Raw genomic sequence first — 54816 nt, forward strand, 5'->3', positions numbered from 1 at the left:
TGGTCTCCGAGGTCGCGCAGCGCGTGGCGGTGATGTACGCGGGCGAGATCATCGAAACCAACCGCGTGCCGGATATCTTTGCGCGTGCGCATCATCCGTACACGGAAGCGCTGCTCGCGGCGATTCCAGAGCACAACCAGGGCGCGGCGCGTCTGGCTGCGCTGCCGGGCATGGTGCCGGGCCGCGACGATCGTCCCACAGGCTGCCTGTTCGCGCCGCGCTGCAAATACGTGGTGGACGACTGCAACCGCAAGCGCCCGACGCTCGACGCGGTGGCGGACCCGAGCGGCTGTGCGCTCGTGCGCTGCATCAAGCCGCTGAACGTGGCGACCGAAACCCTGAACGGAGGCGCGCGATGAACGCAGTCCAGCAATCCGCGGCTCAACCGGGCCAGCACGATGAAGAAAAGGTGCTCGTTGCGCACGATCTGAAGAAGCACTACACGGTCAGGCGCGGCATGTTCGGCACGGGCACAGTGAAGGCGCTCAACGGCGTGTCGTTCTCGCTCACGCGCGGGCGCACGCTCGCGGTGGTGGGCGAGTCGGGCTGCGGCAAGTCCACGCTCGCGCGCCAGCTCACGATGATCGAGCCGCCTACGTCCGGCACGCTCACCATCGACGGCGAGGATGTGGCGAGCGCGGGCAGCGCGCAGATCTCAGCGCTGCGCCGACGCGTGCAGATGGTGTTCCAGAACCCGTTCGCCTCGCTCAATCCGCGCAAGACCGTCGAGCAGACGCTGGGCGAGCCGCTCGCGATCAACACCAAACTCACGGCCAGCGAGCGCGCGGACCGCATCGCGCACATGATGCGCATCGTGGGCTTGCGGCCGGAGCATGCGAAGCGTTATCCGCATATGTTCTCGGGCGGCCAGCGTCAGCGAGTGGCGATTGCGCGCGCGATGATTCTCGATCCGCAGATCGTGGTGGCGGACGAACCGGTGTCCGCGCTCGATGTGTCGATCCAGGCGCAGATCCTGAATCTGTTCATGGATCTGCAGGAGCAGTTCCGCACGAGCTATGTGTTCATCTCGCACAACCTGGCGGTGGTCGAGCATATCGCTGATGACGTGATGGTGATGTATCTGGGCGGTGTGGCGGAACTGGGCGACAAGGCCACGGTGATCGGGCGCCCGCGCCATCCGTACACGCGCTCGCTGCTGTCGGCGACGCCTGCGATCTTCGAGGCAGATCGCCGCGTGAAGATCAAGCTCGAGGGGGAGTTGCCTTCGCCGCTGAATCCGCCGTCGGGTTGCACGTTCCATCAGCGCTGCCCGTATGCGGTCGAACGATGCCGCCAGGAAGTGCCGCAACTTCGCGAAGTCGATGGCCGTCAGGTATCCTGCCATCGTGCAGAGGAGGTGGGGGAATCGGATGCTTGAAGCGACGGCGGCGCGTCGTTTTGCGCGCCGCCAACGTAGAAGCGGCCGGTGTGCCGCTTTGAAATTGCGGGCGTGGGTCTGGCGCCAGGGAAGAACGGCGCGCGTCGCGATGGGCGCGGCGCTCGCGCTTGCCGTGGCGCTCGGGCCTTCGCTCGACCGTCCGCTGCGGCTTGCGGGCGGGCAGGGGGCTTCCGCTCATCGCGCGTTCATGCCGCGTGCGTTCGGTGCTGGCGCGGCCGCCAATACGCCTGGCGTTCGTCCGCCCGTGCCCACTTCGCGTCTGCCGGGTTCCGGTCTGCCGTCAGGCGGCGGCCTGCCCGGTTTCCATTCACCGCCTGTCATGCCGAGCTACGCCTCGGGCACGACCGCCGGCGGTCCGGTGCGCACGCGCCCCGCGCGCATGCCGTTCTACGTGGCCACGCGCGGCACGACCACGATCTATCTGCTCGGCACGCTGCACGTGGGCGACCCCGTCGATTACCCACCGAACCAGCCATTCCGCGCGCCGATTCTCGCCGCACTCAACGCCTCGCCCACGCTCGCGCTCGAACTCTCGCCCGACGACCTGCTGGTCTCGCAGGACGATGTATCGAAATACGGCGTCTGCCGCCGGCCCTGTCTCGAACAGATGCTGCCCGAGCCGCTCTGGGCGAAGCTCGCGGCGCGTCTGCGCGGCAACCCCGAGGCGCTGGCCGAGATCCGCAAGATGAAGCCCTGGCTCGCGTCGCTGCTGGTGGAAACCTACGATTCGCTGAGCGCCGGCCTGCAAACCGAGTACGGCACCGAGGCGCAATTGCAGAACGTCTTCCTGCGCCTGAAAGGGCGGCGCGTCGTCGGGCTGGAAAGGCTGGGCGAGCAGATGCGCGCCTTCACGAATCTGAACCTGGCCCAGCAGCGCGAGATGCTCGCGCAGGATCTCGCGCAGACACCCGCACAGAATCTCGCCGATGTGCAGACGCTCCTGCGCCTCTGGCGCGTAGGCGACGCCGATGCGATTGCCGCCTGGGAAAGCGCGCGCACCGAAAAGCTCTCGCACGATCAGCGCGTGGCGGCTTCGGTGGACAACCGCATCGTCTATGAACGCAACCGGCGCTTCGTCTCGCGCATGCAGCAGTACGCCGGGCCCAACAAACCGCTGTTCGTGGCGATTGGCGCGCTGCATCTGGGCGGGCGCAAGGGCGTGCTTCAGTTGCTGCGTCAGCGCGGGTTTACGGTTGATCCGGGTTGAGTTCGCTGTCGGCGGACGGCTTGCGTGAACGGGCGGGTTTCTCCGCTTTATCGGCCTTCGCAGCCGGCTTGCGTGCGCTGGCGCGTTTAGGTTTTTCCGCGAGCGCCTCGCGGACCGCTTCGATGGCCGTGGTCCAGTCGCCCACTTCCTGCTGACGAAAGAGCCGCGCCGTGGGATACCACGGCGAGTCCGTGCGCTTTTCGAGCCAGCGCCATTCGCCGTTCGCAGGCACCAGTATCCAGACCGGCTTGCCGAGCGCACCCGCCAGATGCGCTACCGAGGTATCGACGGTAATCACGAGATCGAGATTCATGATGAGCGCGGCCGTGTCGCCGAAGTCGCGCAGATCGTCGCCGAAATCGTGGATTACGGCGCCGTTCTCCAGCGCCGCAATCTGGGCGCGCGCCGCCGGGTCTTTCTGCAGCGAGAACCAGCTTGTTTTCTCAAGCGCGAGAAGCGGCGCGAATGCGCCAAGCGCCACCGAGCGATTGCGGTTGTTGTAGAAGGTGGAACTGCCTGCCCAGACCAGACCGATATTGCGATGACCGGCGGCCTTGCCCGACTGCCGTTCGACATCCGCCTGCATGGCCGCCTGCACGCGCGGCTTCCACGCCTCGATCTCCCCATCGCGCGCGAACAGATACGGCACGGTGGCCGGAATCGTATCGAGTTCGGTGCCGCACGCGGCCGGCGCGCTCATGACGTAAAGCCAGTAGTCGTAATCGCCCGCGGGCTTGCCGGTCCAGGCGCGATGCACGCCCGGCACCGACTGCGCGAGCACCTGCAGCGGCTGCGTGATGCAGACATCGACGCTCGCGCCGCGCGCGGCCAGTTCGCTCGCGTAACGCACGAACTGGATCTGGTCGCCGAAACCCTGTTCGTGGACCAGCAGCACGCGCTTGCCATCGAGCGGTTCGCCCTGCCACTGCGCGATTCCTTCGATATCGAACGGCGCGTAGTCGATCGCACGCCAGCGCCGCGCGTACTCGGCCCAGCCTTCGCGATACTCGCCGCGCTTGAGCTTGAGCCAGACGAGGTTCTGGCGCGCATCGGCATGATCGGGGTCGAGCGCGAGCGCCTGCTCGTAGTACGGCGCTTCTTCGTCGTTGCGGCCCTGCGCGCCGAGCGCCGCGCCAAGGCACACCAGATTCGCCGCGTTCGGCTCCAGCGCCACGGCCTGCCGATAACAACTTTCCGCTTCGCGATAGTCGCCCGTCTGGCCGAGCGCGGTGCCCAGATTCACCCACGCCGCCGCATAGTTCGGCGCCAGTTCGACGGCCTGACGGTAATGGGCGATGGCGGCGGCTTCTTCGCCGAGCGCGCGCAACGCGTTGGCGAGATTGAAGTGCAGCGCGGCGTCCTGGCCGGACAGTGCGAGCGCGTCGCGATAGCACGCGACGGCGTCCTCATGGCGGCCGAGCCGCGCGAGCAGACTGCCGAGATTGAGCCGCGTATTCGCCGCCGACGGCTCCAGCGCGAGCGCCGCCTTGCAATGACTTATCGCGCCCGGCAGATCGCCCATGTCGCGCAGCGTGAGCGCGAGATTGTTGTGCGCATCGGCGAAACCCGGCTGCAGGCGCAGCGCTTCGCGCAGATTGTGCGCGGCTTCGGCATGCAGCCCGAGTGCGCGCGCGGCCAGCCCGCGATTGCTCCAGCAGACGGCGTCGCCGGGCGCATGCTCGAGCGCGCGGTCCATCAGTTCGAGCGCGCCGCGATGGTCGCCCTGCTGATGCAGCGCAACGCCGAGATAGTGCAGCGCACCGGCGTGCGCCGGGTCACGCCCGATCAAGGCGCGGTAGACGGTCTGGGCTTCGTCGAGACGCCCGGCGCTGTGTGCGGCGAGCGCTTCGGCAAGCAGGGTGTCAGGGGATGCAGCGTGGCTGGACAGCGCGGAATCGCTTGCGTAGCCGCGGCCGGAAACGGAGAAGGTCATGGGATCGGGCGGCCGACGGACGCCGCGCGTGGAGCAGCAGGCTGCGCGATTCCGCTGACCGCATTGTCAAGGGAATCTAACAAGGTAGGGATCGCGCTTCCCATCGAGGATAAGAAAAATCCGAAAGTGATGGCGAAGCTGACGCAACCACCGGCTTTATTCCCGCGTGGACGGTCTTTAGTTGGAATGCGATATCAGCGAAAAAGCGGCGTTCATACGATGGGCTTTTCCCTTGCTCATTGCCGCATCATGCCGAATTCCCCGATCGTCAGGACCGACGCGCCTGTCGTCAGCGCCCCTGTCGTCAATATCCCAGTCGTCAGCGTCATTACGCCGACCTGGCAGCGCGAGGCCATGCTGCCGTTCGCCTATCGCTCGTTCGCGCATCAGGACGTGGGCGCGTGCGAATGGATCGTGATCGACGACAGCACGGTGCCCAGCGCCTTCATGCAGAGTCTGGCCGATCCGCGCGTGGTTTATCGGCACTTGCCGCAGCGCACGACGATCGGCGAGAAGCGCAATCTTGCAGCCGATCTCGCCCGCGCCGACGTCATCGCCCATTTCGACGACGATGAGTTCTATGCGCCGAATTACCTGCGCGCGATGCTCGACCAGATGACGACGCACAAGGCCGAAATGGTCAAGCTCAGCGCGTTTTTCCTGTACAGCCGCGTGTACCGGAAGTTCGCGTGGTGGGACACGCTGCGCACGAGCGGGCTGCATTTTCGCTGGAGTTCGCAGCCGATGACGTCGCTGAGTTTTCCCACCGAGCACAAGGCCTTTGCCAACAACCATCTGGGCTACGGTTTCAGCTATGTGTACACGAAGCGGCTGTGGACGGCGCTGCCCTTCGAGCCGTCATCGTTCAACGAGGACGGCCCGTTCGCGCTCGCGGCGGTGGCGCGCGGCGCGAATCTCGCGCTGGTCGCCGACGATCTCGGCCTGTGCGTGCATGTGCTGCATCCGTACAACACGTCGGCGAGCTTTCCGCAGTACATCCTGCCGGACGCGCTGATCGCCCGGCATTTTCCGCAGTTCGCCGAAGCGATGCGCACGATGCCGGAGATCGCGCAGCCCTGAAGTCGCCGAAGCACCAAAGCGCCGCAGCGCCGAAGCGCGGCGAAGGTCAAACGCCGTCGATATCCACCGCGCCCGCCGCGCGCACGCCAATGCCCGCTTCGTCGAGCGCCGCACGGATGCGCCGCGCGAACGCCAGCGCGTGCGGGCCGTCGCCGTGCAGGCAGATGGTCTGCGCGTTGAGCGGCACCCATGCGCCATCGACGGCCTGCACGCGCTGTTCGCGGATCATCGCGAGCGTGCGCGCGAGCACGGCGTCTTCGTCGTGGAGCAGCGCGCCGGGTTCGCTGCGCGGCACGAGCGAGCCGTCGGCGCGATAGCCGCGATCGGCGAACACTTCTTCGATCGCCACCAGACCGGCCTCGCGCGCCGCCGCCACGAGCCCGCTGCCCGCGAGCGCGAACACCGTCACCGAGGGATCGAAGTCGTGCACGGCGGACACGATGGCATCGGCGATCTTCGCGTCGCGCGCGGCCTGGTTGTAGAGCGCGCCGTGCGGTTTCACATGCGCGATGCGGCCGCCTTCGGCCTGGGCGATCGCCGACAGCGCGCCCAGTTGATACAGCACGCCCGCGTAGATTTCTTCGGCGGGCAGGTTCATTTCCTTGCGGCCGAAGTTTTCGGGATCGTTGAAACTGGGATGCGCGCCAATCGCCACGCCTTTGTTGACGGCCCAGCGCACGCATTCGCGCATCGCGTTGGCGCCGCCTGCGTGCCAGCCGCACGCGATATTCGCCGAGCTCACGAGGTCGAGCAGCGCCTCGTCGGAACCGCAGCCTTCGCCGAGATCGGCGTTCAGATCGATGGTGGTCATGGTGTTTCTCTCCGTATTGCCTGACGCCCGCCCGGCCGCACGGTCCTGGGCGGCGGGGGCGCTTGATGCGTGCTGTTCTGTGCGTGTTGTTCTGTGCGTGTTGTTCTGTGCTGACGCCTGCTGCTATTAACGACCGCTTGTGCCGGTTTCGTTAGCGCTTCGCGCGCCGTTCGTCCTGCATGGCGATCGCCGTCTCGATCTGGCGCAGATAGGCGCGCTCTTCCAGCAGTGCATGGCGCGCAGCGGCCGGCGTCGTCTCGACAAAGCGCACGCCGCCGCCCAGCCGCACCTGCGCGAGCTTCCACAGGTCTGCGCGAATCACCGCGCCGATCTTCGGATAGCCGCCGGTGGTCTGCGCATCGCTCATCAGCACGATGGGCTGGCCGCTGGGCGGCACCTGGATCGTGCCGGGCAGCACGGCGTGCGAGAGCAGGTCCGCGCCGTTCGCGCGCGCGAGCGGCGTGCCTTCGAGCCGATAACCCATGCGGTTGCTATTGGGCGTAACCTGCCACTCGTCGGACCAGAACGTGCGTTGGGCGTCCGCGGTGAAACTGTCGTACTCGGGGACGCGCAGTACGCGCACGGGCAGCGCCCACAGCACGCCGTCCGCATGGCGGCCGCGCCGGTAATGCGGTTCGTCGACATAGACGAAGCTGCATTGCGACGGCGCCTTCACGCCGAATGCCGGCGCTCCCGGCACGAGCGACGCGCGCTCGCCGCCCGGGGCGAACGAGGCGCCGATGGCGAGCCGGTCGCCGTCCTTGAGCGCGCGGCCCGCGAGGCCGCCGAAGCCGGCCGCCAGATCGGTGCTGCGCGAACCGAGCATCGGCAACACGTCGATCCCGCCCGCCACGCTCACGTAGACGCGCATGCCGCGTTTCGCGCCCGGCAGCACGAGCTCCTCGCCCGCCGCGACCGGCAGGCTCCACCACGACCACACCGGCTTGCCGCCGAGCGTCGCGCCGAAGTCGGTGCCGGTGATGGCCACGCGCGTGGCGCGCGCAAAGCGCAGCACGACCGGGCCGAAGGTGATTTCGAGCCCGGCCGCGTCGGGCCGGTTGCCGACCAGACGGTTGCCGACTTCGAGCGCGAGCGTGTCGAGCGCGCCGCAGGTGGCGACGCCCAGATGGTGATAGCCGGTTCGGCCAGGATCCTGAACCGTGGTGAGCAGGCCGGCGCGCAATACCTCGATCATGCGTGGCGCTCCTCGCTGACGGTGGCATCGACACGCTCGACGACAAAACGCACGCGGTCGCCGGGCATCAGCAACGTGGGCGGATTGCGGGCGGGATCGAACAGCTTGAGCGCGGTGCGGCCGATCAGTTGCCAGCCGCCGGGCGACTGCGCCGGATAGATGCCGGTCTGCGCGCCGCCGATGCCGACCGAACCGGCCGGCACGACCACGCGCGGTTCGCGGCGGCGCGGTGTGTACAGGGCGGCGTCGAGTCCGCCGAGATAGGCGAAACCGGGCTGGAAGCCGAGGAAGAACACCGTGTAGACGCCCGCGGCGTGGCGCGCGGCGACATCGGCGGGCGCGAGGCCCGTGTGCTGCGCGACGGCCGCGAGATCGGGGCCCGCCGCGCCGCCGTAATGCACTGGAATGTCCACTTCGCGGCCTGCGGCGGCGGTCTCCGCGTTGGCATCGGCGTCCTGCCAGGCCGCTTCGAGCGCGTGCGTGAGCGCGACGGCGTCGGCCGAGAGCGCGTCGAAGGTGATCGTCAGGTTGTTCATGCCGGGCACGACTTCGCGCACGGCGTCCCAGCCGCGGGCGAGCGCGGCCACGGCCCAGATGCGGCGCTGCACGTCGAGCGTGGCCGGCGGCGGCGCTTCGCAGACGAGCGCTTCGTCGCCGAGCGGATAAATACGGGGAACAGGATTGCGCATGATGATCGGAAACGGCCACGAACGATGGCAGCCGGACAGGCGGATGGGGTCGAGTTACGTTCTCGGCCCATTATCGACAATTTCTACGTAAGCGTTTGCCCCAGGCGCAATGTCTGTGCGCGCAAACGACAGGCGCGGCAAATCATGCCGCGCCGTCACCGCAGGCGGGCGGTAGGCCGAACGGCCTATGCCGGTCGCAGACGCCCCGCGAGATGCGCGCCGGCTTCGGTGACCACGGCGTCGAGCGGCAGATCGTGCGCTTCCGGTTCGAGCACGCCATCGTCGATACGGCAGGCTTCATACGCGATGCCCACCGTCAGCGGCGGCCGGCCGCCCGGCCAGGCGGCGAGCGTGCGGTCGTAGTAGCCGCCGCCGTAACCGAGCCGATAGCCCGCGCGATCGAAACCCACGCACGGCACCAGCAGCAGCTCGGGCAGGGCGGCGCTGTGCGCGTCCTGCACAGCCGGTTCGGGAATGCCGTGATGGCCCTCGCGCAGCGCCGCGCCCGGTGCCCAGTCGTAGAAATGCAAGGGTGTGTGACGTTCGGGAATGGCGGGCAACGCGGCGCGCCGGGACGGATCGGCGGCGAGCCAGCCAGCGATCCATTCGCGCGCATCGAACTCGCCCGGCAAGGGCCAGTAAAAGCCAATCGAAAGCGGCTTGATATGCGCGATCAATGCATCGAGTCGAGCCGTCAGCGCGGCATTGACAACCTCGTCGGAAAAGGCCGCCAGACGGGCTTCGCGAAGCCGTAAACGCCACGTCTTTTTGGCTTCTGCCAAGGGGTTGCGTGCTATGCTTGGGTTCACCTCGCGCTCCAGAAATAACGATGTCCAAACGCCTTGTCCGAGTATATCGCGTGGTCGGTCTCGCACTGACCGCCGCGGCACTCGTGGCGTGCAGTACGGCCGACGCTGTGCGGCCCGTCGCACTGCCCGTGGGTGCCACTCTCACGTCCGACGACCAGACCTTCATCCAGCTTCGCGAAGCCGCGCGCAACAACGATCCGGCGCGCGCCGCGCAACTCGCTGCGATGATCCCGGATTACCCGGCGCCGTCGTATCTCGAATATTTCCAGCTCAAGCCGCAGTTGTTCGACTCGCAGGGCCATGCACGCGTGGACGCGCCCGACGCGCCGGTGCTGTCGTTCCTGCAGCGCTACGACGGCCAGGCGATCGGCGACCGTCTGCGCAACGACTATCTGCTCGTGCTGGGCGCGCGCCACGACTGGGCGAATTTCGACAGGCAGTACACGCGCTTCGTGCTCAACGACGACACGCAGGTCAAGTGCTATGCGCTGGAGTCGCGCGCGTCGCGTGGCGACAACGTCGCCGACGAAGCGCGCGCGCTGCTGGTCGAGCCGCGCTATTACGGCGATGGCTGCGTCGACCTGATCACCGCGCTGGCGATCAAGAACCAGTTCACGAGCAACGACGTCTGGCAGCAGATCCGTCTTGCTTATGAACAGAACCAGACCACCACGGGCGCAAAGCTGCTCGACGCGCTCGCGCAGCGGCCGGACCCCACGGCGTTCAGCCAGGCGGTCAGCACGCCGCCGCTCACGCTCGCGCGCGGTGTCGGCGCGGACGATCAATCGCATCAGCTGGCGCTGCTCGCCGTCACGGTGATGGCGCGCAACGACCCGGCCATGACCGCGTCCACCTTCGCGGCGGTCGCGCCTTCGCTTACCTCGCCGGAGCGCGGCATCGGCTGGGGCACGATCGGCTATCAGGCGGTGCAGAAGCGTCTGCCGGGCGCGCTCGACTGGTATCGTCTGTCGGCTAACGCGCCGCTGTCGAATCCCGCTTACGAATGGCGCACGCGCGCCGCGCTGCTCGGCGGCGACTGGACCATGGTGCGCTGGTCGATCGAGCAGATGCCGGCGGCGCTGCGCGCGCAGCCGTCGTGGGTCTACTGGCACGCCCGCGCGCTCAAGCAGGCGGGCGAAAACGCTCAGGCCAACCAGGAATTTGCGTCGATCTCGCAGGGCTATAACTTCTACGGCCAGCTGGCCACCGAAGAACTCGGCCAGAAGATTTCGATTCCGCCGAAAACCACCGTCAGCGACGCCGACATCACGCAGGCCGCGCAAACGCCGGGCTTTGCACTCGCGCAGCGTTTCTACGCGCTCAATCTGCGTCTGGAAGGCAACCGCGAATGGAACTGGCCGCTGCGCGGCATGAGCGACCGTCAGTTGCTGGCCGCCGCCGAATACGCGAAGCGCATCCAGTTGCTCGATCGCACCGTCAATACGGCCGATAAAACCGTCAGCGAGCATGACTTCTCGCTGCGCTATCTCGCACCGTTCCGCGACGTGGTGGAGCGCGACGCGCAGACCAACGGCCTGGATGTCGAATGGGCCTATGGTCTGATCCGTCAGGAATCGCGCTTTATTCTCAACGCGAAGTCGGGCGTGGGCGCGAGCGGCCTGATGCAGATCATGCCGGCCACGGCGCAGATGGTGGCGAAGAAGATTGGCCTCGGCCCGCTCTCGCGCGACCAGCTCAACGACCTGGACACCAACATCCTGCTGGGAACGAACTATTTGTCGATGATCTACAATCAGTTCGATGGTTCGGCCGTGCTCGCCACGGCAGGCTACAACGCCGGGCCGGGACGCCCGCGCGCGTGGCGCGCCACCCTGCAGCGCGGCGTCGAGGGCGCCATCTTCGCGGAAACCATTCCGTTCCAGGAAACCCGCGATTACGTGAAAAACGTGTTGTCGAACACGGTCTACTACGCGGCACTGTTCGAAGGCCGTCCGCAGTCGCTCAAGGCGCGTCTCGGCTATATCACGCCATAAGCCGATTTGCGCCGCGCGGCGCGCTCCGTGAAGTTCGCGGGGCGCTCCGCCGGAGCCGACGGACCTCCGGGCGCGACGCCGCGCACGCTACGAGGAGGTCGGAGATGCGACATCAAGCCATCGCGGTCATCGGCGGTTCGGGATTCATCGGCAGCCACCTCGTCAATGCGCTCGTCGAGGCCGGCAAGGATGTCCGCGTCGCCGCCCGGCGGCGCGCCTCGGCCAGCCACCTCACGCTGCTTCCCATCGATGTGATCGAAACCGACGTGACCGATCCGGTCGCGCTCGCCAGCTTTCTCGAAGGCACCGACGCCGTCATCAACCTGATCGGCACGCTGCACGGCGGCCACGGCAATCCGTACGGCGCGGGCTTCGCCAAACTGCACGTCGAACTGCCCACGAAAATCGTTGCCGCCTGCGAGAGCAAGAACGTGCATCGGCTCATCCATCTGAGTGCGATTGGCGCCGATCCGCGCGGGCCGAGCATGTATCTGCGCTCGAAAGGCGATGGCGAAAAGGCCGTGCATGCGGCCACGGCCGTGGCGACCACGATCCTGCGGCCCTCGGTGGTGTTCGGCCCGGAAGACAATTTTCTGAACCGCTTCGCCGTGCTGCAAAAGCTCTTTCCGATGATCCCGCTGGGCATGCCGGATGCGAAGTTTCAGCCCGTGTACGTGGGCGACGTGTCAAAAGCGATCGTCAATGTGCTCGATCTCGACGCCGCGAGCGGGCACACTTACGAACTCGGCGGCCCGACGGTCTATACGCTGGAGCAGCTGGTGCAGTATTGCGGCGAAGTCGTCGGCAAGCACGCGCGCATCGTGCGCCTGCCCAATGCGTTTGCGCGGCTGCAGGCGCTCTCGTTCGAATTGGCGCCCGGCGAGCCGGTGCTCACGCGCGACAATCTCGATTCGATGAAAGTCGATAGCGTGCTGAGCGGGCCGCTCGCGCCCGAACTGGGCATCGATCCGGCGAGCATCGAGACGATCGCGCCGCTCTATCTCGCCGACGCCTCGCTGCGCTCGCGCCTGAATATCTTCCGGGCGAGCGCGGGCCGCTAGACTGATACCGGTTTTCATCGGTTCGCGCGACGGGCCACGCGGGCCGGCGCGCGCCCGCATTCGCTTACGCAGTCCCTGACGCTTTCCCTCAACCTCTCACCATCAAACGCTCAACATGAAGCTCGTCATTGGAGACAAGAACTATTCGTCGTGGTCGATGCGCCCCTGGCTGCTGTTGACGCACTTCGGCATTCCGTTCGAAGAAGTGCTGATCGAGCTCGATCAGCCCGGCACGAAGGCCGCGATCCTGTCGTTTTCCGCGTCGGGCAAGGTGCCGTGTCTTGTCAGCGAAGATGGCGCGGCCGTGTGGGATTCGCTCGCCATCGCCGAAACCCTCGCCGAGCGTTTTCCGCAGCACGCCATGTGGCCGCGCGACGCGAACGCCCGCGCACAGGCGCGCAGCGTGAGCGCCGAAATGCACTCGGGCTTTGGCGAGCTGCGCACGTCGATGCCAATGGCGATCCGCACCTCGAAGCCGGGCGCGGGCGCCACGCCCGGCGCGCTGGCCGATATCGCGCGCATCGACGCGCTCTGGAATGCGTGTCTCGATGCGAGCGGCGGTCCGTTCCTGTTCGGTGAATTCACGATCGCCGATGCGATGTTCGCGCCGGTGGTGATGCGCTTCAACAGCTATGCGCCGCCGCTGTCGGCCAAGGCCGCCGGGTACGCCGCGCGCGTGACGGCGCTGCCCGCCGTGGCGGCGTGGATCGAAGCTGCGCATCGCGAAACGCATCGCATCGGGCACGACGAACTCGACGCATCGGGCGACGGCGCAGCATGAAGATCTACGTCGTAGGCGGCGCGATCCGCGATGACATGCTCGGCCTGCCGGTGCGCGACCGCGACTATGTGGTCGTGGGCGCGACGCCCGAGCAGATGGCCGCGCAAGGTTATCGGCCGGTCGGCAAGGACTTTCCGGTGTTTCTGCATCCGCAGACCCAGGAGGAGTACGCGCTCGCGCGCACCGAGCGCAAAACCGCCGCCGGTTATCACGGCTTCCAGTTTTTCTACGCGCCCGATGTGACGCTGGAAGAAGATCTCGCGCGCCGCGACCTCACCATCAACGCGATGGCGCGCGAAGTGCAGCCCGGTGGCGTGCTGACCGGGCCGGTCGTCGATCCGTTCGGCGGCGCCAACGACCTTGGCGCACGCGTGTTCCGTCACGTGAGCGATGCGTTTCTCGAAGATCCGGTGCGGATTCTGCGTGTGGCGCGCTTCGCCGCGCGTTTCGCCGATTTCACCGTCGCGCCCGAAACCCTGGCGCTGATGCGCGCGATGGTGGAATCGGGCGAAGTCGATGCGCTCGTGCCCGAACGCGTCTGGCAGGAAGTCTCGCGCGGGCTGATGGAAGCGAAGCCTTCGCGCATGTTCGAGGTGTTGCGCGAATGCGGCGCGCTCGCGCGCGTGATGCCCGAAGTCGACAGCCTGTTCGGCGTGCCGCAGCGCGCGGACTATCACCCGGAAGTCGATACCGGCATCCACGTGATGATGGTGATCGACCATGCGGCCGCGCAGGGTTACACCTTGCCGGTGCGCTTCGCCGCGCTCACGCACGATCTGGGCAAGGCCACCACGCCTGAGGACGTGCTGCCGCGTCACATCGGCCATGAAGGGCGTAGCGTCGATCTGCTGTTGCCGCTTTGCGATCGCCTGCGCGTGCCCAACGAATGCCGCGATCTGGCGGTGCTGGTCGCGCGCGAGCATGGCAACGTGCATCGCGTGATGGACATGGGCGCGGCCGCGCTCGTGCGCATGCTCGAACGCAGCGACGCGCTGCGCAAGCCCGCGCGTTTCGCCGAAGCCTTGCAGGCGTGCGAAGCCGATCTGCGCGGACGTCTGAACTGGGAGAACGCGCCTTATCCGCAGGCCGAACGCCTGCGTGTGGCGCTGATTGCGGCGCGCGCGGTCGATGCGGGCGCCATCGCGCGTTCAGTGACCGAAGCCAGCGCCGATAAAAACGTCGCCGAAAAGATCAAGGAAGCCGTGCATCGCGCGCGGGTGGAATCGGTCGAGGCAGCGTTGGTCGACGCGAACTGAAACCACCGCTTCGGATAGAGAAACGGCGCATGCGTGCAGACGCATGCGCCGTTTTTTATGCGCGATCCTCGCGAATCAGAGCACGCGCACCAGAAAAGACAGCGCCATCGACAACACCAGCGTCGACATGAAGGGCAGCGGATATTCGCGGCCAAAGAGGCGCAGCGTGACGTCGCCGGGCAGGCGGCCGATGCCGAGCTTGCGCAACCACGGCTGCGCGCCCGACAGGATCGCAACGGCGATGAAGGTGGTCAAAAACCAGCGGATCATGGTCGCGCGTCCCGTTTGTGGTTCCGTTTGTGCGGCTTAGAGCGTGTGGCTGCGGTCACCGCGCGCAAACGCGGCGATGGTCGAATCGATGCCGCGCGAGAACGCGATCACCTTGAACAGTTCGCCCATTTCGGCTTCGGAAACCAGCTTCTGCACGGAGGTCGCAGCGGGGATGAAGCGCGCGACGTCGCTCGGATCGATTTCGCTGAGGACTTCGGTGATGCCGGCGTTCATCAGAAAGCGCGCCTGCGAGGTGTAGCCAAGCAGATCCGCGCCGGTTTCCACGCCCGCCTGCGCGATGCCGCTGAATTCGACGTGCGCGGTGATGTCCTGCAAACCGGGATAGAGAAACGGGTCGCCGTGCGCGCGATGGCGATAGTGGCACATCAGCGTGCCCTGCACGCGCTGCGCGTGATAGTACTCGGCTTCCGGGAACCCGTAGTCGATAAAAAACGCCGCGCCGCGCGTGAGCATGGTGCAGACCGTGCGCGTGAAAGCGAGAGCGGCTTCGTGCGTTTCGGTCAGGTAATCGTCGCTGCCTTCCACCGCCGAAAGCGCGCTGCCCGGCACGCTCTGCGCCCAGTCGGCGTCGCGGCCGCTCATGGCGGGGCGGTCGGAAAATACGAAGGCGTTACTGTCATCGCTGCCGCCGCTGTTGCCGCTGTTGTCGATCGCTACGCCGCGCTCGTGCCAGACCGCGTCCTTGCGCGCGAACAGGCGCACCGGCATGGCATCGAGCACCTCGTTGCCAATCACCACGCCTTCGAAACTCGCAGGCAGCGCGTCGAGCCATTGCACGCGATCGAGCAGATGCGGCGCGCACTGCGCGATGGTGTCGCGCTGGCGTTCGCGCAATTCGCCCGAAAGATCGACGATGGCGTAGGAATCGAAGCGCACGCCCAACGCTTCGAGCGCGAGCATCACGCCCGCCGCGAGCCGTCCGGTGCCCGCGCCGAATTCCATCAGCGCGTGCGTGCCGCTGGTCGCGAGCGCTTCGCCCACCGCGCGCGCAAGCGTGGCGGCGAATAGCGGCGACATCTCCGGCGCGGTCACGAAGTCGCTGCCGTCGTCGGCGAGCAGGCCGAATTTGCGCGAGCCGCCGCTGTAATAGCCAAGGCCCGGCGCGTAGAGTGTGCGCTCCATGTAGCGGTCGAAGGGCAGCCAGCCGCCGGCCGCGGCGATCTCCGCGCGCAGGGTTGCGGCGAGCGCCTCGGACTGCGCGAGCGCGATCGGCTCGGGAACAGGTAAACTAGCGGGTTCGTGAGCTTTCGGATTCATCCCGGCATTGTAAATGAGCGCATCTTCCGGCATCGGCGCACCTGATCGAGACTTCGCGCTCGCGAGTTCGGGTGAGGGCAAATCAGCATCCGACCCCGCACGCGTCGTGCTGGTGACGGGCGGCGCGCGCCGCATCGGCCGTGCGTTGTCGGTGGGTTTTGCGGCGCGAGGCTGGGACGTGGCCGTGCATTACGGCGAATCGGCGGATGAAGCCGAGGAAGTCGTCGCCGAAATCCGCGCGATGGGCCGCCGGGCGATTGCCCTGCATGCCGATCTGGCCAACGAAGCGCAGGTTGCGCGGCTCGTGCCGGATTGCACGGCGGCGCTGGGTTTGCCGCGCTGCGTGCTCAACAACGCGTCGCGCTTCGAGGAAGACACGGCGCGCGATGTGGGCTACGCGCGGCTTGCGCATCTGATGGCGATCAACGTCGGCGCGCCGCTCGTGCTCGCGCGCACGCTCTGGGCCGCCACGCCCGCGGCCGCCGAGGAAGACGAAACGCTGCGCACCTGCGTCATCAACGTGCTGGACCAGAAGCTGTACAACATGAACCCGGATTACCTGTCCTACACGCTGACCAAGGCCGCGTTGCAGAACGCGACGGTCGCACTGGCCCAGGCGCTCGCGCCGAAGCTGCGCGTGGTGGGACTCGCGCCCGGTCTGACGCTGCAATCGGGCGACCAGACGCCGGACGGCTTCGCCGCCGCGCATAAGGTGACGCCGCTCAAGCGGGCGTCGCGGCCGAACGACCTGGTCGAAGCCGCGCTGTATCTCGCGCAGGCGGCGGGCGTGACGGGCACGACGCTGGTGGTCGATGGCGGCCAGCATCTGGTGCCGCTGCCGCGCGATGTGATGTTTTTGACCGGTGGTGCGGATCAGGCGCTCGACCACTGAGCGGCCGGACAGAACCGGAACCACTTTACGCCGATCGTGTGAGTTCGCCACGAAACGCAACTAAATGCAGTTACCGCTGCCCCTACCCAAGCGCACGCTCCGCGTGCGGCTGGGCCGGCAGGGGCGGGGCGGCCGGCCAGACCGGTCCAACGGATCACCGCGCAGGCCGGTTTCGATGACATTCAGCGAAACCGGCGGCGCCGGAACGATTGCGCCGGCCCGAACCCATGCACGGGTGCGCCACCTCGCCGCCCATGCGCTTTTGCAAGATCAACCGTATGACCCGCCGGGCGCCCGCGCCCGCGAGACGTGCTGAACCCCGCACGCTTTTATCGACTGGAACGAACATGTCCGCCGTACTCCTGCATCCCCGGCTCGCCGACTGCCGCCGGCTTTTCCTGCGCAACTACGAAGTGCACATCAACATCGGCGTGCATGACTTCGAAAAACGCGGCGAACAGCGCGTCGTCATCAACGTCGATCTGTATGTGCCGCTCGCCTCGACCACGCCGCGCGAAGACAAGCTGCGCGAAGTCGTCGATTACGACTACATGCGCGCGACCGTCGCCGCACGTATCGGCCAGGGCCATATCCATCTGCAGGAAACGCTGGTCGACGAACTCGCCAACGCGCTGCTGCAGCACGAACAGGTGCGCGCGGTGCGCGTGTCGACGGAAAAGCCCGATGTCTATCCGGACTGCGACGCCGTGGGTGTCGAAGTCTTTCGCATCAAGGAGGACTGAGCCATGAACGCACCGGAAACGCTGGACATCGGCCAGAACGAGGCGCAAGCGCCCGAAGAAGGCGGCCGCGTCGCGCTGACGAAGCGCGAGCAGAAGGAAGCCTACGAGAACAACAAGCTGTACAAGCGCATCGTGCGCCAGGTCGGCCAGGCGATCGGCGACTACAACATGATCGAGGACGGCGACAAGGTGATGGTCTGCCTGTCGGGCGGCAAGGACAGCTACGCGATGCTCGACGTGCTGATGCGTCTGCGCGAGCGCGCGCCGATCGACTTCTCGATCGTCGCCGTCAATCTCGACCAGAAGCAGCCGGGCTTCCCGGAGCACATTCTGCCCGCGTATCTCGACGAGATCGGCGTGCCGTATCACATCGAGAATCAGGACACCTACAGCATCGTCAAGCGCCTCGTGCCCGAGGGCAAGACCACGTGTTCGCTGTGCTCGCGTCTGCGCCGCGGCATTCTGTACCGCGTGGCGGGCGAGCTGGGCGCGACCAAGATCGCGCTCGGCCATCATCGCGACGACATCCTGCAGACGCTGCTGCTGAACATGTTCTACGGCGGCAAGCTCAAGGGCATGCCGCCCAAGCTGCAGTCGGACGACGGCAAGAACATCGTGATCCGCCCGCTCGCCTACGTGAAGGAAACCGATCTGGAAAAGTACGCCGAACTGCGCGAATTCCCGATCATTCCGTGCAATCTCTGCGGCAGCCAGCCCAACCTCAAGCGCGCGGAAATGAAGGCGCTGATCCGCGAATGGGACAAGCGTTTCCCGGGCCGCATCGAGAACATGTTCAATGCGCTCGGCAAGGTGGTGCCTTCGCATCTGATGGACGCGTCGCTGTTCGACTTCAAGGGTCTGCGCACGACTGGCGAAGCCGATCCGAACGGCGATATCGCCTTCGACGAAGATCCGTGCTCGACCGAAACGGCCCCGCCGGCCGAAGGCGCGACGATCCAGTTCCGTCCGTTCGACGAGCTGTGACCGGCTGAAGCGCCAAAAAGCGAATCGGACCCCGGGCGGTCAGGATGCAAGGTCATCCTGACCGCTTTTTTACGTCTGCTTTCAAGCCGCTGCGAGGCGTGCAAGGAAGTGTGTAAAAGAGTGTTCTATTCGGCCGACAGAGCCTGCTGGCGGGGCGTTTAAGGCATAGGCCCCATGCTAGAATCGATTGCTTCATTCCCTCTCAAGTCACCGATGCAATGAACATCGTGATCCTCGCGGCAGGCATGGGCAAACGCATGCACTCCGCGCTGCCGAAAGTGCTTCACCCCCTCGCGGGCCAGCCGCTTCTCTCGCACGTCATCCACACCGCACGTTCTCTCGCGCCTACGCGGCTCGTGGTCGTGATCGGCCATGGCGGCGACGCCGTGCGTGCGGCCGTCGGCGCGCCCGACGTCCAGTTCGCCATGCAGGAGCAGCAGCTCGGCACCGGCCATGCGCTGGCGCAGGCGCTGCCGCTGCTCGACCCGTCCGTGCCCACGCTGGTGCTGTACGGCGATGTGCCGCTCACGCGCGCCTCCACGCTCAAACGTCTGACCGACGCGGCCGGCGCGAACGCCTACGGCATCCTCACGGTGACGCTCGACAACCCCACCGGTTACGGGCGCATCGTGCGCGGCGCAACCGGCTCGGTCGTGCGCATCGTCGAGCAGAAAGACGCAAGCGACGACGAACGCCTGATCGACGAGATCAACACCGGCATCATCGTTACGCCGACCGCGCCGCTGGAAGGCTGGCTCAACGCGCTCGGCAACGACAACGCGCAAGGCGAGTACTACCTCACCGATGTGGTCGAATCGGCCATCGCTTCGGGGCACGCCGTCGTCACGGCGCAGCCCGACGAAGAATGGGAAACGCTCGGCGTGAACAGCAAGCAGCAACTCGCGGAACTGGAGCGCGTGTATCAGCGCAACGCCGCCGATTCGCTGCTCGTCGCGGGCGTGACGCTCGCCGATCCGGCGCGTTTCGATCTGCGCGGCTCGATCAGCTGCGGGCGCGATGTGTTCATCGACGTGAACTGCGTGTTCGAAGGCAGCGTGACGCTGGCCGACAACGTGCGCATCGGCCCGAACTGCGTGATCCGCGATGCGGTGATCGGCGCGGGCACGCGTGTGGACGCCTACACGCATATCGAAGGCGCGCAGGTGGGCGAGAACACCGTTCTCGGTCCGTACGCGCGTCTGCGCCCGGGCGCGCAGCTCGCGAACGACGTGCACATCGGCAATTTCGTCGAGGTGAAGAACGCCAACATCGGCGTGGGCTCGAAGGCGAATCACCTGAGCTACGTGGGCGATGCCGATGTCGGCGCGGGCGTGAATATCGGCGCGGGCACCATCACCTGCAACTACGACGGCGCGAACAAGCATCGCACCGTGATCGAGGATCAGGTGTTCGTCGGCTCGGACACGCAGCTGGTCGCGCCGGTGCGCGTGGGCCGCGGCGTGACGATCGCGGCGGGCACGACGGTGTGGAAGGACGTGCCGGAAGGCACGCTCGTCCTCAACGAAAAGACCCAGATCGAAAAAACCGGCTACGTTCGGCCGGTGAAAAAGAAAAGCTGAACGGCAGGACATTTCGGGCGGCATGTGCGCAGTCGTTGCGCGCCGCCCCGCCTCTCATTGCAAAGGATCGAACTCCATGTGCGGCATCGTCGGCGCAGTAGCGCAACGTAATATCGTCCCCGTTCTTATCGAAGGACTGCGGCGACTCGAATACCGCGGCTACGACTCGTGCGGCGTGGCCACCGTCACGGCGCAAGGTCCGCAGCGCGTGCGCAGCGTCTCGCGCGTGGCCGAACTCGACGAACAGGTGCGCGAAGCCCATTTCGAAGGCGTGACCGGTATCGCGCACACGCGCTGGGCCACCCACGGCGCGCCGACCGTCAACAACGCGCACCCGATCTTCTCGCGCGACGCGATGGCGATCGTGCACAACGGCATCATCGAAAACTACGAATCGCTGCGCGAAACGCTGCGCGCGCAGGGCTACGAGTTCGTCTCGCAGACCGACACCGAAGTCATCGCGCACCTGATCCATAGCTGCTACAAGGGCGATCTGTTCGCCGCCGTGCGCGAAGCCGTGCAGCAACTGGCGGGCGCGTATGCGATCGGCGTGGTGCACAAGGATCAGCCGCATGTGGTGGTGGGCGCGCGCGCGGGTTCGCCGCTCGTGGTCGGTTATGGCGAAGGCGAGAACTTCATCGCTTCGGATGCGCTGGCGATCGCGGGCAGCGCGAGCCGCATCAGCTATCTGGAAGAGGGCGACGTCTGCGAGATTTCGCTGGAAGGCGTGCGTATCGCCGACCGCGCGGGCAACATCGTGACGCGTGAAGCGCGCGACGTGCAGGCCTACGGCGGCGCGGTCGATCTCGGCCCGTATCGTCATTACATGCAGAAGGAAATCTTCGAGCAGCCGCGCGCAATCGCCGACACGATTCCCGCCGCCGACGAAGCCTTCGACCCCGTGCTGTTCGGTGACAACGCCGCCGGCGTGTTCAAGGACATCGACAGCATCCTGATCCTCGCTTGCGGTACGAGCTACTACGCCGGCCTCACGGCGAAGTACTGGCTCGAATCGGTCGCGAAGATCCGTACCGATGTCGAAATCGCCAGCGAATACCGTTACCGCGAATCGGTGCCGAACCCGCGTTCGCTGGTCGTGACGATCTCGCAATCGGGCGAAACGGCGGACACGCTCGCCGCGCTCAAGCACGCGCAATCGCTCGGCATGCAGCACACGCTGGCCGTGTGCAACGTGGCGACCAGCGCGATGGTGCGGCTGACCGAATTCAAGTTCCTCACGCACGCGGGCCGCGAAATCGGCGTGGCGTCGACCAAGGCGTTCACGACGCAGCTCGTCGGCCTGTTCATTCTGGCCGTGACACTGGGCAAGCTGCGCGGTCATGTGAACGCTCGGCAGGAAGCCGCTTACCTGAAGCTGCTGCGCCACCTGCCGGCGGCGCTCAATGGCGTGCTGGCACTGGAGCCGCAGATCATCGCGTGGTCGGAAGAGTTCGCGCGCAAGGAAAACGCGCTGTTCCTCGGCCGTGGGCTGCATTACCCGATCGCGCTCGAAGGCGCGCTCAAGCTCAAGGAAATCTCCTACATCCACGCGGAAGCCTATCCGGCGGGCGAACTGAAGCACGGCCCGCTCGCGCTGGTGACGGAGGCCATGCCGGTGGTGACGGTTGCGCCGAACGACGCGTTGCTCGAAAAGCTCAAGTCGAACGTGCAGGAAGTGCGCGCCCGCGGCGGCCAGCTGTACGTGTTCGCCGACGCCGATACGCACATCACGAGCGAAGAGGGCATTCACGTGATCCGCATGCCGGAGCACTACGGTCTGCTCTCGCCGATCCTGCACGTGGTACCGCTGCAGTTGCTCGCGTATCACACGGCCTGCGCGCGTGGCACGGACGTGGACAAGCCGCGTAACCTCGCGAAATCGGTGACGGTCGAATAAGGCTGCTTGAGCCTGATTGAGCCTGATTGAGCCTGATTGAGCCTGATTGAGCCTGATTGAGCCTGATTGAGGCTGCTTGAGACTGTTTGCCGGTTGTGCAGAAAGACGAAGCGTCGGATGAAAATCCGGCGCTTTTTCTTTTGCGCGCACGTTTATATCGCCGCGCAATGCATTGTGCATACAAGATTTTCAGATACGCGCAATTGATGCAGACTTGCGCCAGTTTGTTTTCGTCTGACATTAGCGGCGGCCAGGTAGCAACCAAGGCAGCGGCATCAGGCGAACGAGTTCTGGAGCGACGTCTTATGTATCGATGGGGATGGCTTGCAGCGCTGCTGGTTTGCGCAGGCGTGCACGCGGCGGATGTGGCGGACGCGTCGAGCGTCGACGAAAACGCAACTAACACCAGTAGCACCGAGGTCACCTCGCAGGACGCCACGGCAAGCGCCAACGTCTGCAACCACGCCGATCTGGGCGCCGATCCCAGACCCGCGGTAGACGCGATTGCGCTCAAGCATCCACAAGACCGCGTCACCGACCTGACCGGCGCGCTCTCCGACGCCTGTAAAGCCGATCTCATCGCGCGCCTCGCCAGGCTCGAACAGCGCACTGGCGTGCAGCTCGCCGTGCTGCTCGTGCCTAGCACCGGCAACGACACGATCGAGCAATACGCCACCAAAATCTTCGAGCAATGGCGGCTCGGCCAGCAGATCATCGACAACGGCATGCTGCTGCTGGTCTCGCTGAACGACCGGCACGTGCGCATCGAAGTGGGTTACGGGCTGGAAGGCACGATCACCGATCTGACGGCCAGCCGCATCATCCGTCAGCGCATCGTGCCGGAGTTCAGGATGTGGAATTACGAAGCCGGCGTCAGCGCCGCGGTGGACGATCTGGCGCTGCGCCTGGGCGACACCAGCGCCAGGCCGCCTGCGTTGCCGCTCGTCGAGCATCTCGGCGTCACGCTGTTCTGGACCGTGTTTATCCTCGCCAACCTGGCGTTCGGCACCATCGCGGCCTGGCGCAAGATTCACCTCGGCGTGGCGCTGGGCAGCGCCTACGCGGCGGCGGCGATCGTCGGACTGGGCTGTCTTGCCACCGGCCAGTTCGAACTCGAGCATGGCATCAAGGCGCTGCAAGGCATGCTGATGTTCCCGGCGATCGCCAGTTGGCCGCTCTTCGCGATCGGCTGCGGCCTGTACAACTCGAAGTCCATCCGCAAGTACATGGTGCTTGGGTGCGCTTTGCTGATCGTCTCCGTCGTGACGGGCTGCGTGATGGGCTACGCGTTCAGCGATGTGCTGATGCTGATGTCGCTCCTCTGGACCGCACTCGCGCTGGTCGCCGCCTGGATCGAGCAGGCTATCCGCAGCGCGCGCGGCACCGGCGGCACCCGGTCTTCGTCTGATTCCACTTACATTCCCACGTCCAGTTCCTCTTCGTCGGATTCGGGTTCGGGCTGGTTTTCCAGTTCGAGCTCCGATTCGGGCGGATCGTCCGATTCCGGCTGGTCCGGCGGCGATGGCGGCGACAGTGGCGGTGGCGGCGCGTCCGATAGCTGGTGACGCCGCGTATTTTTCAACTCAACGAACAGGAATGCACACCATGAAGTGGCTTCGCATCGTGCTGGCTTGTCTGATTTTTGCGCCGCTGACGGGCTGCGGCTACAACGCGATCCAGTCATCCGACGAGGACGTGAACGCCGCCTGGTCCGAGGTGCTGAACCAGTATCAGCGCCGCGCCGATCTCGTGCCGAATCTCGCGGCGGCCGTCAAGGGCTACGCCGCGCATGAAGCGAGTGTGCTCACGCAGGTGACCGAGGCGCGCGCCCGCGTCGGCAGCGTGCAGATGACGCCGGAGATGGCGAAGGACCCGAACGCGCTGGCGGCATTCGATGCGCGTCAAGGCGAGCTCACGAGCGCGCTGAGCCGTTTGATGGTGGTATCCGAGAGCTATCCACAACTGAAGGCCGACGGCGTCTTCAGGGACCTCCAGGTGCAGCTGGAGGGCACCGAGAACCGTATCGCGGTCGCGCGGGGTCGCTATATCCGCACGGTGCAGCAGTACAACGTGCAGATCCGGCAGTTTCCCGGCGTGCTGGTGGCGAAGGCGTTCGGCTATCAGCCGCGGCCGAATTTCAGCGTGACGGACGAAGCGGCGATCTCGAAGGCGCCGACGCTGGACTTCACGCCGCAGAAAGCGGGCACGGCTGCGCAGTAGGCAGAAGCGGCGAGCGCTTATTGCTCGTCATCGTCGTCGTGATGATGCTTGTACCAGCCGCGATGATGGCCGTGATCGTGCCAGCGACGGTCGTCGTCGCCTTCGTCGCGGTAGCCGTAGGCATAACCATAGGCGGGCGCCACGTAGGTCACCGGCGCTTCCTGATAGACCACCGGCGGCGGCGCGGCGTAGACAGGCGCGGGCACGCCCAGCATGACGCTGACGTCGGTATGCGCCGACGCCTCGCCGGCCGCGAGCGCACAGGCAAGCGCCGCCATCGACAGCGCCGACGCCCGCAGGGCGCGCTTGAATGTGATTTCCGTGATTCCCATGATGATCCCCTCTGATTGCTTTGATGGGCGGCATCGTAGGCAATGGAATCGTTCAAGGGTGATACGGTCTGCATACGGCTGTAACCGGGTGTAAGCCGCCCAGCGGGCCTCGCGCCCCTGCCGCACGCCGAAGCGCAGCGTCATAATGGCGTCGGTCGAATCGACTCATGACAGCATCCCACCGCTATTCAGGCGCACATTATGCAACTAACCGAACAACAGCGAACCGTCTCCGCGAAGCTGCCACGCCTTTACGTGTTTTCCGGCGCCGGATTGTCTGCAGAAAGCGGCATTTCGACGTTTCGGACCGGCGACGGCATCTGGACGCACACGAGCATCGACGAAGTCTGCAACTACCACACGTGGCGTCGTAACCGGCCTGCGGTGTTCCGCTTCTATAACCAGCGCATCGCCGAATGCGCGGGCGCGACGCCGAACGACGCGCACCGCCTGCTGGCCCGGTGGCAGGACACCTGGGGCACGGAACGTGTGCACCTGATCACGCAAAACATCGACGGTCTGCTGGAAGAAGCGGGCGCGCGCCAGGTCACGCATCTGCACGGCGACATGATTTCGTTGCTCTGCACCGATTGCGATTACCGCTTTCCGACCAGTAGCGCCGGTATGGACGCCAACGCCGCGTGCCCGTCGTGCGGCGTGGTGGAAAGCGTCAAGCCTGGCGTGGTGTTCTTCAACGAAGCCGCGCCCGAATACGAAACGCTCTGGCGTATCCAGCAGGCCATGAGCGACGACGACATTTTTATCGCCATCGGCACGTCGTTCGAGGTGATTCCGCCCGAGCGTCTGCTGCCGCCGTCGCGTTATGGCCGCCACGCGCGCAACGTGCTGGTGGACCCGGCGCCGAGCCGCACGGAATGCTTCGGGGTCATCGAGCCGGAACCGGCGACGGTCGGCCTGCGCAAGCTCGAGCCCGAGATCGAGCGGATGATGGCAGGCGGCTGAGCAAGCCGCGCCGGAACCGCTGAATTAGCCTTGCAGGCGTGCTGGCGCAGTAGCCGCACGCCTTTTTTACGTCCTACGTCTTGAGCAGATGAACATTTCCAGACAGATCGTCGGTTATCTGAAGTCGCGCGAGCTTGTGCTTGCGAGCATCGAAACCTGTACCGCCGGGACGCTGGGCGCGGCGCTCGCGGATTTGCCGGGCGCGTCGGCGTGTCTCGATATCGGCATCGTCGCGCATACGGAGCGCGCGCTGGCGCAGTGGCCGGGTTTGTCGACGGAGTTCGATACAGCCGATGAGGCGTGCGGCAGGAAGCTGGCCGAGGCTTTGCTTGCGCAGCGCGAAGCGCTCGCAAATGTGGCACTGGTCAGTCTCGGGTGGTTCACGGCGGAAGAGGGGAGTCGCGAACCCATCGCGCACGTGTTCGCATGGGCGTGCCGGAATCGCGATGCCGTGGCGAGCGCGAGCGAGACCGTGCTTTTTTCGGGAAGGCGCGCGGAGGTCAGGCGTTCGATCGCACGACGCGCGTTGCTTGGCCTGCCACGTTTCGTCGATTCTGTTCTTGCGCGTTAGCGCGCTGGATCTGCGCGAAGCAGCACGGCGCGTGAGTTATCCATTTGGGTTTACAAGTATTTATATGTAAACGTAATAGTAGTTAACAAGCCCTGGGGCAATCTGTGGATAACAGGGTATTTCTCAATGACATCAATCCACTGCGCGCCGGACAGCCATGCGGACAATTGCTGTATCCAGATTGGGCTTCGAGGATAACTTTTGCCTCGGCCGTCGCAGGGCGGGAGTTATCAAGAACTGATCCACAGTTCGTCCGTGCGGTATTCCCCAGCTTATTCAGAGGTTGGCGTGGATAAGTCCCTCACTACGCCGCACGTATCCACGCTGCTCAAACGCCGGGCAAAAAAATGGCGTCGCCCGCAGGCGACGCCATTTCATTTCGTCTGTGTGCGATCAGCGGCGAAAAATCGCCCCACTGCGTTTTGCTGGTCTCACGCCGATTCAACCGGCTGTTTCGCATCCACCGCGCGGTCTTCGTGACGGCCGAACGAAGCCGGCAGCAACTGACAAGCCAGTAACCCCGCGAGCATCAGCGCGCAGCCCACGAGCGCGCGTGTCGATAGCGTTTCGCCCAGCGCGGCCCAGCCTGCGATGGCCGCGAACACGCCTTCCATGCTGAAGATCACCGCAGCGTGCGCGGGCGCCGCATCGCGCTGCGCGACCACCTGAATCGTGTAGCCGACGCCCACGGAAAGCGCGCCGCCGTAAAGAATCGCGGGCGCGGCGCGTTCGATATCGGCCAGCCGCAGCGGTTCGAAGCCAATCGCGATCGCGAGGCACGCCACGCCGCAGGCGACAAACTGCACGATCGACAGCGCGAGCGGATCGTGGCGCGGCGCGTAGTGACCCACGAGCATCACCTGGATCGAAATCACGATCGCGCAGCCGAGCTGATACCAGTCGCCGTACATGATCGAAAAGTGCTCGTTGATGCTCAGGAGATAGAGACCGGCGGCAGCCAGCGCGGCGCCGATCCACGTGCCGGGACCGGTGCGATGGCGCAGCAGCACGCCGAGCATCGGCACGATAACGACATAAAGCGAGCTGATGAAGCCCGCATTGGCGATTTTCGTGTAGCGCAGGCCGACTTGCTGCAGCGAAATCGCCACCGAAAGCACGAGGCCGAGCACCACGCCGTCGCGAATCAGGGCGGCGTCGAAGCCGTGCCCAGACGCAGCTTTCGCTGTGTTTCTCACTCCGCGCCGCGTGGCGAATACGAACGCTGACACGATGCCCGCGCCCAGCAAAAAGCGCAGGCCGGTGAAAAGGAACGGGCCGATGGCGTCGAGGCTCAGCCGCTGGGCAACGAAAGCCGAGCCCCAGATGATGGCGGCCAGCAGCATCAGCAGATTGGCGCGCAGGTGTTGGCGGGAAGACAATTTCAAGGAAGTCAGACCGGATAGAAACGGCAACGGCAAAAATCGGGGTAATGCAGGATTGCGCGGCAGGTTTGCGTGATCGTCGTGCGATTCGCGCGAAATCGGGTGAAATCGAGCGAATCCGAGGCAAAAATGCGGGATCTGCGGGGCGAACAACCGTGCGGATTCCCGATCGTATCCGAATTGAAAGCCGGTTGTCTCCCGGAAAATACACCAGTCCGATTGCGGATGACAAAGCGCCTACGCTGCGTGATACTGCTTCGCGCGAAACGGCTGCCCAGATCGGCCAGCGGACCTTTTCGCGACTTCTCGCTTATTCAATTCACAACGTGCCGGTCATATTTGTCAGGTTTGGGGAACAACAGATGAACAAGATTCTCGCCTCGCTTATCGCAGCATCCGTCGCACTGATTTCGGTTCAGGCCATGGCTCAGGACGCATCGGGCGCAGCCGCGACCGCTCCGGCAGCCAGCGCACCGGCCAAGGCCAAGAAGCAGCACAAGAAGCTCAAGCACCACGGCAAGCGCGCTCCGGTTTCGGACGCAGCTTCGGCCGCCGGCACGAACGACAAGGGCATGCAGAACTAAAGCGCGCCTGCGCCTCGTTTCGCGAGACGCAAAGAAAAAAGCCAGAGCGAAGCAATTCGCTCTGGCTTTTTTTATCCCTTATCGAGGGCGCCGATCAGGCGTCTTTCGCGAGGCCCGCTTTCAGCAACTCGGTCAGCAGGCCGGTCAGGCCTTCCGGGTGGCTTTCCGCGCGCGTCTTGAGCTGCGCGACCAGATCGGCGTTCAGCTTGCAGGCGAACGGCACGAGGCCCGCAGCCTGGTCGAGCTTGCGCTGTTCGCGACGATCGAGTTCAGCGGGCGTCGAGCTTTTGCCGAAGCGGTCGGGGCCGGCTTTGTGGGTTGCTTGCATCAGCTTCAGCGCCTTGTTTTTCTCAAGGTCGAACTTCTTCATGGCCATGGATTCGGCTCCGGTATTTGGGCAGTGGCGCGCATTGTACGCAAACGCCCGCCCGCGTCCATCGAAGTGATTGGGGTCAGGGTGAAGCGTTGCCGTCTTCAGGCGCTTGCGTGGCGTTGGCGCCCGATACATCGTCGATCAGCGTGCGCATGCGGCGCCAGTGCGTGCCTTCCCAGAACACGCGCGCGCAGACATCGCAAGTCACGAAGCGCGTATGCCGTTCGAACACGCCTGCCGGCACGCGCGTTTGCACGTCTTCGCGCGCGATGCGGTGCAGCGGCGCGTTGCAGGTCAGGCATAGCCGGAAGGGGCGCACGCTGGCCGCCAGATCGAGCCGCTCGAACAGTTCGTCGAGTTGCGCGCGCGGCTTGATCGCGCGCACGTAGCAGCCGTGCGTGATGGTGCGCCGCTTGAGCAGTTCGCGGTCGCGCGTGAGCACGATGCGATGTTCGGCCGCGGCGATCGACTCGATGGCTTCGTCGGAGAAATGGTTGTCGTATAGCGTGTCGAAACCGGCGAGCCGCAGCAGTTGCGCGACGCCGCCTAAGTGCGCATCGGCGATAAAGCGCAGTTCGCGCAGCGGGTTCGTGCGCACGCGCAGCAGCGGCCGGATGTCGAGCGCCTCGAACTTCGGATACACGGCGACGCGGTCGCCATCCGCGAGCGGATGCTCGAAACCCACCGATTCGCCGTTCACGAGGATCAGCTCGACCTCGGTGTGCGGCACGCCCAGCGCCTCGATCATGTGCTTGGTCGTGGCGTTCGCCGCGCACGCGCAGCTGAACGCGCGGCGACGCTGCGCCCGCGCGAGAAAGTCGTTCAGCTCCTCGTAGAAGCGAAAAGTGGCGGTGACCATGCAAAGCAGTATGGCACTGCGCGACTGCCCGTGACACGCCACGGCTGCGGCAGCTCCGGCTCGACTGCAGAGGTCGCCGCACTATGCTTTACTTCGAGGTCTCACTTTCTGGAGCATGTGATGGATATCGGTTTTATCGGCTTGGGCGAAATGGGCGGCGCGATGGTCGCCAATCTGCTGAAGGCGGGCCATACGGTGCGCGTGTGGAACCGCTCGCCCGAGAAGGCGCAGGCGCTGGCCGCGGCTGGTGCGCGCGTCGTTGCGACGCCCGCCGAAGCTTTTGCGGGCGATGCCGTGCTGTCCATGCTCGCCGACGATACGGCGCTGCGCGTCGTGATCGACGCCACGCTGCTCGAACACGCGCCGCGCGGCCTCGTGCACGTGAACATGGCGACGATTTCAGTGGCGCTGGCCGAAACGCTCGCGCGCGAGCACGCCGAACGCGGTCTGCATTACGTGGCCGCGCCGGTGCTCGGACGCCCCGACGTGGCGGCGGCGGGCAAGCTCACGATAGTCGCGGCGGGCGCTGCCGAAGCGATCGATCGCGTGCAGCCGCTCCTCGACGCCATCGGCCAGAAAACCTGGCGGATCGGCGCGCTGCCGCAGCAGGCCAACGTGATGAAGCTCGCGGCGAATTTCATGCTGGCTTCGGCGGTGGAGACGCTGGGCGAGGCGTCGGCGCTGCTCGGCGGCCACGGCGTAGCGATGCGCGACTTCCTCGACGTGATTACGGGCGGCATCTTTCCGGGTCCGGTTTATGCGGGATATGGCGGCATGATCGCCGAAGATCGCTACGAACCGGCGCTTTTTAAGGCGCGTCTGGGCCTGAAGGATGTGCGGCTCGCACTGGCCGCCGCCGAGGCGGTATCGACGCCGTTGCCCGTCGCCAGCGTGGTGCGCGACAGCCTGATCGAAGCCATCGCCCACGGCGACGGCGAACGCGATTTCGCCGTGCTCGGCAAGGTCGCCGCGCGTCGAGCGGGCCGCGGTTAAGCGGCTCCCGGTGAATTCGAGCGAATCAGGGCGCAAGCGCGGGACTTCTGCGCGCGCGTTCTGGTCAAATTCTTCAGACGACCGCGTGCTGACGCACGCTGGCCAGCCGGGCGGTCGTCGACAATCTGAACACCTTGCCGCGCAATGCGTGCGCGGCTACAGCAGGAAGGGAGACGGCGATGGACACGCGCATCCTGATCGCCGACGATGACGAAAAATCGCTGGCAGGTCTCAGCAACTTGCTGGCCGATCTGCAATACGCGACCGCCATCGCCACCACGTTCGCCGATGCCACCGAAGCCGCCACGCGCTTCGTGCCGGACGTGCTGCTGGTCGCGCTGTCACTCGCGCCAAACGACGATTTCGCCACGCTCGCGCGCGATCTGCGCGCAGCCTGCGGCGCACGCAGCCCGATGCTGATCGCTTTGAGCGGATGGGGCGAATCGCAGCACCGCGACGAAGCGCTGGCCGCAGGCTTCGACGTTCATCTGGTGCGCCCGGTGGGGCTCGATCAACTGACCTTCATTCTTTCGATGGTGGCGTGACGCTCTCTCCGGCCGGGACTCTCATTCAGTCCGACATCCATCGGGGTAATCCTGATCGCCATTTCGTTGTTTTTACGAGACAACAAGGGTGCGTACTACTTTACATGTTGCGACGCACCAAGTAGTCCGCTACAATGGTTCTTGTCTCCTCCATGTCTCCTCTGATATGGATTCAGCCCGCCTACCATTGGCGGGCTTTTTTTCGTCTGTACGATCCGCATGCCTGCTCGCGGCGCCACACCGGCGCGGCGCACAAAGAAAAAGCCCGACACTTTGCAGTGCCGGGCTTTTTGGTATTCGCGACGCTTCTGGCGGCGTCAGGCCTTCAGCCCCGTGTCTTCCGCCGCGCCAATCGCCAGATTCATACACTGGACCGCGGCGCCCGATGCGCCCTTGCCCAGGTTGTCCAGGCGCGCAACCGTCACGAACTGCTCTTCGTTGCCGAACACGAACAGGTCGACGCGGTTCGTGTCGTTGTTGGCCTGCACGTCGAACGCGTTGTTGTCGAGGTTGGCCTCGGCGTTGAACGGCATCACGCGCACGAACTGCTCGCCCGCGTAGTACTCGGCGAACAGCGCCACGACGTCTTCAGGCTTCGTCGCGCGCGTGAGCTGCGACGGCGTGAAATAGGTCGTGACCGCGAGGCCCTTGTAGAACGGGCCGACGATCGGCGTGAACACGGGCGGGCTCTTGAGGCCGCCGTGGAAGGCCATTTCCGGCAGATGCTTGTGCTTGAGGCCGAGCGCGTAAGGGCGCGGGCTCATCAGCTTCGGGTTACCGCCCGCTTCGTACTCGGCGATCATCGACTTGCCGCCGCCGCTATAGCCGGTCAGCGAGTAGCTGTGTGCGGCGAATTCGGGCGCGACAAGGCCGGCTTCGACGAGCGGGCGCATTGCCAGCACAAACGCCGAGGCGTGGCAGCCCGGCACCGCGATGCGCTTCGCGTTACGAACCTTCTCGCGCTGCGCCTTGGTGAGTTCCGGCAGGCCGTAGGCCCAGTCTGCGTGGGTGCGGAACGCCGTGCTGGCGTCGATCAGGACCGTGCGGTCGTTCTCGACGAGCGATGCCGATTCGCGCGAAGCGACGTCCGGCAGGCACAGGAACGTGACGTCCGACGCGTTGATGAGACGACGGCGTTCCTCGACGTCCTTGCGCTTCGCCTCGTCGATCCGCAGGATCTCGACGTCGGCGCGCTGCGACAGGTATTCGAAAATCTTCAGGCCGGTCGTGCCTTCCTGTCCGTCGACAAAAACTTTCGTGCTCATCTCGCTTCCTCTGAAACGCGGGGATTGCGGGCGCCGCCCGCCGCACAGGGAAAATGTGCGGCGATCACCGATACGGCGCGGGAACGGTATTTTAAGACCGTATGCCGCCACACGTGTGACGCGTGCGGGAAAAAAATCGGGCTTACCCTGGTGGCGGCCGCTACCGCTGGCCGTTCGGATAAGACCCGGCGCGCCGCGTGCGGTTCGGGGCGCAAACACGCGTGAGGCGTTCGCGCCCGCGACTCAAGACCCATCAGGCCTCGGCTGAGCGCCCGGCCAGCCAGCGCGCCGTGACGGCCGCAACGCGCGCGCCGAAGGCCTTCGCGGTAGCGAGATCGCCGGGAGGCGGCGCTTCTTCGGGCGTGGCATCGGCGGGCGACTGGGCGAGCAGGCCGGTGAAGCCGCCCACGAAGTTCAGATCGTTGCGCGTCGCGGCCTTGGTGTTCGACGGCATCATGCCGGTGCCCGTCCAGATCATGCTGTGCTGCATCGCCAGCGTGACGAAGTACTGGATCGTCGAGAACTTGTCGCCGTTCATGGTCGCCGAGTTGGTGAAGCCCGCGGCGATCTTGTCTTTCCACTTCTGCGTAAACCAGGCTTTCGAGCTGGCATCGGCGAACTTCTTGAAGTCGGCGGACGGGCCGCCCATGTAGGTCGGCGCGCCGAACACGATGGCGTCGGCGGCATCGAGCGCGGCCCAGCCGGCATCGTCGATGTCGGCGACGGCGAGCAGGGTCGCCTGCGCGCCCGCATCCTGCAGACCGGTGAACACGGCTTCGGCGAGCTTCTTCGTGTGGCCGTAGCCACTGTGATACGCAACGACGATTCGGGACATGAGGCACTCCAGTTGCAGGTCGGATGAAAGGACGCAGCGGCAGGCTGGCTGCGCCTGACATGGTAGCCGCTGTCGTGCGCACTTTTCCTGACAGATGCGCAGGTGCGTCGAGATGACAGTATTTCGTTCGCCGATGTAATGCGACCGGCGTTTATGTCGATTGCAAACGTGTTGCCTGAACGTGTCGCTTGAACGTGTCGCGTAAGACCCGCCTCAGCGGCCGTAAGTCACCGTGAGTTTCGCACTGCCGAGCGTGGCGTCTTCGATTTCGTGGTCGAACATCGTCGCTGGGCGGCCCGGTGCGAGCGCGAGTTTGTCCACCTTGAGCGCGTAGACGGTAACGATATAGCGATGCGGTTTGCCAGCCGGCGGACACGGGCCGCCATAGCCGTCACCGGCGAAGTCGTTGCGCGCCTCGATCGCGCCCATCTTGCCGATCGCGCCCGACGCGCTCGCGTTCTCGGGCAGCGTCTTCACGTGTGCCGGAATATCCGCGACGGCCCAATGCCACCAGCCGCGGCTCGACGCATCGGGATCGAAGATTGTCACGGCGTAACTGCGCGTGCCGGCCGGCGCATTGCGCCAGGTCAATTGCGGCGATCGATTGCCGCCTTTGCAGCTCTCCTGATTAAACACCTGCGCGGCAGCGACCTCGCCGCCGTCGTGAAAGTTCGCGCTGCCGATCGCAAAGGCATCCTGCGCATGGGCGGCCAGCGGCATCGATGCAAAGGTCAGCAGGGCAGCGGCCACGATGCTGCGCGTTCGTGTCCTGGCAGTAGAACCGTTGTGTGCTTGCGCTGTACGATAGAGCATCATGTTGGCAGCTCGCATTGCACCGTTCTCCTGAGTGTTTGTTAAAGATGTCTAACATACTTCTGACGGCGAGCGCCGATTTGTGCGCCAGATCGGATATCGTTCAATATATCGGTAATAAAAGGATAAGTTCTGGGCATATAGCGGCGGTGCGGACGAGGAAATCGGCTATAGTCGCGAGCTTTCCTCAGTACGTGGAAATGCGGGGTTCCGGGGATGCACGGGGCGATCAAAAATCAACGACGAGCAGGACTGTCTCCACGGAGGGGTGATGCAGCAGCAGCCAATCAGGGTCGTAGTCGCGGACGATCATCCGGTGATCTTGTTCGGCGCGGAGCATGCGCTTCTGAAGTTTCCGGGCATTCAGGTGGTCGCTCGCGCTCGTCAGTCCACCGAACTGATCAAGGCGCTGCAGTCGACGCCCTGCGATGTGCTCGTGACGGATCTCGCGATGCCAGGCGGACAATACGGCGATGGCTTGCCGCTAATCGGTTATCTGCGCCGCAATTTTCCGGACGTTCCCATCGTAGTCCTGACGATGCTCGAGAATGCCGCGTTGCTGAAACGTCTCGGCGAACTGGGCGTGATTGCCGTCGTCCACAAATCCGACGATCTCAGTCATATCGGCCTGGCGGTGCAGCACGTGAGCCGCAATCTCGAATACATGAGTCCGCAGGTGAAGCTCGCGCTCGAATCGCTGCGGATCAATAGCGGCGGCAAGAACGACGAAGTGATTCTCTCGAAGCGCGAACTCGAAGTCGTGCGGCTGTTCGTGTCGGGTATGACGATCAAGGAAATTTCCGAGAAGCTCAACCGCAGCATCAAGACGATCAGCACGCAGAAGAACACGGCGATGCGCAAGCTCGGTCTCGATCGCGATTCGGAACTGTTCCAGTACGCGCAGAGCAACGGTCTGCTCAATCTCTCTTCGCATGCGCCCGACGAAGGGCTGGGCAGCGAAGTGACGCCATAAGTTTTAACGCCAGGGTCTCGGCGCTCAAGCGCCGGGACATCGGCGCATAAAGAAAAAGGCCATCTGCCTGTGCGGCAGATGGCCTTTTTGCTGTATCGGCGAGCCACGCGATGCGTCGCCCGCCGTTCGCATACTTACTGCGGTGCGGAGGTCGCGCCGCCGTGCGCCGCCGACCATTCGGCCGGTGCGTGCAGGAACTTCTCGACTTCGTCGAGCGTCTTCGTTTCGAAGTAGCCCGACTGCTTGGCGACGCGCAACACGTCCCACCACGTAGCCAGTGCGTGCAGGTCGACGTCGATGTCCTTCAGGACCGAAACGCTTTCCTTGAAGATGTTGTAGTGGAACAGCACGAAGCAATGGTTCACTTCCGCGCCTGCGGTACGCAGCGCGTTGATGAAGTTGATCTTGCTGCGGCTGTCCGTGGTCAGGTCTTCGACGAGCAGGACGCGCTGGCCTTCGGTGAGCAGACCTTCGATCTGCGCATTGCGGCCGAAACCCTTCGGCTTCTTGCGCACGTACTGCATCGGCACCATCAGGCGGTCCGAGAGCCATGCCGCGAACGGGATGCCCGCGGTTTCGCCGCCGGCGACGGCATCGATCTGTTCGTAGCCGACGTCGCGCAGGATCGTCGCTTCGGCCATTTCCATCAGGCCGCGGCGCACGCGCGGGTACGAGATCAGCTTGCGGCAGTCGATATAGACCGGGCTCGCCCAGCCGGAAGTGAAGATGAAGGGCTTTTCGGCATTGAAGTGCACGGCCTTCACTTCGAGCAGCATTTTCGCGGTTGCGTCCGAGATCGTCTGGCGATCGTAGCCTGTCATGGGCGAATCCTTGGATATGAGTGCGGAGGAGGGTGGGCGCTGGGCCCGGTGGCGCTGGCACGGCGAGTCCGGATGTGGTGCATCGGAACCCACGGTGCGCGGTCTGGATGGCGTCGATTGTCTGAGGTTTGGCTTTGGCCTGGCTTCAAACGACCCGCTCGGTCCGGACGGCTTCTCTTGCGCGCGTAGGCCGGTATTTTACCCGACTTGACGGTTGCCGACGAGTCGCGCTGACAGCGCCGCGCGTGAAACGGGTTAGCGCTTTGTAGGGCGCGATCGGAGCGGGTGAATCGGCGTCGATCGGGCGTCGATCGGGCGGCGATCCGGCGGTCATGCTGCGCTGATCCGGTTGTGGGCGATTTATCGCGCCAGTAAACTCTCGCCGGTTTTCGTCGGGCTCGCGCCCCAGCACAGGATTTTCGCCATGTCTCCAGGTTCCCACTCCGCTCCGCCGCCCGATGACGCGCCTGCCGATACCGCCTTCGCGCCCGCCGCGATCGCGCATCCGGGCAGCGCCGCGTCCCCGCGCGGTCATGCCGTGCGCGCGCTCGTCGCCTCCGTGCTCGGCTACGCGATGGACGGCTTCGATCTGCTGATGCTCGGCTTCATGCTGCCCGCCATCGGCGCGGATCTGCATCTGAGCGGCGCGCAGGCCGGTTCGCTCGTCACCTGGACGCTGGTGGGCGCGGTGGCGGGTGGCATCGTGTTCGGCCTGCTGTCCGACCGTTTCGGGCGCGTGCGCGTGCTGACCTGGACGATCCTGCTGTTCGCCGTGTTCACGGGGCTGTGCGCCCTGTCGCGCGGATACACCGATCTGCTCGTCTACCGCACGATCGCCGGGATTGGTCTGGGCGGCGAGTTCGGCATCGGCATGGCGCTGGTGGCCGAAGCCTGGCCGGCGCGCCTGCGCGCGCGGGCCTCGTCGTATGTCGGGCTGGGCTGGCAGGCGGGCGTGCTCGCGGCGGCCCTGCTCACGCCGATGCTGCTGCCCTTGATCGGCTGGCGCGGCATGTTTGCGGTGGGTCTGCTGCCGGCCGTGGCGTCGTTTTTCGTGCGGCGGCAAGTGGAAGAGCCGGAACTGTTCGTCGCGCATCGCGAGCGCGCCGCGCAGGCCGCGCCGCAGGACAAGCCGCGCGCACTGCGCCTGCTGGTCGCCGATGGCCGTACTGCGCGTGCGAGTCTCGGTGTGGCGGTGCTGTGTTCGGTGCAGAACTTCGGCTATTACGGGCTGATGATCTGGCTGCCCGCGTATCTGTCGAAATCCTTCGGCTATTCGCTGACGAAATCCGGCCTATGGACGGCGGCGACCGTGGCGGGCATGGCGTGCGGCATCTGGCTGTTCGGCGTGGCTGCGGACCGCTTCGGCCGCCGCCCCGCATTTCTGGTGTATCAGGTGGGCGCCGTGGTGATGGTGTTCGTCTACGCGCATCTGAGCACGCCGTTCGCGCTGCTCATCGGCGGCGCGGCGATGGGCGTGTTCGTCAACGGCATGATCGGCGGTTATGGCGCGCTGATTTCCGAGCTTTATCCGACCGCCGCGCGCGCGACCGCGCAGAACGTGCTGTTCAACATCGGCCGGGCGGTGGGCGGTTTCGGGCCGCTTGCCGTGGGTGCGCTGGCCGCGCGGTATTCCTTCACCGCAGCGCTCGGCATGCTGGCCGCGATCTACGTGCTCGACATCCTCGCCACGCTGTTTCTGATCCCCGAACGGCGCGGCGCCGCGCTCGAATAAGCGCATATCGGCGTCAATCGGTGTCAATCGGCATCACGCGGCGTACGGAACGCGGTGTGTTCCACGCGCAAAGGTGCGGCGCAACGCCGCACTGCATGGCAAGTCAATCCGCATGGTGTGCCGCAAACGCGCAACAAGGCTGCCACGACGGCGCAACAATCCTGCGAAAAGTGTCCGGCGCGTCGCGCAATGCGGCGCGCCGCCCGTGTCGCGAACCGCATGCATCCTGATCTGGCGATCCGATAAAAGCGTCGTACGGCGCCGAAATGTCCCCTACGCCCCGCCCGCAGGGCGTCTGCGCGCGCCAAGCCGCACGCCGCGGCGACCTTCATCCCGGCGCAATGCCATCCAGCACAAATCTCCGGTATCAGTCTTTGACCCAAGTAGTCTCGAACATCGCCAGGTGTACACTAATTGCCCCGCTTTTTTGCCGGTGCCGTTTCGTCCATGAACCGGTCCGTCGCCGCTGCCGTACACGTTGAGCGCGAGTCGAGCAAATCGGCGGGACTGTGAACACAACGCGGTCACAACGCGAACATAAACATTCCTCTCTCGTCTCTCACGTCTGGCAGGCCCGAAAATGGATGAACAACTGAAGCAAAGCGCGCTCGCTTATCACCAGAATCCGAAGCCCGGCAAGATCTCGGTCACGCCGACCAAACCGCTCTCGAACCAGCTCGACCTCTCGCTCGCGTATTCGCCGGGCGTGGCGTATGCGTGCGAAGCGATCCACGCCGATCCGCTCGACGCGCAGAAGTACACCTCGCGCGGCAACCTCGTCGGCGTCGTGACCAACGGCACGGCTGTGCTCGGTCTCGGCAATATCGGCCCGCTCGCGGCCAAGCCGGTGATGGAAGGCAAGGGTTGCCTGTTCAAGAAGTTCGCCGGTATCGACGTGTTCGACATCGAACTCGCGGAAAGCGACCCGGACAAGCTCGTCGAAGCGATCGCCATGCTCGAGCCGACGCTCGGCGGCATCAACCTCGAAGACATCAAGGCGCCGGAGTGCTTCTACATCGAGCAGAAGCTGCGCGAGCGCATGAAGATTCCCGTCTTCCACGACGATCAGCACGGCACGGCGATCATCGCCTCGGCGGCGATCCTCAACGGCCTGAAGGTGGTCGGCAAGGATCTGGGCAACATCAAGCTGGTGTGCTCGGGTGCGGGCGCGGCGGCCATCGCCTGTCTGGATCTGCTGGTCAAGCTCGGCGCGAAGAAGGAAAACATCCTCGTTACCGACTCGAAGGGCGTGATCTATGAAGGTCGCGGCAACCTCGATCCGTCGAAGCAGCGCTACGCGGCGCATACCGAAGCGCGCACGCTGGCCGACGCCATCAAGGGCGCGGACGTGTTCCTCGGCTGCTCGAGCGCAGGCGTCCTGAAGGCCGAAATGGTCGTCGAAATGGGCACCACGCCGCTGATCCTCGCGCTGGCCAACCCGGAGCCGGAAATCCGCCCGGAAGAAGCCAGGCGCGTGCGCCCGGACGCGATCATCGCCACTGGCCGTTCGGACTATCCGAACCAGGTCAACAACGTGCTGTGCTTCCCGTTCATCTTCCGCGGCGCGCTGGACGTGGGCGCGACCACCATCACGGAAGAGATGAAGCTCGCGTGCGTGCGCGCGATTGCGGAACTCGCCGAAGAAACCGATCAGGGCGACGAAGTCGCAAAGGCCTATGAAGGCCATACGCTCGAATTCGGCCCGGAATACCTGATTCCGAAGCCTTTCGATCCGCGCCTGATCATCAAGATCGCGCCTGCCGTGGCGCAGGCCGCGATGGATTCGGGCGTGGCCACGCGTCCGATCGCGGACATGGATGCGTACCGCGAAGAGCTGGGCGCAACCGTCTACCGCACGGGCATGGTGATGCGTCCGGTGTTCGCGGCGGCGAAGGCGAGCCAGGCGCGCATCGTGTTCGCGGAAGGCGAAGACGAGCGCGTGCTGCGCGCGGCGCAATTCGTGCTGACCGAGAAGATCGCGAGGCCTATCATCGTCGGCCGTCCGTCGGTCGTGGAAATGCGTCTGAAGAAGATGGGCTCGAAGCTGCGTGCGGGCACCGACTTCGAAATCGTCGATCCGGAAGACGATCCGCGCTTCCAGAAGAGCTGGCAGGCGTACCACGAACTGGGCGCGCGCCAGGGCATCACGCCGGAAGTGGCGAAGGCCTCGATGCGCAAGTTCAACACGCTGATCGGCGCGATTCTCGTCCATCTGGGCGACGCCGACGGCATGATCTGCGGTCTGCTCAACAGCTACGACTATCACCTGAAGTTTGTCGAGCAGGTGTTCGGCAAGGCGAAGGAAGCCGAGAACTACGCGGCGATGAACCTGCTGATGCTGCCGGGCCGTAACCTGTTCATCAGCGACACCTACGTGAACGAAGTGCCGAGCGCCGAACAGCTCGCCGACATGACGATTCTCGCCGCGCGCGAAATCGAGAAATTCGGCATTACGCCGAAGGTCGCGCTGCTGTCGTCGTCGAATTTCGGCAGCGTGCGTTCGTCGACCTCGCAGCGCATGCAGGCTGCGCGCCAGCTGCTCGCAGAACGCGCGCCGCAACTGGAAGTCGATGGCGAAATGCACGGTGACGCGGCGCTCTCGGAAATGATCCGCAAGCAGTCGTTCCCGGGCACCACGCTCGCGGGCGAAGCGAACCTGCTGATCATGCCGAACGTGGAAGCGGCGAACATCACGTACAACCTGCTGAAGATGATCGGCGGCGAAGGCGTGACGGTCGGTCCGTTCCTGCTGGGCGCATCGAAGCCGGTGCACATCCTCACGCCGGCGGCGACGGTGCGACGCATCATCAACATGACGGCGGTGGCTTCGGCTAACGCTGCTGTGAACAAGGCTGCAGAGAAGTAAATCGCTCCAGGCTTAAAGGCTTGATGTGAAAAAGGGCGCTCCGTTCAACACGGAGCGCCCTTTGTTTTTTACCGCCTCAAAACGCTGGCTTCAACACGCCATCAAGCCGCGTGGCGCGCCGCGCCATTCTCCGGCGCGCGCCACTTCGCGAGCAGCGTCGTCCACTTCGCGCGCGTGGCCTTGAGGTTGTTTTCCTTCACGTGGCCGTAGCCGCGAATCGCGTCGGGCAGCATCGCCAGTTCCAGCGCAAGCGGCAGGTTCGCCTCGCTCAGCCCGCCGATCACTTCGCGCATCAGCGTTTCATACTCGCCGATCAGCGCGCGTTCGTGGCGGCGTTCCTCGGTGCGGCCGAACGGATCGAGCGCCGTGCCGCGCAGGAACTTGAGCTTCGCGAGCACGCGCATCGCGGTGAGCATGCGCGGGCCGTATGGCTTCTTCTGCAGATGGCCCTTGTCGTCGTGCTTCGCGAACGAAGGCGGCGCGAGATGGAAGTGGATTTTCCAGTCGCCTTCGAAGCTCGCCTTGATCTTCTCGACGAAAGCCGGATCGGCGTAAAGGCGCGCGACTTCGTACTCGTCCTTGTAGGCCATCAGCTTGTGCAGGTTCTTCGCGACGGCTTCGGTGAGCGCTTGCTGGCCATCGACGTGATCGAGCTTTGCTTCCGCGCGGCGCACCTCGTCGACGAAGGCGCGATAGCGCTGCGCATAGGCATCGTTCTGGTAATCGGCGAGATAGTGCGCACGCTTGTCGATCAGCGCGTCGAGCGCCTTGGGCGAATGCAGCGAGACGATCCTGGCGCCCGCGGCGCTCTGCTCGCCCGCCGGTTTCTTCGCGAGGGCATCGACGGCCGCGCGATCGTGCGCGACGCGGCGGCCCCATTCGAACGCCGCGAGATTCTTCTCAACCTGCACGGCGTTCAACTCGATCGCGCGCGTGAGCGATTCGTGCGTGAGCGGCAGCCAGCCCTTTTGCCACGCATAACCGAGCACGAACGGGTTCGTGTAGATCGCGTCGCCCAGCAGCGCGAGCGCGTAACGGTTGGCATCGACGGTCGCGACGTTGTCGACGCCCGCTGCCGCGCGCACATCGGCTTCGGTGTTCGAGCCCGGGAACTGCCACTGCGGGTTCTTGATGAACTCGGCGGTCGGCGTGGCGGCGCTGTTGAGCACCACATGCGTTTGCCCGGCCTGCATGCGCGAAACGCAGTCGTCGCCGGCGGTCACGATCGCATCGCAGCCGATCACGAGGCTCGCCTCGCCCATGGCGATGCGCGTGGCGTGGATATCGTCGGGACGGTTGGCGATCTGCACGTGGCTCATCACCGCGCCGCCTTTCTGCGCGAGGCCGGTCACGTCGAGCACGGTCACGCCCTTGGCTTCCAGGTGCGCGGCCATGCCGAGCAGCGCGCCGATCGTCACCACGCCCGTGCCGCCCACGCCCGTCACCAGCACGCCGTAGGGGCGGCCGATTGCGGGCACGTCGGGCGTCGGCACTGGCGGCATCGCTTCATTGGCGACGCGGTCGGTCTTCGGCTTGCGTAGCTGGCCGCCTTCGACGGTCACGAAGCTCGGGCAGAAACCCTTCACGCACGAGTAATCCTTGTTGCAGGTCGACTGGTTGATCTGGCGCTTCGTGCCGTATTCGGTGTCGAGCGGTTCGACCGAGAGGCAATTCGACTGCACCGAGCAATCGCCGCAACCTTCGCAGACGGCCTCGTTGATGACCACGCGCTTTGCCGGATCGGGATAGGTGCCGCGTTTGCGGCGGCGGCGCTTTTCCGTGGCGCAGGTCTGGTCGTAGATCAGGATCGTCGTACCGGCGATCTCGCGCAGTTCGCGCTGCATGGCGTCGAGCTGGTCGCGATGATGAATCGTCACGCCCGGCGCGAGCTTCGCGGCGGCTTCGCCGTCGTATTTTTCAGGATCGTCGGTGACGATCACGATCTTCTTCGCGCCTTCCGCCGCGAGCTGATGCGTGATCTGCGGCACGGTCAGTACGCCGTCGACGGGCTGGCCGCCCGTCATCGCGACCGCGTCGTTGTAGAGGATCTTGTAGGTAATGTTCGCCTTCGAGGCGATGGCCGCGCGAATCGCCAGCAGGCCCGAGTGGAAGTAGGTGCCGTCACCGAGATTCGCAAAGATGTGCGTGTCGTTCGTGAACGGCGCCTGGCCGACCCACGCCACGCCTTCGCCGCCCATCTGGCTGAAGGTGCTGGTGCTGCGGTCCATCCACACGGTCATGTAGTGGCAGCCTATGCCGGCCATCGCGCGCGAGCCTTCCGGCACGTTGGTCGACGTGTTGTGCGGGCAGCCCGAGCAGAACCACGGCTTGCGTTCGACCTGCACGCGCGGCTTCGCCAGCGCCTTTTCCTTCGCCTCGATCACGGCGATGCGCGCCGCAATGCGCGCGCGCACGTCGGAGGGCAGATCGAGCTTGTCCAGACGCGTGGCGATCGCCTTGGCGATGATCGCGGGCGAGAGTTCGTAGTGCGCGGGCAGCAGCCAGTTGCCCATCGGCACCGACCATTCGCCGCCTGCGCCGTCCTTTTCGTCGAATTTGCCGTACACGCGCGGACGCTGCGCATCCGGCCAGTTGTAGAGCTCTTCCTTGATCGCGTATTCGAGGATCTGGCGCTTTTCCTCGACCACGAGAATCTCTTCCAGCCCGCGCGCGAAGGCCTGAGCGCCTTGCGCTTCGAGCGGCCACACGCAGCCCACTTTGTAGAGACGAATGCCGATGCGCGAGCAGGTTTCGTCGTCGAGACCGAGGTCGGTGAGCGCCTGGCGCACGTCCAGATACGCCTTGCCGGCGGTCATGATGCCGAAGCGCGCATGCGGCGAATCGATCTCGATGCGGTCGAGCTTGTTGGCGCGCACGTAGGCGAGGCCCGCATACCACTTGTAGTCGAGCAGACGCGCTTCCTGCACGAGCGGCGGATCGGGCCAGCGGATATTCAGCCCGCCTTCGGGCACGAGGAAATCTTCCGGCAGCACGATGCGCGTGCGATACGGATCGATTTCGACCGATGCCGACGATTCCACCACATCGGTCACGCACTTCATCGCGACCCAGAGGCCGGAATAGCGGCTCATCGCCCAGCCGTGCAGGCCGAAATCGAGATATTCCTGCACGTTCGAGGGGAACAGCACCGGCAGGCCGCAGGCCTTGAAGATATGTTCGGACTGGTGTGCGAGCGTGGAGGACTTGGCCGCGTGATCGTCGCCGGCCAGCACCAGCACGCCGCCGTGACGCGACGAACCCGCGGAGTTGCCGTGCTTGAAGACGTCGCCGCAACGGTCGACGCCCGGCCCTTTGCCATACCACATCGAAAACACGCCATCGTGTTTCGCCGACGGATACAGGTTCACCTGCTGCGAACCCCACACGGCGGTCGCGGCCAGGTCTTCATTGACGCCGGGCTGAAAAACGATTTGATGGGCGGCGAGATGCTGCTTCGCTTTCCAGAGCGACTGATCGAGACCGCCCAGAGGCGAGCCGCGATAGCCGGAGATGAACCCCGCGGTATTGAGACCGGCGGCCTTGTCGCGTTCCTGCTGCAGCATCGGCAGACGAACCAGCGCCTGGATGCCGCTCATGTACGCGCGGCCGCGTTCGAGGGTGTATTTATCGTCGAGCGTGACGGAAGCGAGTGCGGCTTCAAGCGAAGCGCGCTGACCTGCGTCGAGCGGGGCATTCATTATTTGTCTTCCTCCATCCAACCAATCCGTTTTGGGATCGCCAGAACTTTCGGTGGCCGCGGCATCTTGTGAATGCTTTGGCCGGGCTCGCCATATTGGCGTCTTTTTTTCGATAGTAGCACTCGGACAAACCCGCCGCTTTGCATCATAAACACGGCGAAATTTGCCGCTTTGCAGCATTTTTCCGATCTTTCCCGATTTTTCGCGCTCGCGACGCCACGGCGCTTCCGAAGCCCGCAAATCCCTTGTAACAAAGGATGTGTCGAGATTGAGTGCCACGTAACAACGTGTAAATGTTGCACTTACCAGGAACCGCTCTTGAATATCCTGTCTAACTCCCTCACTTGAGCGAACTGCGTAGCGCCATCCAGATATTGGGGCGCAAGCGCTGATTGCTCAGTGAGAGGCAAGTCTGAAAAAAGGAGTACACAAGATGAACAATCGACATATCCAGACCTTCTTGACGGTATCGGCAGCGTTCTTCGCCATGAGCGCGCCCCTGCATTCGAATGCCCGTACCCAGGGCGCGAACGCAGCAACGTCGTGCGCGCAGATCACGCTGTGCGCGAAGGCTGACTCGAACCCGCTGCCGGCCCCCAAGGTCGGGCGTTAAGCCGTTCAAACCAGGATTTCGACGATGTTGCGCTGATCCGCGCCGCATCCCATTCACCTGAATTCGCGGCCGTAGGTGTGCGGCGGCGGTTCAAAAACTAAAAAGGGCGAAGATCGCGTGATCTTCGCCCTTTTTGCATTTATCGCCGCTTGGCTTGTGCGAGGTTCAAGCCTTGTCCTGCACCACGCCGCGGCGAATCTGGTCGAGTTCGATCGATTCGAACAGCGCCTTGAAGTTGCCCTCGCCAAAGCCCTGATTGCCCTTGCGCTGAATGATCTCGAAGAAGATCGGGCCGATCTGGTTTTCCGTGAAGATCTGCAGCAGCAGGTCTTCGGGCAGCCCGTCGATCAGGATCTTGCGCTTCTTCAACTCGTCCAGCGGTTCGGTGTGGCCCGGAATGCGGCGGTTCACGAGCTCGTAGTACGTGTCGATGGTGTCGAGCAGCGCGATCTGCGAAGCGCGCAGGCCATCGACCGTGCCATAGATGTCGTTGGTGCCGAGCGCGATGTGCTGGATGCCTTCGCCGTGATACGCATCCAGATATTCCTGGATCTGGCCGGCCGTCTCGCCGCCTTCCTCGTTGATCGGAATGCGGATCTTGCCGCACGGCGAAGTCATCGCCTTCGACTTCACGCCCGTCACCTTGCCTTCGATATCGAAGTAGCGGATTTCGCGGAAATTGAAGAGGCGCTCGTAGAACTCCGCCCATTCGTTCATGCGGCCGCGGTGGACGTTGTGCGTCAGGTGGTCGATGTAGGTCAGGCCGTGGCCGGCCGGGTTCTGGTCTGCGCCCTCGATCGGCACGAAATCGACGTCATAAATGCTGATGTCGCCGATGCTGCCCGGCTGCGCGCCGTTCTTGCCGCGCCAGCGGTCGACGAAATAGATCAGCGAATCGCCGATACCCTTGATCGCCGGGATGTTCAGCTCCATCGGGCCGGTCTTGTTGTCGAAGCCCCAGGCGCCCAGATCGAGCGCGTGCTTGTAGGCCTTGGCGGCGTCGTCGACGCGGAAGGCGATCGCGCAGATCGACGGGCCGTGCAGGCGCGCGAAGCGCTGGGCGAACGAATCCGGCTCGCCGTTGACGATGAAGTTGATGTCGCCCTGGCGATAGAGCGTCACATCCTTATGGCGATGGCGCGCGACAGCCGTGAAGCCCATGCGCTCGAACAGCTTGCCAAGCGCCTTGGGGTCCGGCGCGGTGTATTCGATGAATTCGAAGCCGTCGGTGCCGACGGGGTTCTCCCAGGTGGGAACCTGCATGCTTGTCTCCTGATTCGCGCTTCAATGAGTGATTTCGTGCGACAAAGTGTAGCCGTGCGGTCTGGGCGAAAACTTGCGAACTTAATCGCGTGTGCGTTGATTTGAGCTATAAACTGCCTTTATTGGATATATCGAAGGCAGAAAATGGCGAGCATCGAACTGGACGCGATCGACCGGCGAATTCTGGCGATTCTTCAGGAAAATGGCCGGCTCTCGAATCAGGAGATCGCCGATCGGGTGAATCTTTCGCCCAGCCCGTGTCTGCGGCGCATCCGCCGGCTGGAGGAGAGCGGTGTGATCCGCACGTATGTGGCGTTGCTCGACGCGCAAAAGCTCGGCCTGGATCTGCTGGCCTACGTGAACGTGCGGCTGGAGAAGCGCGGGCCGACCGCTTCGGGGCGCGAGGGCGTGACGCACGCGGAGCTGTTTCGCGCGGCGGTGCAGACCTGGCCCGAAGTGGTGGCGTGTCACGCCATGACCGGCGATATGGATTTCCTGCTGCGCGTGCAGGTGGAGGATATGGCGCACTTTTCGCGTTTCGTGCAGGACCAGTTGCTGCACCATCCGTCGGTGATCGACGTGAAGTCGAGCTTTTCGCTGCAGACGTTCAAGGAGACGACGGCGCTGCCGATCTCGCAAACGTAAAGCGGTTTTGAAAGCCGCAGACGTAAAAAAAGCGGCCGAAGCCGCTTTTTTCATTCTTGCTCGTTCAACCCAGGCCGGGCAGAAGTCACGCCGCGATAGCCTGCGGCAGGATCGTTTCGATCAGCTTCGACGCCTGGCGCGCCTGACGCTTGAGCGCGTAGTCGAACACCGCAGCCTGCTCCTGGAGCATTTCCGCGATGATGCTGCTCTGGTCGGCCGGTTCCAGCGAGAGATACGCGTCGGCTTCGCCGTAGGCGTACTCGATCTTCATGCCCGACTTCTTGGCGATGTGCATCATCGTCGAGTTGCGCGACAGGCAGTGCATGTACAGCGTGGTGACGTGCGTGTTGCGGCTGCGGATGGCGGCGCGCTCGAACAGCTTCGAGCCGATGCCCTGGCCGCGCGCGCTTTCGAGCACCGACACGCCGAACTCAGCCGTGCGGCCGTTGCCGTCCGCCGGCAGATAGGCCAGATGGCCGACGCCCACGAGTTGCAGCTGATGGTCGAACACGCCAAACACGGTGTCGCGCGTGAAGTCCATCGAGCGCACGTAGTTTTCGAGCACGTGGTCGGGCGCGGCCTGGCCGAAACGCAGCAGGCGGTCGTCGCCATCGAGCGCGAGAAAGTGCGTGAGCAGGCGTTCGCGGTCTGCCGAGGTGAGGACGCGCACCATGGCCGGCGAATGTCCGGACGCGAGCGGGCGGCCGGATGCGAGGATCGGCTCCTTGGCTTGGGTCGAAATCGTGGTCATGTGGGGTCCTCCCTGAATACGAAACGCGGCGCATGGATGATGCGCCGCAAAACGAATTCTAGCGGAAACCCTGGGGTCGATCTAGGGAAAACCCGGATTACGGATTTGAGTGTTGCGCCTAATTAATAAATTTCAGCGCGTAACTCTTTGATTTTTAATGGGTATGTGTGCTGAATAGCTTGACGCGTCAACTGTTGTGACTGCACATCATGTTGCGCTGCATCAATCTGGCCCGAATTGATCGAGCGTTCGCAAAATTCGGCGAGGCGTGTTCAGGGGCTTTGCAGACCGTGATCCATGACGTCGATCACCTGCTGGGCGAAGTCGCGGTAGCCCATGCGGCCGCCCGGCTTGAGCCAGGTGAAGGTCCAGTTGATCATGCCGAACAGCATCATGGTCAGCGAAGTCTGGTTGTCCGCCGTCACCTGGCCCGGGTAGGCGCGCGCGAGCTGGCGTGTGAACGCGGCGACCACATCGCGCTGGCGGTTCAGGATGATTTCGCGCTGGGCGTCGACGAGGTATTTCACGTCGTTGAGCAGGGCCACATGGCGGCTGTGCGAGGTCTCGTATTCGGCGAGAAACGCGCGGATCAGCTCGGCGAAACATTCGCGTTCGTCGAGGCCGCGTCGCTGGCTCGCGCCTTCCACCTCGGCGATGATCAACATCAGGCGCTTGGTGTAGCGATCGAGCAGATCGAACAGGATCGCTTCCTTGCTCTCGTAGTAGTGATAGAGGCGCGCCTTCGAGGTGCCGCTCGCGGCCGCGAGATCGGACATCGATGTGCTCGGATAGCTCGTCTGGGCGAACTTGGCAGCGGCGAGTTCGAGGATCTGGTCGCGCTGGGTTTCGTGGTCGGGCGCTCGGGTGCGGGCCATGGTCTATCGGCAGGGATTCAGCGAAGGATCAGCGGGAAAGGGAAAGATGCGCGGCTGCGTGCACCGGAATGGGGCGCTCGGCGCGGTCCGCGCGGGTGTTCTGCGTGCAGCCGCTGGCGCTGTCATTGCGCGAGGCGCACAGGTCGTCGCGCAGGCGCAGTTCGCCGGCGGCGGCCAGTTCGCGCAGGCGCCACAGCACGACCGGCTCGCCGACCGTAAAGCCCGCGCCACCGCGCACGAGTGCCGCGCCCAGCGTGTCGCAGGCGAGCCACGGCGCGCTGGCTGCAGCGGGCGGCGCGGCTTCGCCGAGGATGTCGAGAATCTGCGTGTCGAGATCGGCCAGCGTGCCGCTCGTGAAGGTGTTGTCGCGCCAGCGCCGCGTTTCGCCGTTGGCGAACTTGGCTTCCTGCCATTCGAGCGCGAGGCGCGTGATGCGCAGCACCGAGATCGGCGCCGCATCCGGCACGCGAGCCTGCAGGCGAGCGGCGGCTTCGTCCGGCGAGCCGGCCAGATCGGCGGCCGTGAGGCGCACTTCGTTCAGGCGTTGCGGCGCATTGCGCAGGCGGTAGCAGGCGCGGCGCAGCGCGAGCTGGTCGGCGGCGTCGGGCGTGTGCCAGATCACCACGTTGGCGTTGCCGGCTTCCAGCGCAGCGAGTGCCGTGCAGTCCTGCTGCGCCAGTGTGTGCAGCACGCCCGCTTCGTTGCACTCGCCATCCACACGCTGCCAGAACGCCGCGCGTTGCGCCGCACCCGGGTTGGCTGCCTCGTCGATATCGCGCAGCGGCCCGACCGTGAGGTCGTCGGCTAGCGCGATCACTTGGCTCGCCGATTGGGCGGCTGTCGGGCATGCGGCCTCGCGGGCCAGCAGAGCCTGACGCAGCGCGGCCGCTGCCGGCTCGCCGTGGATGAGGTGAATCGTGGTCATCGACAACTCGTTGCGTTCACCATGAACGCCTTGAACGACTGAATAAGTGCCAGAAGCGCGCCGATGCGCACAACGACAAAAGGGACCGACCGCACCGATGCAGCGCTGCGCTGCACCACTCGCGGGCGGCCCCTAGTGTAAGCGGATCGCTGGAGCGCCGAAAGCGTGCTGTTGCTCTAAGGTCTATTCGTCACACATATTGCTGGACGAAAAAACCGCACGCTCGCGGCGTCGCGCTGATGAGTGTTTCGTTTAGCGTTCGTCGAAACTCACCACTACGCGCTCGCTCACCGGATGGCACTGGCAGGTCAGCACAAAGCCGTCCTTCACTTCCTGCTCCTCGAGCGTGTAGTTCTTGTCCATCTTCACTTCGCCTTCGAGCACCCTCGCGCGACAGGTGCAGCACACGCCGCCCTTGCACGCATACGGCAGCGCCAGACCCGCCTTCAGGCCGACGTCGAGCAGGCTCACGCCCTCATAAGGCAGACGCAGCTTGCGCTTCTTGCCGTCGATGACGATTTCCAGCTCGGCGGCCGGCGTGCTTTCGGTGATTTCGACGATGGGCACGCCCGCCTGCGGCAACGGCGAACCGAAGCGCTCGACATGCACTTTCTGCTGCGCCACGCCTGCGTCCTTGAGCGCGGCTTCGGCGGCGTCCATCATCGGGCCGGGACCGCAGATGAAGGCTTCGTCGATTTCCTCGGCCGGCAGCAGCGATTCGATGAAGGCCGCGCACTTTTCCTGATCGAGCACGCCGTTGAACAGCTCGACGTCCTGCAGATCGTCGGACAGCACGTGATAGAGGCGGAAGCGGTCCATGAAGCGGTTCTTCAGGTCTTCCAGCTCCTCGGCGAACATGATCGCGTCGACGCTGCGGTTGCCGTAGACCAGCGTGAAGGCGCTGCGCGGCTCGCCTTCGAGCGTCGTCTTGATGATCGCCAGCACCGGCGTGATGCCCGAACCGCCCGAGAACGCCACGTAATGCTTGCCGTGCTCCGCGTTCAGGTGCGTGAAGAAGCGTCCGTCGGGCGTCATTACGTCGATTTCGTGGCCCGGCGCCAGCTGGTCGAAGGCGAAATTCGAGAAACGCCCGCCGCGCACGCGCTTGATGCCGATGCGCAGTTCGCCGTCACGGTCGTAGTCGGTCACGCCGACGCAGATCGAGTACGAGCGACGCGTTTCTTCACCGTCGATGTGGGTCTTGAGCGTGACGAACTGCCCTTGCGTGAAGCGATACGCGTCGCGCAGCTCGGGCGGAACTTCGAAAGCGACGGAGACCGCGTCCGCGGTTTCGGGCCGCACTTCGCGGATGCGCAGCGAATGGAATTGCGGAGTGGCCATATCAGTACGGTTTGAAGTAGTCGAAGGGTTCGCGGCAGTCGATGCAGCGGTAGAGCGCCTTGCACGCCGTCGAGCCGAATTGCGCGAGGCGTTCCGTGTGCTTCGAGCCGCAGCGCGGGCAGACGGGCGCGGGCAGTTTCGGCATGAAGGTGATCGGCTGCTCGCCTGGTTGCGCGACCGGGCCGCAGTTGCCCGTGGGCGGCGCGATGCCGTAGGCGCGCAGCTTTTCGCGCGCGGCCGCGGTGATCCAGTCGGTGGTCCAGGCGGGCGTGAGCGTCGTCACGATGCGATGCGGGGCGATCTGCGCGGCGTCGAGCGCGTGCGCGACATCCTCGGCGATCTGCGACATCGCCGGGCAACCCGAGTAGGTGGGCGTGATGACCACTTCGAGCTGGCCGTCATCGGCACGGCGCACGTCGCGCAGAATGCCGAGTTCGCGGATCGACACCACCGGAATCTCCGGATCGGGCACCGATTCGAGCACTTGCCAGGCGCGTTCGAGCGTGTGATCGGCAGTCGCTTGCATCGTCGTGACTTCCTCTTTGTTTCGCGTCGTTGCTACGTGCTTACCAGCGTGCGCCGGGATGCTGGCGCGCGAGGCTCTGCATTTCGGCGAGCACGAAGCCCATGTGTTCCGAATGCTCGCCGAGCTTGCCGGTCGTCACGTGCTTCACCGGCGCAGGCGCGGTGAGCGTGGCTTCTTCCAGAGCGGCTTCGACATCGACGCGCCAGGCGGCTTCCAGTTGCGCGGCGAGCGGCGCAATGCCGGCTTCGGCGACGGCGGCTTCCACCGCATCCGTGCTGAAGAATTCGCGCGTGTAGGGCATCAGCCAGTCGAGCGCGGTTTGCGCGCGGCGGTGCGATTCCTCGGTGCCGTCGCCGAAGCGGATCAGCCATTCGCGCGCGTGATGCACGTGGTAGCGCGTTTCCTTGATCGAGCGTTCGGCAATCGCGGCCAGTTGCGGGTCGGCGGAACGCAGCAGCGCGGTCCACAGATGCGCCATCAGCGACGCATAGAGGAAGTTGCGCACGATCGTCACGGCGTAATCGTTGGCCGAATGCGTCGTGCCGGCGAGCGGGCCGAAGTGCGGCAGCTCCGCGAGCGTGTAGTTGGCGAACTCACGCTCGGCGCGGAAGTAGGCGTAATCGTCCTCGGTGCGCTCGCGGCCGTTGAGCGACTTGTCGAGCGTCGCGGCGTGCGTGTAGAGCAGGCGTGCCTGGCCGATCAGGTCGAGGCTCATGTTTGCGAGCGCGATGTCTTCTTCGAGGATCGGGCCATGGCCGCACCATTCCGAGTTGCGCTGACCAAGGATCAGTGCGGTATCGGCAAGGCGCAGCACGTAGGCGAGATGTTCGGGCGTGGGCGTCGTCATGGTCGCGCTCTTACATGTGGTTGACTTCGTCGGGCAGCGTGTAGAACGTCGGATGCCGATAAATCTTGTCGCCGGCCGGTTCGAACAGCTCGGCCTTTTCGCTCGGGTCCGACGCCGTGATCGCGGCGGACGGCACCACCCAGATGCTCACGCCTTCCTGGCGCCGCGTGTAGACGTCGCGCGCCATGCGCAGCGCCATCGACGCGTCGCTCGCGTGCAGGCTGCCGCAATGTTTATGGTCGAGGCCCTGCTTGCTGCGCACGAACACTTCCCAGATCGGCCATTCCTTGTTCATCTTGCTGTCTCCTTCCAGTGTGGGTTGCGATCAGGCGGCGTGCTTGTCGGCGCGCTGACGTTGCTTTTCGGCGTGGGCGAGGGCGGCTTCGCGCACCCAGGCGCCTTCGTTATGCGCCTTCACGCGGGTGCCGAGGCGTTCGCGGTTGCACGGGCCGTCGCCGTTGACGACGCGCCAGAATTCTTCCCAGTCGATCGTGCCGTAGTCGTAGTGGCCGCGCGCTTCGTTCCATTTGAGATCGGCGTCGGGCAGCGTGACGCCGAGCACCTTGGCCTGCTCGACCGTGGCATCGACGAACTTCTGGCGCAGATCGTCGTTCGAGATGCGCTTGATGCCCCATTTCGCCGATTGATTGCTGTGCACGGAATCGGCGTCGCTCGGGCCGAACATCATCAGCACCGGCCACCACCAGCGGTTCACGGCCTGCTGGACCAGTTCGCGCTGCGCGTCGGTGCCGCTCATCATCGCGAGCAGGGCGTCGAAACCCTGACGCTGGTGGAACGACTCTTCCTTGCAGATGCGGATCATGGCGCGCGCATACGGGCCGTAGGTGCATCGGCACAGCGGGATCTGGTTCATGATCGCCGCGCCGTCGACCAGCCAGCCGATTACGCCGACGTCCGCCCAGGTCGGCGTCGGGTAATTGAAGATGCTCGAATATTTGGCTTTGCCAGCGTGCAGCGCGTCGACCAGTTGGTCGCGCGAGACGCCCAGCGTTTCCGCCGCGCTATAGAGATAGAGGCCGTGGCCCGCTTCGTCCTGCACCTTGGCGAGCAGGATCGCCTTGCGCTTGAGGCTGGGCGCGCGGCTGATCCAGTTGCCCTCCGGCAGCATGCCCACGATTTCCGAATGCGCGTGCTGCGAAATCTGGCGCACCAGCGTCTTGCGGTAGGCGTCGGGCATCCAGTCCTGCGGCTCGATCTTGCCGTCGGCCGCCATGATCGCGTCGAACTGAACCTGCTCGGGCGACGCCGCCGCCGTATCCAGCGGCGCGACATTGCCGGGAATGTCGAGGGATTGCGTGTACATGGGGACGCTCTCATCGATGTTGGGTGTGGGGTGCAGTATAAACCAACCGACCGGTCGGTAAATGAATATTTTGAGCTGGGTCAAAAGGGTGCGAAGCGGTGTTGGGGCGCGCCGTTCCACTGTTTGAGTTTTAGTGGATCGAGCTGGTGATCTGGAGGAAATTTTTTGAGGTGCGCGAGGCGCGTTGGTGGAGCGCTTGCGCCAGGCGGGCTGTCAGGAGGATGGAAGGTCGTGATCCGGGCCATGGGGCACAATGGTCGCTTTGCCCGACTCCGCGCAACACGCGCGCATCCGACCGCATGAAGATTTCCTTTGCTACTACCGCGGCCGGCGCCGCTTTGCTCGTTTCTATCGGCGCGGCCACGCCGGCTTTTGCCCAGCAGCCCGCCGGCGGCCATTGGGTGACGAGCTGGGCCACCGCGCTCCAGTCCATTCCGCAGCGCGAGGCATTGCCGCCGCTTTATCGCGCGCCCGAGGTGGCGGGGCGCACCGTGCGTCAGATCGTCTATCCGACGCTGGGCGGCGAAGTGGCGCGCGTGCACATCAGCAATCTCTATGGGCGCACGCCGCTGGTGATCGAATCGATGGCGATTGCGCCTTCGGCTGGCGACTCGGCGGTGAAGCAGGCCGAAAGCGTGCGGGTGACGTTTGGCGGGCGCCAGTCAGTTTCGCTGGCTCCGGGTGCCGAGCTCGATAGTGATCCGGTGCATATCGGCCTGAAGCAGTGGGCGCCGTACGCCATCAGCAGCTATATGGGCGCGGGGCAGACGATGGTGGCGTGGCACCGTGTGGCGAGCCAGGTGAATTACGTGTCGCGCCCGGGCGATCATGTTGCCGATCCGTCGGTTGGCGCGTTTCCGGTTCGCTTCACGCAGTACGCGTGGGTGACGGGGCTGGCGGTCGAGGCGCCGGGTGCGCAGACGATTGCCGCGATCGGCGATTCGATCACGGATGGCATGCGTTCGTCGCTCAATGAGAACCATCGCTGGCCGGATGCGCTGGCGCGGCGTCTGGCGCACGAGCGCACGGATCTGGCGGTGATCGATCTCGGCATTAGCGGCAACCGGCTGCTGAGCGATTCGCCGTGTTACGGCGAGGCGCTCGAACGTCGCTTCCAGCGCGACGGGCTGGGACATGCCGGCGTGCGCACCGCGGTGCTGTTGATTGGCATCAACGACATCAACTTCCAGGCGATGCCGCCGCGTTCTGGGCTCGACTGCGATTTCCCGCACACGCAGGTGAACGCGGACGATCTGATTGGCGGCTACAAGCGCGTGATTGCGGCGGCGCATGCGCGCGGCATGCGTCTGCTCGGCGCGACGATCACGCCGGCGGCCTTGCCGCCTGAGCGCGAGGCGATCCGCACGAAGGTGAATCAATGGATTCGCACGAGCGGGCAGTTCGATGGGGTGGTGGACTTCGATGCGGCGCTGCGTGATCCGGCCGATCCGCTGCGTCTGCGTCGCGACTTCGACAGTGGCGACCACATTCATCCGAGCGACGCGGGGTACGCTGCGATGGCGAACGCCGTTCCGCTGACGGCAATTGCTGGAAAGTGAAGAAATATGGGCGTCACCCCCTTGCGGGGCGGCGCCCATAGCGCTAAGATTCGCCCCCTTCGCTGCACGCCGTACCGCAGCGAAGCCGCCGACAGAAACACGGCGGTTCGATCCGGCAGCATCTTTTAAGCAGTAGCGTAAAAAAAGATGTTGACGAAACGAAGAAGAGCCTTCATAATCTCGTTTCTCTGCTGCTGACGCAGCGACGCAGAACCCGCCGGAAAGTTTCAAGTCTGACTGGTGTTCGCGAATCGATCTTTAAAAATTTACAGCCGATAAGTGTGGGCGCTTGATGATAATGCGGCCCGATGAGTTCTCCGGAATTCACCGGGAGTGGCAAAAGTATCAAGAGTCTCACACAAAAGTAAGTCAGGTTTTTGAAGTAATTCAACTACCTGTCAGCTTTGAGTGAGCGACCGGTTCGAGAGAACCGAAAACAGTAACAGGTTTAAACTGAAGAGTT

Annotated in this window: 51 protein-coding genes; 26 read left to right on the forward strand and 25 right to left on the reverse strand. The window is 64.8% G+C overall.

What is annotated here, in order from left to right:
* The 3 genes from G3N59_RS33780 to G3N59_RS33790 form a co-directional block, all read left to right on the forward strand.
* Positions 1–359 (forward strand): oligopeptide/dipeptide ABC transporter ATP-binding protein (locus tag G3N59_RS33780; protein WP_346777978.1); only part of this gene is annotated, 359 nt, incomplete at its 5' end.
* Positions 356–1378, forward strand: a complete 1023-nt coding sequence (locus G3N59_RS33785) for a peptide ABC transporter ATP-binding protein (protein ID WP_205987178.1) — start codon at positions 356–358, stop codon at positions 1376–1378. The genes G3N59_RS33780 and G3N59_RS33785, both read left to right, overlap by 4 nt.
* Complete coding sequence (locus G3N59_RS33790; protein WP_205987179.1) at positions 1371–2606, forward strand: TraB/GumN family protein; 1236 nt, start codon at positions 1371–1373, stop codon at positions 2604–2606. The genes G3N59_RS33785 and G3N59_RS33790 overlap by 8 nt, the downstream gene beginning before the upstream one ends.
* Here G3N59_RS33790 and G3N59_RS33795 read toward each other — a convergent pair.
* Complete coding sequence (locus G3N59_RS33795) at positions 2587–4539, reverse strand: tetratricopeptide repeat protein (protein WP_205987180.1); 1953 nt, start codon at positions 4537–4539, stop codon at positions 2587–2589. The two genes, G3N59_RS33790 and G3N59_RS33795, sit on opposite strands and share 20 nt — an antisense overlap.
* A 249-nt stretch (positions 4540–4788) precedes the next feature.
* On the opposite strand from G3N59_RS33795, the gene G3N59_RS33800 reads away from it, so the two are divergent.
* Positions 4789–5619 (forward strand): glycosyltransferase family 2 protein, encoded by an 831-nt coding sequence (locus tag G3N59_RS33800; RefSeq protein ID WP_205987181.1) that lies wholly within the window; start codon positions 4789–4791, stop codon positions 5617–5619.
* A gap of 46 nt (positions 5620–5665) precedes the next feature.
* On the opposite strand, the gene pxpA is transcribed toward G3N59_RS33800, so the two are convergent.
* From pxpA to G3N59_RS33820, 4 genes are all read right to left on the reverse strand, one after another.
* A complete protein-coding gene (gene pxpA, locus G3N59_RS33805) occupies positions 5666–6430 on the reverse strand; it encodes a 5-oxoprolinase subunit PxpA (protein ID WP_205987182.1) in 765 nt (254 codons plus the stop codon).
* A gap of 151 nt (positions 6431–6581) precedes the next feature.
* A complete protein-coding gene (locus tag G3N59_RS33810; RefSeq protein WP_205987183.1) occupies positions 6582–7625 on the reverse strand; it encodes a biotin-dependent carboxyltransferase family protein in 1044 nt (347 codons plus the stop codon).
* Complete coding sequence (gene pxpB, locus G3N59_RS33815; RefSeq protein ID WP_205987184.1) at positions 7622–8314, reverse strand: 5-oxoprolinase subunit PxpB; 693 nt, start codon at positions 8312–8314, stop codon at positions 7622–7624. The genes G3N59_RS33810 and pxpB overlap by 4 nt, the downstream gene beginning before the upstream one ends.
* Positions 8315–8499: 185 nt before the next feature.
* Positions 8500–9135 carry a 5-formyltetrahydrofolate cyclo-ligase gene (locus tag G3N59_RS33820; RefSeq protein WP_205987224.1) on the reverse strand — a complete coding sequence of 212 codons (636 nt, stop codon included), beginning with the start codon at positions 9133–9135 and terminating at the stop codon, positions 8500–8502.
* Between the two features lie 8 nt (positions 9136–9143).
* Here G3N59_RS33820 and G3N59_RS33825 point away from each other — a divergent pair, with 8 nt between their 5' ends.
* From G3N59_RS33825 to G3N59_RS33840, 4 genes are all read left to right on the forward strand, one after another.
* On the forward strand, positions 9144–11117 hold the full coding sequence (locus tag G3N59_RS33825; protein ID WP_205987185.1) for a lytic transglycosylase domain-containing protein: 1974 nt from the start codon (positions 9144–9146) through the stop codon (positions 11115–11117).
* 104 nt (positions 11118–11221) lie between these two features.
* On the forward strand, positions 11222–12178 hold the full coding sequence (locus G3N59_RS33830) for a complex I NDUFA9 subunit family protein (protein WP_205987186.1): 957 nt from the start codon (positions 11222–11224) through the stop codon (positions 12176–12178).
* A gap of 115 nt (positions 12179–12293) precedes the next feature.
* Entirely contained in the window at positions 12294–12959 is a 666-nt protein-coding gene (locus tag G3N59_RS33835; RefSeq protein WP_205987187.1) for a glutathione S-transferase family protein, read from the forward strand.
* A complete protein-coding gene (locus G3N59_RS33840; protein WP_205987188.1) occupies positions 12956–14215 on the forward strand; it encodes a multifunctional CCA addition/repair protein in 1260 nt (419 codons plus the stop codon). Before G3N59_RS33835 ends, G3N59_RS33840 begins: the two co-directional genes overlap by 4 nt.
* A 75-nt stretch (positions 14216–14290) precedes the next feature.
* Here G3N59_RS33840 and G3N59_RS33845 read toward each other — a convergent pair whose 3' ends face one another.
* The gene (locus tag G3N59_RS33845; protein WP_205987189.1) at positions 14291–14485 is read right to left on the reverse strand and encodes a DUF2905 domain-containing protein; all 195 of its coding nucleotides are present in this window, start codon (positions 14483–14485) and stop codon (positions 14291–14293) included.
* 36 nt (positions 14486–14521) lie between these two features.
* Positions 14522–15763 (reverse strand): SAM-dependent methyltransferase, encoded by a 1242-nt coding sequence (locus G3N59_RS33850; RefSeq protein WP_205987190.1) that lies wholly within the window; start codon positions 15761–15763, stop codon positions 14522–14524.
* Between the two features lie 13 nt (positions 15764–15776).
* On the opposite strand from G3N59_RS33850, the gene G3N59_RS33855 reads away from it, so the two are divergent.
* The 7 genes from G3N59_RS33855 (at position 15777) to G3N59_RS33885 (ending at position 24079) form a co-directional block, all read left to right on the forward strand.
* Entirely contained in the window at positions 15777–16655 is an 879-nt protein-coding gene (locus tag G3N59_RS33855; RefSeq protein WP_205987191.1) for an SDR family oxidoreductase, read from the forward strand.
* A 347-nt stretch (positions 16656–17002) separates the two neighbouring features.
* Positions 17003–17398: a dihydroneopterin aldolase gene (locus G3N59_RS33860; RefSeq protein ID WP_205987192.1), complete on the forward strand. Its 396-nt coding sequence runs from the start codon at positions 17003–17005 to the stop codon at positions 17396–17398.
* A gap of 3 nt (positions 17399–17401) precedes the next feature.
* Positions 17402–18382, forward strand: coding sequence for a tRNA 2-thiocytidine(32) synthetase TtcA (ttcA, locus tag G3N59_RS33865; protein ID WP_205987193.1), 981 nt, complete (start codon positions 17402–17404; stop codon positions 18380–18382).
* A gap of 218 nt (positions 18383–18600) precedes the next feature.
* Positions 18601–19962, forward strand: coding sequence for a bifunctional UDP-N-acetylglucosamine diphosphorylase/glucosamine-1-phosphate N-acetyltransferase GlmU (gene glmU, locus G3N59_RS33870; protein WP_205987194.1), 1362 nt, complete (start codon positions 18601–18603; stop codon positions 19960–19962).
* Between the two features lie 76 nt (positions 19963–20038).
* Positions 20039–21859 carry a glutamine--fructose-6-phosphate transaminase (isomerizing) gene (glmS, locus tag G3N59_RS33875; RefSeq protein WP_205987195.1) on the forward strand — a complete coding sequence of 607 codons (1821 nt, stop codon included), beginning with the start codon at positions 20039–20041 and terminating at the stop codon, positions 21857–21859.
* 305 nt (positions 21860–22164) lie between these two features.
* Positions 22165–23424 (forward strand): TPM domain-containing protein, encoded by a 1260-nt coding sequence (locus tag G3N59_RS33880; RefSeq protein WP_205987196.1) that lies wholly within the window; start codon positions 22165–22167, stop codon positions 23422–23424.
* 40 nt (positions 23425–23464) lie between these two features.
* Positions 23465–24079 carry a LemA family protein gene (locus G3N59_RS33885; protein WP_205987197.1) on the forward strand — a complete coding sequence of 205 codons (615 nt, stop codon included), beginning with the start codon at positions 23465–23467 and terminating at the stop codon, positions 24077–24079.
* Between the two features lie 17 nt (positions 24080–24096).
* On the opposite strand, the gene G3N59_RS33890 is transcribed toward G3N59_RS33885, so the two are convergent.
* Complete coding sequence (locus G3N59_RS33890; RefSeq protein ID WP_241024726.1) at positions 24097–24411, reverse strand: hypothetical protein; 315 nt, start codon at positions 24409–24411, stop codon at positions 24097–24099.
* 201 nt (positions 24412–24612) lie between these two features.
* Between G3N59_RS33890 and G3N59_RS33895 the strand changes: the two genes are divergently transcribed.
* The gene (locus tag G3N59_RS33895) at positions 24613–25374 is read left to right on the forward strand and encodes a Sir2 family NAD-dependent protein deacetylase (protein ID WP_205987198.1); all 762 of its coding nucleotides are present in this window, start codon (positions 24613–24615) and stop codon (positions 25372–25374) included.
* An 88-nt stretch (positions 25375–25462) separates the two neighbouring features.
* Positions 25463–25945, forward strand: coding sequence for a CinA family protein (locus tag G3N59_RS33900; protein ID WP_205987199.1), 483 nt, complete (start codon positions 25463–25465; stop codon positions 25943–25945).
* Between the two features lie 431 nt (positions 25946–26376).
* Here G3N59_RS33900 and G3N59_RS33905 read toward each other — a convergent pair whose 3' ends face one another.
* Positions 26377–27330 (reverse strand): DMT family transporter, encoded by a 954-nt coding sequence (locus G3N59_RS33905; protein ID WP_205987200.1) that lies wholly within the window; start codon positions 27328–27330, stop codon positions 26377–26379.
* Between the two features lie 359 nt (positions 27331–27689).
* Between G3N59_RS33905 and G3N59_RS33910 the strand changes: the two genes are divergently transcribed.
* Positions 27690–27911, forward strand: coding sequence for a hypothetical protein (locus G3N59_RS33910; RefSeq protein WP_205987201.1), 222 nt, complete (start codon positions 27690–27692; stop codon positions 27909–27911).
* Between the two features lie 94 nt (positions 27912–28005).
* Here G3N59_RS33910 and G3N59_RS33915 read toward each other — a convergent pair whose 3' ends face one another.
* Entirely contained in the window at positions 28006–28287 is a 282-nt protein-coding gene (locus G3N59_RS33915) for a hypothetical protein (protein ID WP_205987202.1), read from the reverse strand.
* A gap of 76 nt (positions 28288–28363) precedes the next feature.
* Positions 28364–29143: a Mut7-C RNAse domain-containing protein gene (locus G3N59_RS33920; RefSeq protein WP_205987203.1), complete on the reverse strand. Its 780-nt coding sequence runs from the start codon at positions 29141–29143 to the stop codon at positions 28364–28366.
* A 120-nt stretch (positions 29144–29263) separates the two neighbouring features.
* On the opposite strand from G3N59_RS33920, the gene G3N59_RS33925 reads away from it, so the two are divergent.
* Positions 29264–30136, forward strand: a complete 873-nt coding sequence (locus G3N59_RS33925; RefSeq protein ID WP_205987204.1) for an NAD(P)-dependent oxidoreductase — start codon at positions 29264–29266, stop codon at positions 30134–30136.
* A 179-nt stretch (positions 30137–30315) separates the two neighbouring features.
* The gene (locus G3N59_RS33930; protein ID WP_205987205.1) at positions 30316–30681 is read left to right on the forward strand and encodes a response regulator; all 366 of its coding nucleotides are present in this window, start codon (positions 30316–30318) and stop codon (positions 30679–30681) included.
* Positions 30682–30998: 317 nt separating this feature from the next.
* Here G3N59_RS33930 and argC read toward each other — a convergent pair whose 3' ends face one another.
* The 3 genes from argC to G3N59_RS33945 form a co-directional block, all read right to left on the reverse strand.
* Positions 30999–31946 carry an N-acetyl-gamma-glutamyl-phosphate reductase gene (gene argC, locus G3N59_RS33935; protein WP_205987206.1) on the reverse strand — a complete coding sequence of 316 codons (948 nt, stop codon included), beginning with the start codon at positions 31944–31946 and terminating at the stop codon, positions 30999–31001.
* A gap of 253 nt (positions 31947–32199) precedes the next feature.
* On the reverse strand, positions 32200–32781 hold the full coding sequence (locus G3N59_RS33940; protein ID WP_205987207.1) for a flavodoxin family protein: 582 nt from the start codon (positions 32779–32781) through the stop codon (positions 32200–32202).
* A 213-nt stretch (positions 32782–32994) separates the two neighbouring features.
* Entirely contained in the window at positions 32995–33612 is a 618-nt protein-coding gene (locus G3N59_RS33945) for a YbhB/YbcL family Raf kinase inhibitor-like protein (protein ID WP_241024728.1), read from the reverse strand.
* Between the two features lie 253 nt (positions 33613–33865).
* On the opposite strand from G3N59_RS33945, the gene G3N59_RS33950 reads away from it, so the two are divergent.
* Positions 33866–34567, forward strand: a complete 702-nt coding sequence (locus G3N59_RS33950) for a response regulator transcription factor (RefSeq protein ID WP_205987208.1) — start codon at positions 33866–33868, stop codon at positions 34565–34567.
* A 134-nt stretch (positions 34568–34701) separates the two neighbouring features.
* On the opposite strand, the gene G3N59_RS33955 is transcribed toward G3N59_RS33950, so the two are convergent.
* Complete coding sequence (locus G3N59_RS33955; RefSeq protein WP_205987209.1) at positions 34702–35388, reverse strand: orotate phosphoribosyltransferase; 687 nt, start codon at positions 35386–35388, stop codon at positions 34702–34704.
* 424 nt (positions 35389–35812) lie between these two features.
* Here G3N59_RS33955 and G3N59_RS33960 point away from each other — a divergent pair, with 424 nt between their 5' ends.
* Together G3N59_RS33960 and G3N59_RS33965 are read left to right on the forward strand one after the other, a co-directional pair.
* Positions 35813–37120 (forward strand): MFS transporter, encoded by a 1308-nt coding sequence (locus G3N59_RS33960; protein WP_205987210.1) that lies wholly within the window; start codon positions 35813–35815, stop codon positions 37118–37120.
* A gap of 580 nt (positions 37121–37700) precedes the next feature.
* Positions 37701–39986, forward strand: a complete 2286-nt coding sequence (locus G3N59_RS33965) for an NADP-dependent malic enzyme (protein ID WP_205987211.1) — start codon at positions 37701–37703, stop codon at positions 39984–39986.
* 101 nt (positions 39987–40087) lie between these two features.
* On the opposite strand, the gene G3N59_RS33970 is transcribed toward G3N59_RS33965, so the two are convergent.
* Positions 40088–43684, reverse strand: a complete 3597-nt coding sequence (locus tag G3N59_RS33970; RefSeq protein WP_205987212.1) for an indolepyruvate ferredoxin oxidoreductase family protein — start codon at positions 43682–43684, stop codon at positions 40088–40090.
* A gap of 433 nt (positions 43685–44117) precedes the next feature.
* Between G3N59_RS33970 and G3N59_RS33975 the strand changes: the two genes are divergently transcribed.
* Positions 44118–44297, forward strand: a complete 180-nt coding sequence (locus G3N59_RS33975) for a hypothetical protein (RefSeq protein WP_205987227.1) — start codon at positions 44118–44120, stop codon at positions 44295–44297.
* A gap of 165 nt (positions 44298–44462) precedes the next feature.
* Here the strand turns inward: G3N59_RS33975 and hppD are convergent, their stop codons facing one another.
* Complete coding sequence (hppD, locus tag G3N59_RS33980; RefSeq protein ID WP_205987213.1) at positions 44463–45560, reverse strand: 4-hydroxyphenylpyruvate dioxygenase; 1098 nt, start codon at positions 45558–45560, stop codon at positions 44463–44465.
* Between the two features lie 144 nt (positions 45561–45704).
* Between hppD and G3N59_RS33985 the strand changes: the two genes are divergently transcribed.
* Positions 45705–46205, forward strand: a complete 501-nt coding sequence (locus tag G3N59_RS33985) for an Lrp/AsnC family transcriptional regulator (RefSeq protein WP_205987214.1) — start codon at positions 45705–45707, stop codon at positions 46203–46205.
* Between the two features lie 85 nt (positions 46206–46290).
* Here the strand turns inward: G3N59_RS33985 and G3N59_RS33990 are convergent, their stop codons facing one another.
* The 8 genes from G3N59_RS33990 to paaA all read right to left on the reverse strand — a co-directional run bounded on the left by G3N59_RS33990 (position 46291) and on the right by paaA (position 52794).
* Entirely contained in the window at positions 46291–46956 is a 666-nt protein-coding gene (locus tag G3N59_RS33990; RefSeq protein ID WP_205987215.1) for a GNAT family N-acetyltransferase, read from the reverse strand.
* Between the two features lie 272 nt (positions 46957–47228).
* Entirely contained in the window at positions 47229–47831 is a 603-nt protein-coding gene (locus G3N59_RS33995) for a TetR/AcrR family transcriptional regulator (protein ID WP_205987216.1), read from the reverse strand.
* 28 nt (positions 47832–47859) lie between these two features.
* On the reverse strand, positions 47860–48756 hold the full coding sequence (locus G3N59_RS34000) for a DUF1835 domain-containing protein (protein ID WP_205987217.1): 897 nt from the start codon (positions 48754–48756) through the stop codon (positions 47860–47862).
* 252 nt (positions 48757–49008) lie between these two features.
* Positions 49009–50097, reverse strand: coding sequence for a 1,2-phenylacetyl-CoA epoxidase subunit PaaE (gene paaE, locus G3N59_RS34005; RefSeq protein ID WP_205987218.1), 1089 nt, complete (start codon positions 50095–50097; stop codon positions 49009–49011).
* Position 50098: 1 nt separating this feature from the next.
* Entirely contained in the window at positions 50099–50623 is a 525-nt protein-coding gene (gene paaD, locus G3N59_RS34010) for a 1,2-phenylacetyl-CoA epoxidase subunit PaaD (RefSeq protein ID WP_205987219.1), read from the reverse strand.
* 40 nt (positions 50624–50663) lie between these two features.
* Positions 50664–51470: a 1,2-phenylacetyl-CoA epoxidase subunit PaaC gene (gene paaC / locus G3N59_RS34015; RefSeq protein ID WP_205987220.1), complete on the reverse strand. Its 807-nt coding sequence runs from the start codon at positions 51468–51470 to the stop codon at positions 50664–50666.
* 10 nt (positions 51471–51480) lie between these two features.
* Positions 51481–51765, reverse strand: coding sequence for a 1,2-phenylacetyl-CoA epoxidase subunit PaaB (gene paaB / locus G3N59_RS34020; protein ID WP_205987221.1), 285 nt, complete (start codon positions 51763–51765; stop codon positions 51481–51483).
* Positions 51766–51795: 30 nt separating this feature from the next.
* Entirely contained in the window at positions 51796–52794 is a 999-nt protein-coding gene (paaA, locus tag G3N59_RS34025; protein ID WP_205987222.1) for a 1,2-phenylacetyl-CoA epoxidase subunit PaaA, read from the reverse strand.
* 299 nt (positions 52795–53093) lie between these two features.
* On the opposite strand from paaA, the gene G3N59_RS34030 reads away from it, so the two are divergent.
* A complete protein-coding gene (locus G3N59_RS34030) occupies positions 53094–54353 on the forward strand; it encodes an SGNH/GDSL hydrolase family protein (RefSeq protein WP_205987223.1) in 1260 nt (419 codons plus the stop codon).
* Positions 54354–54816: the final 463 nt, after the last annotated feature.

Origin of the sequence: Paraburkholderia sp. Ac-20340, assembly GCF_017104965.1 — a bacterium.
In the GTDB taxonomy this organism is placed as follows: domain Bacteria; phylum Pseudomonadota; class Gammaproteobacteria; order Burkholderiales; family Burkholderiaceae; genus Paraburkholderia.

Bases quoted from the DNA above. Each gene is read 5' to 3' on its own strand.
- G3N59_RS33785 (WP_205987178.1), top strand. From the start codon at position 356: ATGAACGCAGTCCAGCAATCCGCGGCTCAACCGGGCCAGCACGATGAA.
- G3N59_RS33790 (WP_205987179.1), top strand. From the start codon at position 1,371: ATGCTTGAAGCGACGGCGGCGCGTCGTTTTGCGCGCCGCCAACGTAGA.
- G3N59_RS33795 (WP_205987180.1), bottom strand. From the start codon at position 4,539: ATGACCTTCTCCGTTTCCGGCCGCGGCTACGCAAGCGATTCCGCGCTG.
- G3N59_RS33800 (WP_205987181.1), top strand. From the start codon at position 4,789: ATGCCGAATTCCCCGATCGTCAGGACCGACGCGCCTGTCGTCAGCGCC.
- pxpA (WP_205987182.1), bottom strand. From the start codon at position 6,430: ATGACCACCATCGATCTGAACGCCGATCTCGGCGAAGGCTGCGGTTCC.
- G3N59_RS33810 (WP_205987183.1), bottom strand. From the start codon at position 7,625: ATGATCGAGGTATTGCGCGCCGGCCTGCTCACCACGGTTCAGGATCCT.
- pxpB (WP_205987184.1), bottom strand. From the start codon at position 8,314: ATGCGCAATCCTGTTCCCCGTATTTATCCGCTCGGCGACGAAGCGCTC.
- G3N59_RS33825 (WP_205987185.1), top strand. From the start codon at position 9,144: ATGTCCAAACGCCTTGTCCGAGTATATCGCGTGGTCGGTCTCGCACTG.
- G3N59_RS33830 (WP_205987186.1), top strand. From the start codon at position 11,222: ATGCGACATCAAGCCATCGCGGTCATCGGCGGTTCGGGATTCATCGGC.
- G3N59_RS33835 (WP_205987187.1), top strand. From the start codon at position 12,294: ATGAAGCTCGTCATTGGAGACAAGAACTATTCGTCGTGGTCGATGCGC.
- G3N59_RS33840 (WP_205987188.1), top strand. From the start codon at position 12,956: ATGAAGATCTACGTCGTAGGCGGCGCGATCCGCGATGACATGCTCGGC.
- G3N59_RS33845 (WP_205987189.1), bottom strand. From the start codon at position 14,485: ATGATCCGCTGGTTTTTGACCACCTTCATCGCCGTTGCGATCCTGTCG.
- G3N59_RS33850 (WP_205987190.1), bottom strand. From the start codon at position 15,763: ATGAATCCGAAAGCTCACGAACCCGCTAGTTTACCTGTTCCCGAGCCG.
- G3N59_RS33855 (WP_205987191.1), top strand. From the start codon at position 15,777: ATGAGCGCATCTTCCGGCATCGGCGCACCTGATCGAGACTTCGCGCTC.
- G3N59_RS33860 (WP_205987192.1), top strand. From the start codon at position 17,003: ATGTCCGCCGTACTCCTGCATCCCCGGCTCGCCGACTGCCGCCGGCTT.
- ttcA (WP_205987193.1), top strand. From the start codon at position 17,402: ATGAACGCACCGGAAACGCTGGACATCGGCCAGAACGAGGCGCAAGCG.
- glmU (WP_205987194.1), top strand. From the start codon at position 18,601: ATGAACATCGTGATCCTCGCGGCAGGCATGGGCAAACGCATGCACTCC.
- glmS (WP_205987195.1), top strand. From the start codon at position 20,039: ATGTGCGGCATCGTCGGCGCAGTAGCGCAACGTAATATCGTCCCCGTT.
- G3N59_RS33880 (WP_205987196.1), top strand. From the start codon at position 22,165: ATGTATCGATGGGGATGGCTTGCAGCGCTGCTGGTTTGCGCAGGCGTG.
- G3N59_RS33885 (WP_205987197.1), top strand. From the start codon at position 23,465: ATGAAGTGGCTTCGCATCGTGCTGGCTTGTCTGATTTTTGCGCCGCTG.
- G3N59_RS33890 (WP_241024726.1), bottom strand. From the start codon at position 24,411: ATGGGAATCACGGAAATCACATTCAAGCGCGCCCTGCGGGCGTCGGCG.
- G3N59_RS33895 (WP_205987198.1), top strand. From the start codon at position 24,613: ATGCAACTAACCGAACAACAGCGAACCGTCTCCGCGAAGCTGCCACGC.
- G3N59_RS33900 (WP_205987199.1), top strand. From the start codon at position 25,463: ATGAACATTTCCAGACAGATCGTCGGTTATCTGAAGTCGCGCGAGCTT.
- G3N59_RS33910 (WP_205987201.1), top strand. From the start codon at position 27,690: ATGAACAAGATTCTCGCCTCGCTTATCGCAGCATCCGTCGCACTGATT.
- G3N59_RS33915 (WP_205987202.1), bottom strand. From the start codon at position 28,287: ATGGCCATGAAGAAGTTCGACCTTGAGAAAAACAAGGCGCTGAAGCTG.
- G3N59_RS33920 (WP_205987203.1), bottom strand. From the start codon at position 29,143: ATGGTCACCGCCACTTTTCGCTTCTACGAGGAGCTGAACGACTTTCTC.
- G3N59_RS33925 (WP_205987204.1), top strand. From the start codon at position 29,264: ATGGATATCGGTTTTATCGGCTTGGGCGAAATGGGCGGCGCGATGGTC.
- G3N59_RS33930 (WP_205987205.1), top strand. From the start codon at position 30,316: ATGGACACGCGCATCCTGATCGCCGACGATGACGAAAAATCGCTGGCA.
- argC (WP_205987206.1), bottom strand. From the start codon at position 31,946: ATGAGCACGAAAGTTTTTGTCGACGGACAGGAAGGCACGACCGGCCTG.
- G3N59_RS33940 (WP_205987207.1), bottom strand. From the start codon at position 32,781: ATGTCCCGAATCGTCGTTGCGTATCACAGTGGCTACGGCCACACGAAG.
- G3N59_RS33945 (WP_241024728.1), bottom strand. From the start codon at position 33,612: ATGCGAGCTGCCAACATGATGCTCTATCGTACAGCGCAAGCACACAAC.
- G3N59_RS33950 (WP_205987208.1), top strand. From the start codon at position 33,866: ATGCAGCAGCAGCCAATCAGGGTCGTAGTCGCGGACGATCATCCGGTG.
- G3N59_RS33955 (WP_205987209.1), bottom strand. From the start codon at position 35,388: ATGACAGGCTACGATCGCCAGACGATCTCGGACGCAACCGCGAAAATG.
- G3N59_RS33960 (WP_205987210.1), top strand. From the start codon at position 35,813: ATGTCTCCAGGTTCCCACTCCGCTCCGCCGCCCGATGACGCGCCTGCC.
- G3N59_RS33965 (WP_205987211.1), top strand. From the start codon at position 37,701: ATGGATGAACAACTGAAGCAAAGCGCGCTCGCTTATCACCAGAATCCG.
- G3N59_RS33970 (WP_205987212.1), bottom strand. From the start codon at position 43,684: ATGAATGCCCCGCTCGACGCAGGTCAGCGCGCTTCGCTTGAAGCCGCA.
- G3N59_RS33975 (WP_205987227.1), top strand. From the start codon at position 44,118: ATGAACAATCGACATATCCAGACCTTCTTGACGGTATCGGCAGCGTTC.
- hppD (WP_205987213.1), bottom strand. From the start codon at position 45,560: ATGCAGGTTCCCACCTGGGAGAACCCCGTCGGCACCGACGGCTTCGAA.
- G3N59_RS33985 (WP_205987214.1), top strand. From the start codon at position 45,705: ATGGCGAGCATCGAACTGGACGCGATCGACCGGCGAATTCTGGCGATT.
- G3N59_RS33990 (WP_205987215.1), bottom strand. From the start codon at position 46,956: ATGACCACGATTTCGACCCAAGCCAAGGAGCCGATCCTCGCATCCGGC.
- G3N59_RS33995 (WP_205987216.1), bottom strand. From the start codon at position 47,831: ATGGCCCGCACCCGAGCGCCCGACCACGAAACCCAGCGCGACCAGATC.
- G3N59_RS34000 (WP_205987217.1), bottom strand. From the start codon at position 48,756: ATGACCACGATTCACCTCATCCACGGCGAGCCGGCAGCGGCCGCGCTG.
- paaE (WP_205987218.1), bottom strand. From the start codon at position 50,097: ATGGCCACTCCGCAATTCCATTCGCTGCGCATCCGCGAAGTGCGGCCC.
- paaD (WP_205987219.1), bottom strand. From the start codon at position 50,623: ATGCAAGCGACTGCCGATCACACGCTCGAACGCGCCTGGCAAGTGCTC.
- paaC (WP_205987220.1), bottom strand. From the start codon at position 51,470: ATGACGACGCCCACGCCCGAACATCTCGCCTACGTGCTGCGCCTTGCC.
- paaB (WP_205987221.1), bottom strand. From the start codon at position 51,765: ATGAACAAGGAATGGCCGATCTGGGAAGTGTTCGTGCGCAGCAAGCAG.
- paaA (WP_205987222.1), bottom strand. From the start codon at position 52,794: ATGTACACGCAATCCCTCGACATTCCCGGCAATGTCGCGCCGCTGGAT.
- G3N59_RS34030 (WP_205987223.1), top strand. From the start codon at position 53,094: ATGAAGATTTCCTTTGCTACTACCGCGGCCGGCGCCGCTTTGCTCGTT.